This window comes from Sphingopyxis sp. (assembly GCF_016793825.1).
Classification (GTDB): Bacteria; Pseudomonadota; Alphaproteobacteria; order Sphingomonadales; family Sphingomonadaceae; genus Sphingopyxis.
This window is the reverse complement of record NZ_JAEULM010000052.1, coordinates 1-57,671: the sequence shown is the minus strand read 5'-3', so window position 1 is coordinate 57,671 and position 57,671 is coordinate 1. Positions and strand designations below refer to the sequence as shown.

General features: G+C 65.5%; 48 protein-coding genes (1 of these 48 running past the window's edge). 26 read left to right on the top strand and 22 right to left on the bottom strand.

Annotated elements, in window-relative coordinates:
* A protein-coding gene (locus JNM03_RS18360) for a citryl-CoA lyase (protein WP_294038893.1) crosses the window boundary here: on the top strand, positions 1–252 show its 3' portion. The gene continues 531 nt to the left of window position 1, outside the view; only the last 252 of its 783 coding nucleotides appear in the window; its start codon lies off the left edge, out of view; its stop codon occupies positions 250–252.
* Between the two features lie 54 nt (positions 253–306).
* On the opposite strand, the gene JNM03_RS18355 is transcribed toward JNM03_RS18360, so the two are convergent.
* From JNM03_RS18355 to JNM03_RS18340, 4 genes are all read right to left on the bottom strand, one after another.
* Positions 307–1,791, bottom strand: a complete 1,485-nt coding sequence (locus JNM03_RS18355; RefSeq protein ID WP_294038891.1) for a heme peroxidase family protein — start codon at positions 1,789–1,791, stop codon at positions 307–309.
* Positions 1,792–2,038: 247 nt separating this feature from the next.
* Complete coding sequence (locus JNM03_RS18350) at positions 2,039–3,439, bottom strand: efflux transporter outer membrane subunit (protein ID WP_294038889.1); 1,401 nt, start codon at positions 3,437–3,439, stop codon at positions 2,039–2,041.
* Complete coding sequence (locus tag JNM03_RS18345) at positions 3,432–6,599, bottom strand: efflux RND transporter permease subunit (RefSeq protein WP_294038887.1); 3,168 nt, start codon at positions 6,597–6,599, stop codon at positions 3,432–3,434. The genes JNM03_RS18350 and JNM03_RS18345 overlap by 8 nt, the downstream gene beginning before the upstream one ends.
* Positions 6,600–6,609: 10 nt before the next feature.
* Positions 6,610–7,767, bottom strand: coding sequence for an efflux RND transporter periplasmic adaptor subunit (locus JNM03_RS18340; RefSeq protein ID WP_294038885.1), 1,158 nt, complete (start codon positions 7,765–7,767; stop codon positions 6,610–6,612).
* A gap of 156 nt (positions 7,768–7,923) precedes the next feature.
* Between JNM03_RS18340 and JNM03_RS18335 the strand changes: the two genes are divergently transcribed.
* The 5 genes from JNM03_RS18335 (at position 7,924) to JNM03_RS18315 (ending at position 16,280) form a co-directional block, all read left to right on the top strand.
* Entirely contained in the window at positions 7,924–8,517 is a 594-nt protein-coding gene (locus tag JNM03_RS18335) for a TetR/AcrR family transcriptional regulator (RefSeq protein WP_294038884.1), read from the top strand.
* Between the two features lie 79 nt (positions 8,518–8,596).
* A complete protein-coding gene (locus tag JNM03_RS18330; RefSeq protein WP_294038883.1) occupies positions 8,597–8,977 on the top strand; it encodes an OsmC family protein in 381 nt (126 codons plus the stop codon).
* A gap of 188 nt (positions 8,978–9,165) precedes the next feature.
* Positions 9,166–10,515: a hypothetical protein gene (locus JNM03_RS18325; protein ID WP_294038881.1), complete on the top strand. Its 1,350-nt coding sequence runs from the start codon at positions 9,166–9,168 to the stop codon at positions 10,513–10,515.
* Between the two features lie 201 nt (positions 10,516–10,716).
* On the top strand, positions 10,717–15,423 hold the full coding sequence (locus JNM03_RS18320; protein ID WP_294038879.1) for an NAD-glutamate dehydrogenase domain-containing protein: 4,707 nt from the start codon (positions 10,717–10,719) through the stop codon (positions 15,421–15,423).
* Positions 15,423–16,280, top strand: a complete 858-nt coding sequence (locus JNM03_RS18315) for a hypothetical protein (RefSeq protein WP_294038877.1) — start codon at positions 15,423–15,425, stop codon at positions 16,278–16,280. The genes JNM03_RS18320 and JNM03_RS18315 overlap by 1 nt, the downstream gene beginning before the upstream one ends.
* Positions 16,281–16,289: 9 nt before the next feature.
* Here JNM03_RS18315 and JNM03_RS18310 read toward each other — a convergent pair whose 3' ends face one another.
* Positions 16,290–16,538: a ribbon-helix-helix domain-containing protein gene (locus tag JNM03_RS18310; protein WP_294038875.1), complete on the bottom strand. Its 249-nt coding sequence runs from the start codon at positions 16,536–16,538 to the stop codon at positions 16,290–16,292.
* A gap of 112 nt (positions 16,539–16,650) precedes the next feature.
* Between JNM03_RS18310 and JNM03_RS18305 the strand changes: the two genes are divergently transcribed.
* The gene (locus JNM03_RS18305; RefSeq protein WP_294038873.1) at positions 16,651–17,409 is read left to right on the top strand and encodes a DUF4019 domain-containing protein; all 759 of its coding nucleotides are present in this window, start codon (positions 16,651–16,653) and stop codon (positions 17,407–17,409) included.
* Positions 17,410–17,433: 24 nt separating this feature from the next.
* Here JNM03_RS18305 and phbB read toward each other — a convergent pair whose 3' ends face one another.
* The 6 genes from phbB to JNM03_RS18275 all read right to left on the bottom strand — a co-directional run bounded on the left by phbB (position 17,434) and on the right by JNM03_RS18275 (position 24,812).
* Positions 17,434–18,156, bottom strand: coding sequence for an acetoacetyl-CoA reductase (gene phbB, locus JNM03_RS18300; RefSeq protein WP_294038871.1), 723 nt, complete (start codon positions 18,154–18,156; stop codon positions 17,434–17,436).
* 108 nt (positions 18,157–18,264) lie between these two features.
* Complete coding sequence (locus JNM03_RS18295; protein ID WP_294038869.1) at positions 18,265–20,013, bottom strand: DUF1963 domain-containing protein; 1,749 nt, start codon at positions 20,011–20,013, stop codon at positions 18,265–18,267.
* A gap of 96 nt (positions 20,014–20,109) precedes the next feature.
* Positions 20,110–21,084: a ferrochelatase gene (gene hemH, locus JNM03_RS18290; protein WP_294038868.1), complete on the bottom strand. Its 975-nt coding sequence runs from the start codon at positions 21,082–21,084 to the stop codon at positions 20,110–20,112.
* Positions 21,081–23,369, bottom strand: a complete 2,289-nt coding sequence (locus JNM03_RS18285) for a molybdopterin cofactor-binding domain-containing protein (RefSeq protein WP_294038866.1) — start codon at positions 23,367–23,369, stop codon at positions 21,081–21,083. The genes hemH and JNM03_RS18285 overlap by 4 nt, the downstream gene beginning before the upstream one ends.
* A 43-nt stretch (positions 23,370–23,412) precedes the next feature.
* Positions 23,413–23,835: a CoA-binding protein gene (locus JNM03_RS18280; protein WP_294039073.1), complete on the bottom strand. Its 423-nt coding sequence runs from the start codon at positions 23,833–23,835 to the stop codon at positions 23,413–23,415.
* Entirely contained in the window at positions 23,835–24,812 is a 978-nt protein-coding gene (locus JNM03_RS18275) for an Mrp/NBP35 family ATP-binding protein (RefSeq protein ID WP_294038864.1), read from the bottom strand. The genes JNM03_RS18280 and JNM03_RS18275 overlap by 1 nt, the downstream gene beginning before the upstream one ends.
* Positions 24,813–24,903: 91 nt before the next feature.
* Between JNM03_RS18275 and hflK the strand changes: the two genes are divergently transcribed.
* The 6 genes from hflK to JNM03_RS18245 all read left to right on the top strand — a co-directional run bounded on the left by hflK (position 24,904) and on the right by JNM03_RS18245 (position 31,245).
* Positions 24,904–26,058: an FtsH protease activity modulator HflK gene (hflK, locus tag JNM03_RS18270; protein ID WP_294038862.1), complete on the top strand. Its 1,155-nt coding sequence runs from the start codon at positions 24,904–24,906 to the stop codon at positions 26,056–26,058.
* Complete coding sequence (gene hflC, locus JNM03_RS18265) at positions 26,055–26,915, top strand: protease modulator HflC (RefSeq protein ID WP_294038860.1); 861 nt, start codon at positions 26,055–26,057, stop codon at positions 26,913–26,915. Before hflK ends, hflC begins: the two co-directional genes overlap by 4 nt.
* A gap of 115 nt (positions 26,916–27,030) precedes the next feature.
* Complete coding sequence (locus JNM03_RS18260; protein WP_294038858.1) at positions 27,031–28,527, top strand: Do family serine endopeptidase; 1,497 nt, start codon at positions 27,031–27,033, stop codon at positions 28,525–28,527.
* A gap of 121 nt (positions 28,528–28,648) precedes the next feature.
* The gene (locus JNM03_RS18255; RefSeq protein WP_294038857.1) at positions 28,649–29,017 is read left to right on the top strand and encodes a VOC family protein; all 369 of its coding nucleotides are present in this window, start codon (positions 28,649–28,651) and stop codon (positions 29,015–29,017) included.
* A gap of 105 nt (positions 29,018–29,122) precedes the next feature.
* Positions 29,123–30,691, top strand: a complete 1,569-nt coding sequence (locus JNM03_RS18250) for a helicase HerA-like domain-containing protein (RefSeq protein WP_294039071.1) — start codon at positions 29,123–29,125, stop codon at positions 30,689–30,691.
* 110 nt (positions 30,692–30,801) lie between these two features.
* Positions 30,802–31,245, top strand: a complete 444-nt coding sequence (locus tag JNM03_RS18245) for a hypothetical protein (protein ID WP_294038856.1) — start codon at positions 30,802–30,804, stop codon at positions 31,243–31,245.
* A gap of 66 nt (positions 31,246–31,311) precedes the next feature.
* On the opposite strand, the gene JNM03_RS18240 is transcribed toward JNM03_RS18245, so the two are convergent.
* Positions 31,312–34,014: a M1 family metallopeptidase gene (locus JNM03_RS18240; RefSeq protein WP_294038855.1), complete on the bottom strand. Its 2,703-nt coding sequence runs from the start codon at positions 34,012–34,014 to the stop codon at positions 31,312–31,314.
* Positions 34,015–34,137: 123 nt separating this feature from the next.
* On the opposite strand from JNM03_RS18240, the gene JNM03_RS18235 reads away from it, so the two are divergent.
* Positions 34,138–35,424, top strand: coding sequence for a cytochrome P450 (locus tag JNM03_RS18235; protein WP_294038854.1), 1,287 nt, complete (start codon positions 34,138–34,140; stop codon positions 35,422–35,424).
* Between the two features lie 118 nt (positions 35,425–35,542).
* Positions 35,543–35,932, top strand: coding sequence for a hypothetical protein (locus JNM03_RS18230; protein ID WP_294038852.1), 390 nt, complete (start codon positions 35,543–35,545; stop codon positions 35,930–35,932).
* Here the strand turns inward: JNM03_RS18230 and JNM03_RS18225 are convergent.
* Positions 35,929–36,339 (bottom strand): thioesterase family protein, encoded by a 411-nt coding sequence (locus JNM03_RS18225; protein WP_294038850.1) that lies wholly within the window; start codon positions 36,337–36,339, stop codon positions 35,929–35,931. The genes JNM03_RS18230 and JNM03_RS18225 overlap by 4 nt on opposite strands.
* A 45-nt stretch (positions 36,340–36,384) precedes the next feature.
* On the bottom strand, positions 36,385–36,855 hold the full coding sequence (queF, locus tag JNM03_RS18220) for a preQ(1) synthase (RefSeq protein WP_294038849.1): 471 nt from the start codon (positions 36,853–36,855) through the stop codon (positions 36,385–36,387).
* A gap of 127 nt (positions 36,856–36,982) precedes the next feature.
* Between queF and JNM03_RS18215 the strand changes: the two genes are divergently transcribed.
* The 4 genes from JNM03_RS18215 to JNM03_RS18200 all read left to right on the top strand — a co-directional run bounded on the left by JNM03_RS18215 (position 36,983) and on the right by JNM03_RS18200 (position 41,675).
* A complete protein-coding gene (locus JNM03_RS18215; RefSeq protein WP_294038848.1) occupies positions 36,983–38,350 on the top strand; it encodes a hypothetical protein in 1,368 nt (455 codons plus the stop codon).
* 250 nt (positions 38,351–38,600) lie between these two features.
* Positions 38,601–39,443: a 3-mercaptopyruvate sulfurtransferase gene (sseA, locus tag JNM03_RS18210; RefSeq protein ID WP_294038846.1), complete on the top strand. Its 843-nt coding sequence runs from the start codon at positions 38,601–38,603 to the stop codon at positions 39,441–39,443.
* 115 nt (positions 39,444–39,558) lie between these two features.
* Positions 39,559–40,758 carry a cystathionine beta-lyase gene (metC, locus tag JNM03_RS18205; RefSeq protein WP_294038844.1) on the top strand — a complete coding sequence of 400 codons (1,200 nt, stop codon included), beginning with the start codon at positions 39,559–39,561 and terminating at the stop codon, positions 40,756–40,758.
* A complete protein-coding gene (locus tag JNM03_RS18200) occupies positions 40,755–41,675 on the top strand; it encodes a mechanosensitive ion channel domain-containing protein (protein WP_294038842.1) in 921 nt (306 codons plus the stop codon). The genes metC and JNM03_RS18200 overlap by 4 nt, the downstream gene beginning before the upstream one ends.
* Positions 41,676–41,684: 9 nt before the next feature.
* On the opposite strand, the gene ppa is transcribed toward JNM03_RS18200, so the two are convergent.
* From ppa to JNM03_RS18185, 3 genes are all read right to left on the bottom strand, one after another.
* Entirely contained in the window at positions 41,685–42,221 is a 537-nt protein-coding gene (gene ppa / locus JNM03_RS18195; RefSeq protein WP_294038840.1) for an inorganic diphosphatase, read from the bottom strand.
* Positions 42,222–42,322: 101 nt separating this feature from the next.
* Complete coding sequence (locus JNM03_RS18190) at positions 42,323–44,248, bottom strand: peptidase M61 (protein WP_294038838.1); 1,926 nt, start codon at positions 44,246–44,248, stop codon at positions 42,323–42,325.
* Positions 44,249–44,328: 80 nt separating this feature from the next.
* Positions 44,329–44,967, bottom strand: coding sequence for a DUF1345 domain-containing protein (locus JNM03_RS18185; RefSeq protein WP_294038837.1), 639 nt, complete (start codon positions 44,965–44,967; stop codon positions 44,329–44,331).
* A gap of 77 nt (positions 44,968–45,044) precedes the next feature.
* On the opposite strand from JNM03_RS18185, the gene hisS reads away from it, so the two are divergent.
* From hisS to JNM03_RS18155, 6 genes are all read left to right on the top strand, one after another.
* Positions 45,045–46,292, top strand: coding sequence for a histidine--tRNA ligase (gene hisS / locus JNM03_RS18180; protein ID WP_294038836.1), 1,248 nt, complete (start codon positions 45,045–45,047; stop codon positions 46,290–46,292).
* On the top strand, positions 46,292–47,359 hold the full coding sequence (gene prfA, locus JNM03_RS18175) for a peptide chain release factor 1 (RefSeq protein ID WP_294038834.1): 1,068 nt from the start codon (positions 46,292–46,294) through the stop codon (positions 47,357–47,359). The genes hisS and prfA overlap by 1 nt, the downstream gene beginning before the upstream one ends.
* Positions 47,352–48,176: a peptide chain release factor N(5)-glutamine methyltransferase gene (gene prmC, locus JNM03_RS18170; protein ID WP_294038832.1), complete on the top strand. Its 825-nt coding sequence runs from the start codon at positions 47,352–47,354 to the stop codon at positions 48,174–48,176. Before prfA ends, prmC begins: the two co-directional genes overlap by 8 nt.
* 258 nt (positions 48,177–48,434) lie before the next feature.
* Positions 48,435–49,274 (top strand): DUF4167 domain-containing protein, encoded by an 840-nt coding sequence (locus JNM03_RS18165; RefSeq protein ID WP_294039070.1) that lies wholly within the window; start codon positions 48,435–48,437, stop codon positions 49,272–49,274.
* A gap of 75 nt (positions 49,275–49,349) precedes the next feature.
* Positions 49,350–50,732 (top strand): DUF4139 domain-containing protein, encoded by a 1,383-nt coding sequence (locus tag JNM03_RS18160; protein ID WP_294038830.1) that lies wholly within the window; start codon positions 49,350–49,352, stop codon positions 50,730–50,732.
* A 10-nt stretch (positions 50,733–50,742) separates the two neighbouring features.
* On the top strand, positions 50,743–52,323 hold the full coding sequence (locus tag JNM03_RS18155; RefSeq protein WP_367236038.1) for a DUF4139 domain-containing protein: 1,581 nt from the start codon (positions 50,743–50,745) through the stop codon (positions 52,321–52,323).
* 6 nt (positions 52,324–52,329) lie between these two features.
* Here JNM03_RS18155 and JNM03_RS18150 read toward each other — a convergent pair whose 3' ends face one another.
* Both JNM03_RS18150 and JNM03_RS18145 read right to left on the bottom strand, forming a co-directional pair.
* A complete protein-coding gene (locus tag JNM03_RS18150) occupies positions 52,330–52,728 on the bottom strand; it encodes an acyl-CoA thioesterase (RefSeq protein ID WP_294038829.1) in 399 nt (132 codons plus the stop codon).
* Entirely contained in the window at positions 52,718–53,026 is a 309-nt protein-coding gene (locus tag JNM03_RS18145) for a hypothetical protein (protein ID WP_294038827.1), read from the bottom strand. Before JNM03_RS18145 ends, JNM03_RS18150 begins: the two co-directional genes overlap by 11 nt.
* A gap of 120 nt (positions 53,027–53,146) precedes the next feature.
* On the opposite strand from JNM03_RS18145, the gene JNM03_RS18140 reads away from it, so the two are divergent.
* Positions 53,147–53,572 (top strand): CBS domain-containing protein, encoded by a 426-nt coding sequence (locus JNM03_RS18140; RefSeq protein ID WP_294038825.1) that lies wholly within the window; start codon positions 53,147–53,149, stop codon positions 53,570–53,572.
* A gap of 4 nt (positions 53,573–53,576) precedes the next feature.
* Here JNM03_RS18140 and JNM03_RS18135 read toward each other — a convergent pair whose 3' ends face one another.
* Genes JNM03_RS18135 through JNM03_RS18125 form a run of 3 tightly spaced genes read right to left on the bottom strand, consistent with a single transcriptional unit; the run spans position 53,577 to position 57,054 of the window.
* Positions 53,577–54,575, bottom strand: coding sequence for a glycosyltransferase family A protein (locus JNM03_RS18135; RefSeq protein ID WP_294038824.1), 999 nt, complete (start codon positions 54,573–54,575; stop codon positions 53,577–53,579).
* Positions 54,572–56,050 (bottom strand): lipopolysaccharide biosynthesis protein, encoded by a 1,479-nt coding sequence (locus JNM03_RS18130; RefSeq protein ID WP_294038822.1) that lies wholly within the window; start codon positions 56,048–56,050, stop codon positions 54,572–54,574. Before JNM03_RS18130 ends, JNM03_RS18135 begins: the two co-directional genes overlap by 4 nt.
* Before the next feature lie 8 nt (positions 56,051–56,058).
* Positions 56,059–57,054 (bottom strand): glycosyltransferase family A protein, encoded by a 996-nt coding sequence (locus tag JNM03_RS18125; protein WP_294038820.1) that lies wholly within the window; start codon positions 57,052–57,054, stop codon positions 56,059–56,061.
* Positions 57,055–57,671 lie beyond the last annotated feature (617 nt).

Below are 57,671 nucleotides of genomic sequence, written 5' to 3'. Positions count from 1 at the left end.
CATGTCGCCATGCTCCATGCGGTACAGGATGCGCTGCCCGACACGATCGGCCGGACGCTGCCGATCAACGTCAACGGAGCGATTCCCGCGGTGATGCTGGATGTCGGCTATCCGCTCGAGGCGTTGAAAGGGATTTCGCTTCTTGCGCGCACCGCCAGCCTGATCGGGCACCTTCAGGAAGAGAGCGAGCGCCCCGTCGGCTTCATGATGGCGGGCGCGGCCGCCGACCGGATCGCATTCGCCGCCGACTGAGTGCGGCGCGCGGACTGACGGCACTGCGATGGTGCCGCCAGTCCGCGCGGACGATCAGGCGACCTGCGCGTATTTCAGGAGATCCACCATCTTGAAATCGTCGCCCTGTTTCGACGCATCGACCGTCGGCAGGAACGGCTGCCATTCGGGATCCTGCGCGAGATAGGATCCCTTGTCGCCCTGGAGAAGGCCAAGGAAGACCTCGGTCACGATCCGCGCCCCGACCGGCCCCAGCCGTTCGCCATTCTGCGTCACCTGCGCTTCGCGAAGGATATAGAACCACAGCGGGGTCCGGTCGTCGAAGCCGTGCGGCTTGAGGTCGGCGAGGTCGCCTTTCGACAGTTCGGGCAATTTCATCGCGCGCGCGACCCGTTGTCCCGACGGAAGCGAGAAGGTCAGGTGGCGCAGCAGGTTGCGCTGGGCCAGCGACGCGGGGTTCGTCTTGGGATCGGGATTCGGAACGACCGATCCGGGCAGGCGGAACAGCGCTGTCGACAGCGTCGTGTCGATCTTCTTGTTCGGCTTCACATTGCCGTCGCTGAAGTCGAAGAAGGTCGGCCAGTCCACGAACCGCCGCGGCGCGCGGCACCCGCCCGACAGGTCATCGGGGTCGTTCGGGTCCGATGGCGTCGGGGTGAAGATCATCGCGAAAAAGGGATTGCCGCCGTTTCCGGTGAAGTTGGCGCGATAGGACGGCCGGATCTGGCTGTGCCCGAACCGATACGCCGCGACCGAAAATTCGACCGGGATGTAGGGCTCGTTATGCCAGCTATAGAATTTGCGGCCGTTCTGGAGGACGTCGTCGACCACCGCGTCCCCGCACGTGCGGCGCAGGAATTCATGGACGATGATCCATTGATAGTGCCAGCGCACGATCCGTTGCGCTTCGGCGAAGATCTCGTCCGACCCCGTCAGCTTGATCTTGGTCTTCACATATTCGACGACCTCGTTGTGAAATTTGAGGAAGGCGACCTGCAACTGGCCGATGATCAGATTCTCGTCGTCGCGCGGATCGCCGATCAGCGCCACCTTCTGGCTGTTGCGCGGCAGGTCGAACTTGTTCGCGGTGCCTGTCGGTTCGAGCAGGAACTTGCCGCCCTTGCCGCCCTGCGTGTCATAGAGATGCGGACTGCCGCCGGGCCCGGCGCCGTAGACATTGTCGAGGCCGAGACTGGGGGTCCGGAAGTTGGCGATCTGTTCGGGATCGACCTGCCGTTCCAGGCTGGAGGTCGGATCGAAGGTCATGTCATGATCGAGGAACTGACCGAGAAAGGTGAAGCCGGCGGTCAGGTTCGGGTTATCGCTGTTCTTGGCCGACAGTGCGGGGTTGGTGATGAGTTCGGCGGGGGTCTTGGTCAGATTGTCCTTGGCATCCATGATGCCGCCGACCTTGCCGATCTCGATCAGGGCCGCGCGAACGTCGGGGGTGTCGGCCGCGAAGGGCGGCAGTTCGCCGAACATGCGGCCAAAACGGCCGGCGTCGGAATATTGGGAACGAGGCGGAACGATGTCGCGCGGATATACGCCGTGACGAGGCATGGCAGTCTCTCCTGTTGGTCTGACTATGTTTTTGGTTTTTCGGGAAGATCCGCCGCGTAAAGATGGCGGGCATCCGCTTTTTTAGGACGACACCTGTGCGCAGGCTGCGCTTCGTCGGCGATAGTTGGAAGGCGATAAGGGGGTTAAAGCGCCGTTCACTTGCCGGGCGGGTGGTTTGGCGGGGCGAAACGAAGCTTCGGGCGCCCCGCGAACCGCGACGCCCGTTACCGGAGCCGGTGCGGTCCGATCAGCGCCGTTCGACCAGCCCGCCGCCCAGGGCCACATAAAGCGTGACCAGATTGTCGACCTGCGCCCGGCGCAGTTCGATCAACGCCTGTTCGGCGGCAAAGAGGTTGCGTTCGGCATCGAGGACTTCGAGGTAGGTCGAGACGCCTTCGCGATAGCGTTTGCGCGCGAGGTCGGCGATGCGGCGCTGGGCGAGCGTGCCGCGTTCCTGCGCTTCGACCTGTTCGGCGAGGTAGCGCCGCCCCGCGAGCGCGTCGGCGACCTCGCGAAACGCCGTCTGGACCGTCTTTTCATAGGTTGCGACCGCGATATTTTCCCGCGCCTCGGCAACGGTCAGATTGCCCTTGTTGCGCCCGAAGTCGAAGATCGGCAGGCTGATCGACGGGCCGAAACTCCACGTCAGGCCGTTGTTGCCGAACAGGTTGTCGAGCGAACTCGACGCGAAGCCGACGGAGCCGGTCAAGGAGATCGACGGAAAGAATGCGGCGCGCGCGGCGCCGACATTGGCGCGCGCGGCGCGAAGCTGTTCCTCGGCGGACAGGATGTCGGGCCGCGCGACCAGCAGGTCGGAGGGCAGGCCGGCGGACAGTGCGGGCGGGCTCGACTGCGCGGCTAGCGGTAGCGGGGCCGGAAGGTCGGGCGGCAGCGGTCCGCCGACCAGCACGGCGAGGAAATTGTCGCTCTGCGCCTTCGCGAGCCTGAGGCTGGCGAGCTCGGTCTCGGCCTGGGTGAGCAGCGTTTCCGACTGGCGGTAGTCGAGCGCCGAGGTCACCCCCGCGTCGAGCCGCAGCCTTGCGATGCGCAGCCCTTCCTTGCGGCTCGTCACCGTCGCTTCGGCAAGCTTGATCTGCTCCTCGGCGCCGCGCGAGGCGAAATAGGCCGAGGCGACGTCGCGGACCAGCGTCAGGCGAAAGGCGCGTTCGGCCTGTCCGGTCGCAAGATACTGGCTGCGCGCGGCGTCCGAGAGATTTTTCACCCGCCCCCAGAAATCGAGCTCGAACGAGGTCACGCCGACCCCGACCGAATAGCGGTTCGTGGTGTCGGTTCCGACGCCTGTGAGCGAGGCGCCGCGGCTCCGCGTCGCCCCGGCGCTCGCGCCCACCGTCGGCAGGCGATCGGCGTCCTGGATGCGATACTGCCCCCGCGCCTCCTCGATCCGTGCGACGGCGATCGCGAGGTCGCGGTTGCGTTCAACCGCGCGGGCGATCAGCACCGCGAGCTGCGGATCGGCGAAGAAATCCTGCCAGCCGATTTCGGTCGCGCGCTGTCCCGGCGCGACGTCGTTCGCGAAACCGTCAGGATATTGCGTGTCGGTCGGCAGCGGCGGCCGAACATGCGGCGGCGCGAGATTGGCGCAGCCGGCGAGCGCTGTCGCGGCGATGAGGATGGCGAGATTACGCATGATCGGGCTCCGGGTCATGATGACCCTTTTCGGTGGGCGCTGGCGGACGCTTGCGGCTCAGCCATTTGCGCACCGAGAGGTAGAAAAGCGGGATGAAGAAGATGCCGAGCAACGTGGCCGCGATCATTCCGCCCATCACGCCCGATCCGACCGCGATACGGCTCGCCGCGCCCGCGCCGCTTGCGATCACCAGCGGCACCATGCCGAGGATGAAGGCGAGGCTGGTCATGATGATCGGACGCAGGCGCAGCTTCACCGCCTCCATCACCGCGTCGAGGGTCGACTTGCCTTCGGCCTCCTGCTCGATCGCGAATTCGACGATCAGGATCGCGTTCTTTGCGGACAGGCCGATGATCGTGATCAGCCCGACATTGAAATAGATGTCGGCCGAAAGCCCGCGAAGCATCGAAAAGAGGACAGCACCGAGCACGCCCAGCGGCACCACCAGAAGTACCGCGACGGGCACCGACCAACTTTCGTAAAGCGCCGCGAGCAGCAGGAAGACGACGACGAGCGACAGGCCGAGCAGCATCCCGATCTGGCCCGACGACTGCTTCTCCTCGTACGAGATGCCGGTCCATTCATAGGCGAAGCCCGAAGGCAGCGCAGAGGCGAGCCGCTCCATCTCCGCCATCGCTTCGCCGGTCGACTGTCCGGGTGCGGGCTCGCCCGAGATCGTCATCGCCGGATAGCCATTGTACCGCTGAAGCTGCGGCGCCTCGGCCGACCATGTGGCGGTGCTGAACGACCCGAAGGGCACCATCTGCCCGTCGGCGCTGCGGACCTTGAGATCGGTCACGTCCTGCGGCGTCATCCGGCTGGCCGCATCGGCCTGGATCAGGACGCGCAGCACGCGGCCCTCGCGCGTGAAGTCGTTGGCGTAGGCACTACCGAAGGCGATCGCGAGCGTGGCGTTGACGTCGCCGATCGACAGGCCGAGCGCGCGCGCCTTGATGCGGTCGATATCGACCTTCAGCACCGGCGCATCCTCCTGCCCCTCGGGCCGGACATTGGCGAGCAGCTTGCTCTGCATCGCGCCGCCGAGCATCTGGTTTCGCGCCTGCATCAGGGCCGCGCGGCCATTCCCGCCGCGATCCTGAAGCTTGAAGGTGAAACCGCTCGCGGTGCCGAGTTCGGGAATCGACGGCGGGCTGAGCGAGAAGACGAAGGCTTCCTTGATGCCCATGAAGGCGCCCATCGCCTTGCCTGCAATGGCATCGGCGCTGTTTTCGTGACCCTTGCGGTCCTCCCACGGCTTCAGCGGGGTGAACATGATCGCGTTCGCCTGACCCTGCCCGAAAAAGCTGAAGCCGTTGACCGACACGACGTTGGCGACCTGCGGCTGCTGGGCGAAAAAGGCCTTCACCTGCTTCGTTGCCTCGTTCGTGCGCTGTGTCGTGGCGCCGGGCGGCGCCTGCACGACGGTGATCAGATAGCCCTGGTCTTCCTGCGGCAGGAACGAGCCGGGCAGGCGCGTGAACAGCAGCGCCGTCACCGCGACCATTGCAAGGAAGATGCCCAGCCAGCGCAGCGGCGCCGACAAAATGCGACCGACACCGCCCTGATAGCGGTCGGTCGTGCGCCCGAACCAGCCGTTGAAGCCGGCGAAGAAGCGGTCGAGCCGCTCGCCGACCGGACCCTTGCGGACGCTATTGTCGTGCGGTTTCAGCAGCGTCGCGCAAAGCGCGGGCGTCAGCGTCAGCGCCAGCAACGCCGAGAAGGCGATCGAGATCGCGAGCGTCAGTGAGAACTGGCGGTAGATGCCCCCCGTCGATCCGGGGAAGAACGCCATCGGGATGAACACCGCGATCAGCACCAGCGTGATGCCGATGATCGCCGAGGTGATCTGGCCCATCGCCTTCACCGTCGCTTCATAGGGCGAGAGATGCTCCTCGCTCATGATGCGTTCGACATTTTCGATCACGACGATCGCATCGTCGACGAGGATGCCGATCGCCAGCACCATGCCGAACAGGGTCAGCACGTTGATCGAGAAGCCCGCCATCCAGAGGCCGAGGCAGGCGCCCGCCAGCGCGATCGGCACGACGACGGTCGGGATCACCGTCGCCCGCCAGTTCTGGAGGAACAGGAACATGACGAGGAAGACGAGCAGCATCGCTTCGCCCAGCGTCTTTACCACTTCCTCGATCGACAGGCTGATGAAGGGCGTCGTGTCATAGGGGATCGACCAGGTGATGTCGGGCGGGAAGCCCTTCGACAGTTCGTCCATCCGCGTGCGGATGCCCTCGGCGGTCGACAGTGCGTTCGCGCCGGGGGTGAGCTGGACGGCAAGCCCGGCCATCGGCTTGCCGTTGAGTTCGGACGAGAAGAGGTAGCTTGCGGCGCCCAGTTCGACGCGGCCGACGTCGCCCAGCGTGACCGCCGATCCGTCGGGGTTGGCGCGCAGGATGATGCTTTCGAACTGCTCGGGTTTGGTGAAGCGTCCCTGCGTCGTGATCACGGCGTTGAGCTGCGCGCCCTTGGCGAGCGGCTGGTCGCCAAGCTGACCGCCCGGCGTCTGGCTGTTCTGTTCCTGCACGGCGGCGAGCGCTTCGGCCGGCGACAGATTGTGCGAGGCAAGCTTTTGCGGATCGAGCCAGATCCGCATCGCATATTCGGGGGCGAACGCCTGGACATTGCCGACCCCGTTCACGCGGCGCAGCTCGTCGAGTACGCGCGTGTTGGCGAAATTATTGACCTCCATCGGGTCGGTGTTGCCGCTTTTCGAGGTGATCGCGACGATCAGCAGGAAACCGGAATTGGCTTCCGTGACCGAGATTCCCTGACGGCGGACATCCTCCGGCAGCCGCTGTTCGACGCGGCGCAGGCGATTTTGCACTTCCATCTGCGCGGTGTCGATGTCGGTTCCGGCCTCGAAGGTCAGCGTGATCGAGGCGGTGCCGTTCGATTCGCTGGTCGAGGCCATGTAGAGGAAGCCTTCGACGCCGTTCAGCTCCTGCTCGATCACCTGCGTGACATTCTGTTCGAGCGTGCCGGCGTCGGCGCCGGGGTAGGTGACGCTGATCGTCAGCGATGGCGGCGCGACCGACGGATATTGTTCCACGGGAAGCCCGCGCAGCGCGATGATCCCGGCGAGAAGGATGCCGATCGCGATGACCCATGAGAAAATGGGCCGGTCGATGAAAAAGCGGGGTGTCATGATCGGCTGCTCAGCGCTTGGTCGTCGGGGTTTTCGCGGGCTTGGGCCGCGTCGATGCGGTACCGGCGACCTTTGCCGGTTGCCCCGGCTGGACCTTTTGCAGGCCGTCGACGATCACGCGGTCGCCGGGGCGAAGCCCGTCGAGGATCGCCCACTGCCCCTGCTCCATCGTCCCCAGTTTGACCGGGCGGATCGTGACGACATTCTTGGAATCGAGGATCATCACCGTCGCCGCATCGGAAGACAGCTTCACCGCGCGCTGCGGGATCAGGATGCCGTTCGGTCGGATGCCGGCCTTGATGCGCGCGCGGACGAACTGGCCGGGGAGCAGCCCGTTGACCGGGTTCGGGAATTCGGCGCGCAGCGCGGCGGTGCCCGTCGCCTCGTCGATCGACAGGTCGAAGAAATCGAGATGCCCGACGACTGGATAGGGGGTGCCGTCCTCGAGGATCAGGTCGACCGCGACGCGCCCGACCGGCGGCACTTCCAGCTTGCCGCTTTCCATGTCGCGGCGGATCGCCATCAGGTCCGAACTCGACTGACCGAAATTGACATAGACGCGGTCGATTTGTTCGATCGTCGTCAGCAGCGTGCCCTGCCCGGCGCTCACCAGAGCGCCTTCGGTCACCTCGGCGCGGCGCGCGCGGCCGCTGATCGGCGCCGTGACGGTCGCATAGCCCAGGCTGAGCCGCGCCGAATCGAGATTGGCCTGCGCCGACTGGACGTCGGCTTCCGCCGTACGCTGGGCGGCGACCGCGGCGTCATATTCCTGTTTGCCGATCGCCTGCTCGGACAGCAGCGGTTGATAGCGGCTGACGACCTGACGGGCGTTGGCAGCGGTCGCCTGTGCGCGGGCAAGCTGCGCGCGCGCGGCATTGGCATTGGCGGTAAGCTGGCGCGGGTCGATGCGAAACAGCGCCTTGCCCGCCGCGACATAGCTGCCTTCTTCGAACAGGCGGCGTTCGACGATGCCGTCCACGCGCGCACGCACCTCGGCCGTGCGATAGGCCTGCACGCGGCCGGGCAATTCGATGACGTTCGGGATCGCCTGGGTGCCGACCGTCACGATATTGACCTCGGGCGGCGGCGGCGCGGGCGGCGCTTCCGACGAGCAGGCGGCGAGCAACAGCGCCAGCGCGGCGCTTGCAAAAGGAAGGACGCGACTCATAAGGACCCCTGGAGAATTCGCTGCTTGGTGAACGTCGAACGGGATGAAACCGTTGCGCTTCGGCGCCATGTAATTTAAATTACACCAAAGGGCAAGGGAGAGGAACTGCCGTTGGACATAAATGAATTGACGTCATGTCAAACAGATAGGTCGCGCGTGCGCGAGAGGAGGCATGAAGCGATCCTCGACGCGGCGGAGGCGCTGTTCATAGAACAGGGATATGACAGAACGGGTCTTGCCGACATCGTCCGGCGCTCGGGAGGGTCTCTCGCGACGCTTTACGACCTGTTCGGCAACAAGCAGGGCCTGCTCCATGCCATTGCGATCCGCTGGCGCGACGAGACGACCGAGGAACGGACGGGTTGCTGTGCCAGCGGCGCCAGCCATTCGAACGTCGATATGCTGATGGCCTATGTCCGCCGCGAATGCGATGTCTGGCAATCGCCCCGTTCGGTGGCGCTGATGCGGATGCTGGTGTCCGAATGCCTGCGCGATCGGGACTTTGCACTGCAGACATACCGCGATCTGCACCTTCCCTTCATTGCCGAACTGTCCGACCTGTTCGCGGCCTGGACCGCCGCCGGGGAGGCCGAGATCGACGATCCCGCCGCCGCAGCGCACCTGTTCCTGTCGATCGTCACGGGCGATTCGATGCTCAGCAGGCTTGCGGGTGTCGAGGACGGGATCCTCGACGAGGAACAGATCTGGTGGCGGCTGCGACCTTTTATCAGCCACTTCCGGATCGGGTAGCGCGGGGTACGGGCGCGGGCTGTAGATATGGTCGCGGCGCTCCGATATCGGGTGGATTTCATACAGCAGGAGATACGACATGGCTCACGGCACCGCCCATATCGGCAAGGACAGATATCGCACCGAGATCAGCGTCGGCGGCCGCGATCTTGTCGCCGACGAACCGGTCGCGCTGGGCGGTCAGGATGCGGGCTTTGCGCCCTATGATCTGCTGCTCGCCGGGCTTGGCGCCTGTACCGCGATCACGCTGCGCATGTATGCCGACCGCAAGGGCTGGCCGCTCGAATCGGTCGATGTGGCGCTGCGCCTGCATGGGTCGGAAGAGCGCCGCATCGAACGCACGCTGACGATTACGGGACTCGACGCGGACCAGAACGCCCGCATGGCCGATATCGCCGAACGCACGCCGGTGACGCTGACGCTGAAGGCCGGGTTGCCGATCGACACGCGGCTTGCGTGATGCCGGCTATCGGGGTCCCCGACCCTAAAGCCTCGGCCACACTGACCGTTACAAGGCGCGGCATCGCATAAACGCGGCCTGGCGCGGCAGGCAAACGGGGCGCAAAAGGTGTCGCCGCCGAGCATCGTTTACGCCGCCTTTACCAGTTCCGGTGCATGACATCCGTCGATGTTTGCGACTGGGGACATATGATGGACAGCTTGCGCGGGCTGCTTTCGGGCAGCCACGACCAGGACGATGGCGCAATCGACGCGCCCCCTTCGGTCGGCGTCGATGAACGCCGGATGCAGGTCCGGGCCTATAATTACTGGGCCTCGCTGCTTTCCGACCGGGCTTATCCTTCGGTCGAGGACCTCGATCTCGACGGCGCCGACTTCGGGCCGTATTCGGTGCTGCTCGATTTCACCGCTGGAATTGAGAATCCCGGCCTGTCCTTTGTCGGCGAAACGCTGCGCGAAGAATCGCAGATCGATGAGGATGTCCATTATATCAGCCAGATTCCTGGCCGTTCGCTGTTGTCGCGGCTGACCGACCATTATCTTCAGATCATTGCCAACCGCGCGCCGATCGGCTTCGAGGCGGAATTCGTCAACGATCGCGGCATCACGATCATGTACCGAGGCATCCTTCTCCCCTTTTCGTCTGACGACGACTCGATCGACTTCATCATGGGTGTGATCAACTGGAAAGAAGGCGTTCCCGCCGAGCAGGAAGAGGAACTGCAGCTTTCGGTCGAGCAGGCGCTGCGGAGCGCGGCGCCGCTGACCGCGCCCGTCCCTGTATGGGCCGACGGACCCGATTCGGAGCATATCGACCATGAAGTGACCGGCGTCGACGCGCTTCCGGGCTTCGCGGCGCTGAACGACAGCGTCGAAAACGAAAATGATCCGCTTGACGACGCTTTCGTCGAAGACGCCGCGAGCGCGGCCGATCCGGCAGGCGACGCCGAACTCGCCGACTGGTTAGCACTGGCGCGCGAAACGGCGGAACGCGCGATCGCGGCGGACAGTCGCAGCCGCTCCGCGCTGTATCAGGCGGTCGGCAAGGCATGGGATTTCGCCATCGCGGCCGACGCACAGCCCGAAGCCTTCGCCGAACTTCTCGCCGATGCCGGTTTGCAGGCGCAGGACCGCGCGCCGATGACGCCGGTGGTGAAGCTTGTCTTCGGCGCGACCTATGACAAGACGCGCCTTGCCGAATATGCCTGCGTACTGGGACACGCCAGGGAAGAAGGCGTCGGTCGCGGCGAACTTGCCAGCTATCTCGACCGCTATCCGGGGGGGCTCAAGGGTCTCGTCAAGAACGCGCGGGCCCGTCGCAAGCCCGAGAAAAGCGAAGAGCAGGGCGAGGGCGCCGTCGATGCCCTGCGCCGTGCGCATCCCGCCGTCATCCTCGAACATGATGCGGGCGACGCCGAATTCGTCGTCCTGATCGCGCGGACCATGCCGGGTGGCCATATCGGTATCGTGGCAAAGGCGGCCGAGGATTCCACGCTGATCGCGAGGCTTGCCAAGAAAGCGATTCCGATCGCTCCTTGAGATATGGCCGCGAGGGAATCGAGCTGACCCCGTCGCGTGTCGTTCGCGTAACAGACAACCCAAGAATTGAAATTATTTTGCGCGAAGCGACGCGGGGTGTTGAACCGCGCGCGCCAGAGGCGCATAGGGTGGGCTCGCGAACGGGCCGGCCGGTCCCCCCGGTAGAGGCCTGCCAACCTTGGTTCGGGATGTAAGACCCTTATGCCTTCTAATCAGACTGACTCGCCGGAAGCTGACGTTGCGTCGGCGCCGCAGGCTCCTGCCAAAATTTCCAAGGTCTATCAGGCCGCGTTGCAGAGCAGCGCGCTGCCCGGCGAGGGTGACGACCTCGATGCGAAGGCGCTCGCGGCTGCGGGCGAGTTCGCGGCGCGCGCGTCGCTCGAGCGTACGGCCGGCAAGCCGTCGCTGTTGCTGGAACCGGCGACGGTCGATGGCACCGACCGCCGGATGCGGCTGGTCGTGGTCAACGACGACATGCCGTTCCTCGTCGACTCGACATCGCAGATCGTCGGGGCTCAGGGGCTGGCGATCCACCGCATCCTGCATCCTGTCGTCTCGGTCGAACGCGACGCCAAAGGAAAGCTGACGAGTGCCGAGGCGGCGCGTACGGGCGGCGACCGTGAGTCGGTCATCTATATGGAGCTTGAGCGCGGCGACGCGCGGGCGCGCCGCCGCCTACTCGACGCGCTGGAGGCCGCGCTTTCCGATGTGCGGGCCGCGGTCATTGACTGGAAGGCCATGCGCGCGGCGATGCTTGCCGACGCTGCGATGCGCGCCGATGGTGAAGCCGCCGAGTTGTTGCGCTGGTTCGAGGGCGGCGCGATGACGCAGCTGGGGCACGAATGGCGTACGCGCGATGGCGCGGTTCACGACGCGCTCGGAATTTCGGCGACCGGCGCGAGCCAGCTTCTTTCGCCCAATGCGCTCGCCGCCGCTTTCGCCTGGTTTGATCAGGGCGGCTCGGGGCCGCTGCTGATCAAGTCGAACCGCCTGTCCGCGGTGCATCGCCGCGTATTGCTCGACCTCGTCGTCGTTCCCGAACTCAAGGGGAAGACGGTCGAGCGTCTGTCGATCCACGCCGGCCTGTGGACGAGCGCCGCGCTCTCCACGCCGCCTGCGAAGGTGCCGATGTTGCGCGCGCAGCTGGACGCCCTGATGGCGAAATTCGGCTTCGATCCGACGGGGCACGCGGGCAAGGCGCTCGCGCACGCGCTCACGGCGCTGCCGCATGATCTGCTCATCGCGTTCGATACGGCCTCGCTTGAGGAACTGGTACTGACTTCGATGTCGATCACCGACCGGCCGCGACCGAAGATCGTGATGGTGCGGAGCGCACTTGGCCGCCATCTCTTTGCCTTTGTGTGGCTGCCGCGCGACGAGGTTTCGACGGGGCGCCGCCTTGCGGTTGAATCGCTGCTCGTGCGGGAGGCAAAGGCGGCCGTGATCGGCTGGACGATGGTGCTTGAGGACGGCGGGGCGGCGTTGCTGCGCTATACGCTCGACCTGCGTAGCGGCGGCGTCGTTCCCGACGCGGAAACGCTGAACGCCCAGCTCGAACAGATGGTTCGCGGCTGGCAGCCCGAGGTCGAGGCGGCGCTCGCCAAGCGCGGCGACGCGGGCCGTGCTGCGGCGCTGGCGGCGCGCTTCGCACCGCTGTTCCCGGCGAATTATCGCAACCTCTATAATCCGGAAGAAGCGGCGCGCGACATCCTGCGCCTGCGCGATCTCGATACCGAAAGTCCGCGCAGTGTCCGGCTGGCGCGCAAGAGCCTCGACGGCGACGACCGGCTGCGGCTCAAGGTGTACAGCGCGGCAGGTCCGCTTGCGCTGTCCGATGTGGTACCCGCACTCGAACATTTCGGGTTCGAGGTGCTCGAGGAAATCCCGACCGAGCTTCATGTTCGTGCCGGATCCGACGATGACGGGGCCGATGCACCGACCTTCATTCACGATTTTTCGCTTCGTCTTCCCTCGTCGGTCGACGAGGCTGCGCTGCTTCCGCATGTCGAGGTGATCGAAGGCGCGATCGCCGCGGTCCTTGACGGCAAGGCCGAGAATGACGCCTTCAACGAACTGGTTCTGGTCACGCAGACCGATCCGAAGGCCATTGTGTGGCTGCGTGCCTGGTTCCGCTACATGCGCCAGGGCGGGTCGAGCTATGGCATGGACACGGTTGTCGCCGCGCTGCGCCACGCGCCGCAACTCACGGCGGCGCTCGTTGACCGGTTCCGCGCGCTGCACGATCCGAAGGCAGCCGATGTTGCGCGAGCCGAAGCGCTCAATGCCGAGATTCTCGCTGGCTTCGCCGCGATCAAGTCGATCGACGACGATCGCATCTTGCGTCTTTTCCACGCCGTGATCGGCGGGACGCTGCGCACCAACGCTTTTGCCCCCGCGGCGGCCGAGGCGTTGGCATTCAAGATCGATAGCGCACTCATCCCCGGACTGCCCAAGCCGCTGCCCTGGCGCGAGGTTTGGGTGTACAGCCCGCGGGTAGAGGGCATCCACCTGCGCTCCGGTCCGGTCGCGCGCGGCGGGCTTCGCTGGTCGGACCGCCGCGACGACTTCCGTACCGAGACGCTGGGGCTGATGAAGGCGCAGCGCGTGAAGAACGCCGTCATCGTGCCGACCGGTGCGAAAGGCGGCTTCTATCCCAAGGCGCTGCCGAGCCCGGCGGAGGATCGCGATGCCTGGTTCGCTGAAGGCACCGAATGCTATCGCATCTTCATCCGCTCGCTGCTTTCGGTCACCGATAATCTGGTCGGCGGCAAGGTCGTCCACCCGAAGGACGTCGTGATCCGCGACGGCGACGATCCCTATTTCGTCGTTGCTGCCGACAAGGGCACGGCGACCTTCTCCGACGTCGCCAACGCGCTGGCGATGGAACGCAATTTCTGGCTCGGCGATGCATTCGCGAGCGGCGGATCGAACGGCTATGATCATAAGGGCATGGCGATCACCGCGCGCGGGGCGTGGGTATCGGTGCAACGCCATTTTGCCGAAATGGGCATCGATGTGCAGACCGATCCCGTCCAGGTTGTCGGCTGCGGCGACATGTCGGGCGATGTCTTCGGCAACGGCATGCTGCTGTCGAAAGCGATCAAGCTGGTCGCGGCGTTCGATCATCGTCACATCTTCCTCGACCCCGATCCTGATCCGGCGAAAAGCTGGAAGGAGCGCGACCGGCTGTTCAAACTGCCGCGGTCGAGCTGGGATGATTATGACCGAAAGCTGATTTCGAAGGGCGGCGGGGTTTTCCCGCGCAGCCAGAAGAGCATTCCGCTGACCGCGGAAGTGCAGGCTGTTCTGGGGTTGTCGCAGGCGGACATCGAACCGATGGCGCTGATCTCCGCCATTCTCAAGGCGCCGGCCGATCTGCTCTGGTTTGGGGGCATCGGAACCTATGTGAAGGCCGCAAGCCAGAACAATGCCGAGGTCGGCGATCCCGCGAACGATGCGCTGCGTGTCGATGCCGAGGATCTGCGCGTCCGTGCGGTGGGCGAAGGGGCGAATCTGGGCGTCACGCAGGCGGCGCGCATTGCCTTTTCTGCCAAGGGCGGCCGCATCAACACCGACTTCATCGACAACAGCGCGGGCGTCGATTGTTCGGATAATGAGGTGAACATCAAGATCGCGCTGAACCGCGAGATGATCGAAGGGCGCCTGGCCAAGGACGATCGCGATGCGTTGCTCGTGCGCATGACCGACGATGTCGCGGACCTTGTGCTTGAAGACAATCGCCTTCAGGCACTGGCGTTGTCGATCGCCGAAAAGGGCGGCGCGGCAGCGGTGCCGTCGCTCGTGCGGATCATGGAAACTTTCGAGACCACCGGCCGGCTCGACCGCAAGGTCGAGGGGCTGGCGGCGAACGACGAATTGCTGCGCCGCGCGCAGGAAGGGCGAGGGCTCACCCGTCCCGAACTCGCGGTGCTGCTCTCGACCGCGAAGCTCGCGCTTCAGGACGCGATCGAGGACAGCGTGTTGCCGAACGATCCGGCGCTCGCGAGCGATCTTGCCGCAGCCTTTCCGTCGGAGATGCAGCGCGACTTTGCTACGGCGATTGCGGAACATCAGCTGCGCCGCGAAATCATCGCGACCAAGCTGGCGAATCGGATGATCAACCGCCTGGGCGTCGTCCATCCCTTCGAGCTTGTCGAAGAGGAAGGTTGTTCGCTAGGCGACGTCGCATCGGCATTCGTCGCGGTCGAACGGTTGCTGGACATGAAGGATATCTGGTCGGCGCTTGACACCGCAAAGATCGACGAAGGCATTCGCCTGTCGCTGTTCAGCCAGGCTGCCTCGGCCATGACATCGCAGATGGCAGACCTGTTGCGCGTCACCTCGACGCTTGCCCAGCCGGGGCCGGTGGTTGCCCGGCTGGAGCCGGGGGTCGATCGCCTGATGGCGCGCGTCGACGGGCTGCTTAGCGACTCGGTACGGCGCCAGTGGGACATGCTGGCGCAGCAGTTGCTCGACGCCGGCGCACCCGCAACGCTGACGTCGGCGGTCGTGGGTCTGTTCAAGACCGACGGCGCGATCGGCATCGTTGATCTGGCCGCGCGTCGCGGCGATGATGAGGTGGCGGTGACGCACGCCTTCACCCATCTGGGCGAAGCGCTGGGGCTCGACTGGGCACAAACGCTTGCGGCGCATATGAGCCCGGCGGACCCGTGGGAGCGCCTGCTGGTCAACAGCCTCGCGCGCGATTTCCAGCAGATGCGCCTCAGCTTCCTGGCGGGGCTGCCGAAGGGCGACCTCGACACAGCCGTGACGAAATGGCTGGCCGACAATGGCGCGCGGGTCGGACAGTTCCGGGCGACAGTCGATCGGGCGCGCACGATCCCGAATCCCAACGGCGCGATGCTGTCGCACATCGCGGGTCAGGCGCGCGGACTTCTGGGCCGGTAATGCCGTATCAGCCGCGCGTTGCGATCCTCGTTCCGGCGCCTGACTATTACGAGCTTTGGCAGCCCGCCTTTGCGCGCAAGGCGGCCGCTCTGACAGGGGCCGGGCTGGCCGTCGAACAGCGCGTGTGGAGCGATCCCGGCGACCTTGGCGGCTATGACCTGATCCTACCACTGTTCGCCTGGGGCTATCAGCGCGAGGTCGCGACCTGGTATGCGCTGCTCGACAGACTGGAGCGCGAAGCGCTGCCTGTCGTCAATCGGGTGCCGGTGCTGCGCTGGAACAGCGATAAGGCCTATCTTGCCGAACTTGCCGAGGCGGGCGTTCGTGTCGTGCCGACCGTCGAGGTCGCGTCGCTCGACCAGTCGAGCCTTACCGCCGCGCGGGCCGCGCTCGGTCACGGTGAGGTGGTGGTGAAGCCGGCGATTTCCGGCGGTGCGGACGGCACGCATCGCGTCGCCGCGGGGGCGCCGATTCCGGCGGATGCGATCGGCCAGCGCCGTCTCGTCCAGCCGTTGATGCCGGGAATCCTGACCGACGGCGAATTTTCGCTTTTCTTCTTTGACGGCAATTTCAGCCACGCGATCGTCAAGCGCCCCGCGTCGGGCGACTTTCGCGTGCAGGAACAGTTCGGTGGCCGTGAGGCCGATTGGGATGCAAGCGCCGAGGCGCGAAGCCTGGCGTTGGCGGCGCTCGCCGCGGCGCCTGCCGAGACGGTCTACGCACGGGTCGACATGGTTGGTGATGCCGCGGGCACGCTCCACATCATCGAACTCGAACTGATCGAACCTTCGCTGTTCCTCCACCACTCCCCCGACAAGGGGGCGGCGTTCGGCAGGGCCGTGTACGCGGCGATATAGAGTTCCGCTCTAGGGGCCTCCCTGGTCGGCAGCGCGGGCCCGCCATAGCCATTGCCGGATCGCCGACGTCAGGTTCGGCGGATCGTCGACTTCCATCCGCGCGACGTCGATCCGCGCGACCAGCGCGTTGACGGGCAGAGCCTGCCGTTCGGCCTCCGCCTCCAGAGCATCCCAGAACAGGGGTTCGAGGCTGATCGATGTCGGATGCCCGGCAATGGTCACCGATCGTTTGACGGGAGGATGATAGGGCGAGACCATGCCCCGCGTGTACAGCCTGCATGGACAATCGAGGTACGATTTATTTGGGGTGGATCGCCGGGGCCGTGCTTCATAAACCGCTCCTTCCGAACCGCGCGACCGCAGGCAAGCCATGACCCCAGGATTTCAGGCCCTCACCGAAAAGGAAAAGGAGACGCTTCGCCTGCTCGTCAGCGGTTATGACGCGAAATCGATGGCGCGCCACCTTGGCCTTTCGGTGCATACGATCAATGAGCGGCTTCGCGACGCGCGGCGCAAGATGGCGGTTTCGAGCAGCCGCGAGGCCGCACGTCAGCTCCGCGACATCGAACGCCGGACCCCCGAACCCGTCGGGTACGAATCTTTCGGGGATGCCGGGGCAGCCGCCGCAGTGACAGATGTTTCCTCACCAGCCCCGGCGCGCCGCATGGTGCGGCGCGCCGGCTGGGTCGTTGGAGGAATTCTCATGTCGATCAGTCTTGCCTTGTTTGCCGTTTCGTCCCTTTCGGGACCAGCGGTGACGCCCGCAATCTCGCTGTCCTCTGCTTCATCGGCGTCCGTGGCTGAAACCGCGCCCGTCCATGCGGCGCGGGAATGGCTCGCGCTTGTCGATGCGGGCGACTGGAACGCCAGCTGGAACGCCACGGGTCAGGCATTCAAGTCGTTGAACACCAGCGATCAGTGGGCAGCCGTTTCGCAATCGGTGCGTGCGCCGCTGGGTGCGGTCGTGTCGCGTAAACTGGTGCGAGAGGATCATGTGCCCGCGCCGCCTTACGGCTATCAGATCGTGACGTTCAAGACGAGCTACGCGAACAAGGCCGATGCCACCGAAACGCTCTCGCTCGCGCTGGAAGGCGATAGCTGGCGTGTGGTCGGCTGTACGATCGAATAGGGCGTTCGGAGCGGCGGGCAGCCCTCAATACATGTGTTGCCCGCCGTTGATGCTCATTGTCGATCCGGTCACGAACCCCGCATCTTCGCTGCACAGAAACGCCACGCCGCGCGCGATTTCCTCGGCTTGACCGAGGCGGCCGACCGGGATTTTGGCGACGATCTTTTCCAGCACCGGCGCGGGCACGGCGGCGACCATGTCGGTGTCGATATAGCCCGGCGCGATGGCGTTGACCGTCACGCCCTTCTTCGCGCCTTCCTGCGCCAGCGCCTTGGTGAAGCCATGGATGCCCGATTTGGCGGCGGCATAGTTGACCTGGCCGTATTGGCCGGCCTGACCGTTGATCGACCCGATGTTGACGATGCGGCCCCAGCCGCGTTCGACCATGCCGCCGAACGTCGCCTTGGCCATGTTGAAGCATCCGCCAAGGTTGACGCGCATCACATCATGCCAGTCGTCATAGCTCATGCGCGCGAGCGTTCCGTCGCGCGTGATTCCGGCGTTGTTAACGACGATGTCGATCGGCCCGACCTCGGCGGCAATCTGTGCGCAGCTATCGAGGCACGCCTGATGATCGCCGACATCCCATTTATAGGTCCTGATGCCCGTCCGCTCGCTGAATTCGCGGGCCCTTTCATCATTGCCGGCATAGTTGGCGATAACGGTCGCCCCTGCGTCTTTCAGCGCGAGGCTGATTGCCTCCCCGATGCCGCGGCTGCCACCCGTGACGATTGCGATACGTGCCATGTTGCCGATCTCCCAAAACGACGTTCTTGACCTTGCTTAGGACCCGTCTCGGCACCCCGCAAGTTGACCGGAACGTCAATCGCCGGGCAATTCGGGCGAGCGGTCCAATCAGTTACTGCGCAGGGCCCGCATCGCGGAAAAGTCGCCGGCCGCAAGATCTGCCTTGCGCATCGCGAGGACAAGGTTTCCGCCCTCGCGAACCCCGCGGCTCATCAGGCCCCCAGCCGGGAATTCCAGCATCACGACATCACGCTCGTCGTCAAAGCCGACTGCGTGCAGCGACGGGAAATTGCCCATCGACGGGATTTCGGAAATGGCCATCACTCCCCACAGCGGCTCGAAAAAGGCGCGTGCCGGAGCCGACAGGATTCCAGGGTTCCGGCACCAGGCGTGCTTCGCGTGATCGAACAGGACGGTGCGATAGGCGTCGACCCACAAATCCCCGTCGGGGCGGTGGCGGGTGAGCGGGAGAACCAAGGTTTCGACACGGTCCTCGCCCGATTCCTCGTCGGCAACGGCCCAGACGCGCGCCCAACGGATCGCGTGCAGTCCGGCCATCACAGCGGTCGCATCGGGCGGAGAGAATCCGGCACCCTGTTCGGAGCCCTCGCGGATGATAGTGATGATCTCCGCGGCGCGCTGGACGGCGTCACGGTTCGCGTCGTCGGCATCAACCATCGCCTGCGCCAGTTCATCGCTTGCATCGTCGGGCGCCGGCCCGCCCAGCGGTTGCTGCGCGAGGCGGCTTTCGAGGATGTCGGCGAGCGCGAGCATGCTCGCCCAGTCGAACGGATGGAAGGCGGGGTCGGCGATGTCATAATCCGCCGCAAGCTGAGCGGCGACATCGCTGGCTTCGGCTTGGCGCGGACCGGCGTCGCCCGGCTCCACGATCACGACATCGACTGGCCATTCGGGAAAGGCGCGGATTGTCAGCTGCATGAGGTCAGCCGAATCGATGCCATAGGGATGGAAATAGGCGCCGCCGACAGGGCGAGACGGCTCACGCGGCTCGCCTTCGTCGATGAGGTGGAGCGCGGCTACCGCGCCCGTGTCGGGATTGGCAAAGAAGGCCAGCGAGCCGGTGCGCGGACCCAGACCGTCCCACAAGGCGGAGGGCAAGTCGGTGCACGCGATCTGCGCCAGAAAATCGGCGTCGCTGCCGTCGACGCGCGGCCATGCGATATCCGCAGGCAGGTGAGGCCGACCGCCCAGCCAGCTCTTGCGGAAGATCGCGTCGCGAGGTGGGGTCTGGGGAACCAGATAAGCGACAACGCCGTTGACGGGCTTGTCGATCACCGCGCTGGCGGGCGGAGCCTCGGAAAATGGGGTATCGGCGAGCGGGACATCGGCGATCCGGGCCCGGCGCTCGACGTCGGCGGCAAGTGATTCGAGCAGCTCTTCGTCGAGCGCGGGCGCCGCGATTGCGGGCTCTGGCATCGTGACGACAGGCGGGTTTTCAGAAACCGGCGCAGTTTCATGCACAGCCTCGACAGGTGTCGAGTCCTGCGGCGCGGCGCTGTCGAGTTCGACCACGACCGGGGGTTCGTCTCTGATCGGCGGGAGAGCGGACGGGGCGTCGGTTTCGGATTCGTAGAACGATAAGGCGTCGTCGAACTTGTCCGGGGTCGTCTTACCGCTGATCCGCGCGAGGCGTGACGCGGAAATTTCGATCGGCGCGGCTTCGGGTTCGGCCTTGCGCGTGAGCTTCGGGATGCGGATCTCGCGCGGCGCCGCCGGCGCGGCATAGGCGGCCGGGTCAGGGCGTGGACGGCGCATCCACCAGAAGGCGAACATGCCGAGCGCCCACACGAGCATAAGGCCGCCGAGCATCAGCGCTGCGCCGTTGAGATCGCTCATCGCCCATCCTTCCATGGTGCGGTGGCCGGTCGGGTCCGGCGCCGCTTCGGACAGGCTTAGCCCAAGGACCTAAACAGGAAGTAAGCGCCTTCCATTTCAATGCCATCCGGCAAGTTCGCGCCGGACAAGGGCTTCGAGCATTGCCATTCCCGTTGTGTCGTCGTTGAGGCAGGGAAGATAGGCGAAAGCGGAGCCTCCGGCAGCGGTGAATTGTTCCTTCCCCCTGATCGCCAGCTCTTCCAGAGTTTCGAGGCAGTCGGCGGCAAAGCCGGGGGCAACGACCGCAACGCTTCTTCCTTCACTGCCAAGCCGTGCAAGCGTGGCGTCGGTTGCGGGTTCGAGCCATCTGGCGCGCCCGAAGCGCGATTGGAACGCCACCTCGATCGGGCGACCGAGTGCTTCGGCGAGGAGCCGTGCTGTCGTGCGGCATTGGTCGTGATAGGGGTCGCCGAGTGTACGGGTGCGTTCGGGCATGCCATGAAAGCTTGCGAGCAGAACGTCGGGCGCGAAATCGAGCGCGGCGAGACCCGTCTCGATCCGCGCCTTCAGCGCGCCGATATAGGCGGGGTCGGCGGGATAGGGCGGCAGGAAGCGCATCGTGGGCTGCCAGCGCAGTCCGGCAAGATGGGCGTTCACGGCATCGGTGACGGTTGCGGTCGTGGCGCCGCAATATTGCGGATAGAGCGGCGCGACGAGAAGGCGGCGGCAACCCGCCGCGAACAGCGCGTCGATTGCCGTGCCGATGGCCGGCTGTCCATAGCGCATGGCATAGGAAACCGCGACATCGGGGCCGAGCGCAGCCTGAAGCGCGGCCGTCTGTCGGCGGGTGATCGCGGCGAGTGGCGATCCTTCATCGGTCCAGACCTGCGCATAGGCTTCCGCCGATTTTCGGGGCCGAAACGGCAAAATGATGCCGCGAAGGATCGGTTGCCACAGCAAAGCTGGAATCTCGACGACGCGCCGGTCGCTCAGGAATTCGGCCAGATATTTCCGGACGGAAGCCGCCGTCGGCGCGTCGGGCGTGCCGAGATTGACCAGCAGGACGCCGACGCCCGGCGCGATACCGGTCATACCGGCTCGGCCGAAAGCGGCAGGCGGCGGATGCGGCGACCGGTGGCGGCGGCCATCGCGTTGGCGATGGCGGGTGCGACGACCGGAACCCCGATTTCGCCCAAGCCGCCGGGATCGCGGTCGCTTTCGATGAACTCGATCAGGATCTGAGGGCTTTGCGCCAGGCGCGGCAGGCCGAGCTGGCCAAGCTTGCGCGCGGTGGCGATGCCTCCCCTGTAATCGGCTGTCGCGCCGACAGCTGCGGCCAGGCCAAAAATCAGGCCACCCTCGATCTGTTGCCGCGCGATCGCGGGATTCACCAGACGGCCCGCATCGACGACCGCGACAAGCTGTTCGACCTGCAAACCATTTTCACCCGGCCGCGCGGTCGCCATCAGCGCGATGTGACTGCCGCGCATGCTGTGACAGGCGAGGCCCTGCGCAGTCCCCGATACGCCGCCCTCCCAGCCGCCGAGGCTGGTGACGGTAAGCAGGCAGCGCGCGAGCAACGGCGATTGCCCTAGCATCGACATGCGATAGGACAGGGCGTCCGATCCGGCGCGCGTCGCCAGTTCGTCGATGAAACATTCGGTGAAGAAGGCGGTGTAGCTGTCGGCGTTACCCCGCCAGCGCCCGGTCGGAAGGCCGATATCGCCCGGACAATGATCGACCGCGAGATGCGGGATCGAATAGGGGGCGGCAAGCCCCTCGACCGCGACTGCGTCGGGTGATCCAGCCGCTTCGCGCTGCGCGACGTCGGCTGGTGTGTTGTCGAAGAGGCGGCTGCGGACCTCGTGACTGGTCGGCGGCACCGCGATCCGCGCGACCAGGGCATCGATCCCGCCCGCCGCATTGAGCGTCGCGGTCATCTGCGCCCGTGCCGGAGCGCGCGGGATATCACGCATGATTTCCTCGGCACGCGACCATGCGAGCTGGACGGGGCGTTTCACCTGCAGCGCGATGATGGCCGCCTGCACCGCGACGCTATGGTCGAGACAGGCGTCGAACGAGCCACCCGCCATCATCGGAAACAGGGTCACGCCCGCCGCCGAAAGTCCTGTCGCGCGGGCGATCGCGTCGCGGCATTGCGCGGGAGCCTGCGTCGCGACCCAGATGCGCAGGCGGTTGCCGTCGGGGGCCGCGGTCGCCGTGCGCGTCTCGATCGGCGCATGGAGCGCCGGGGCGACGGCATAATGCGCCGAAATCCTCCGCCGTCCCTCCATCGCCGAGGCAACGTCGCCGTTCCGGCGCATGCGATAACCGTCCGCCTTCAGCGCGGCCTTCAGCGCCTTGTCGATGCCATCGGACGAGATCGGCGGCCCCGTAGTCTCGAACACCGGGGCGAACCGGTCGAGAGCCTCGTTCGCGGCCCACCAATTGCGCGCGACGGTGGCGAACCACCGGTCATGCTCGACGATGTGGAGCAGGCCGGGGGATTTCATCCCGGCCTTGCGGTCGATGCTTTTCAGCCGGGTCGCCCCGAGCGGCCCTTGCCGGATCGCCGCAAACACCATGTCGGGCAGGCGGATGTCGCCTGCGTAGTTGGCCGATCCGTCGATCTTTGCCGGCAGGTCGAGCCGCGTCAGTTCCTTGCCGTAGAGCGGGTCGCCGCTCGACGCGCGGTACACCGGCTCCGCCGGGGGGGCGAGCAGGGCCGCCGCCGCCGCCACGTCGCCGAAGCGGAGCTTTTTCCGACCGAGGATGACGAAGCCGTCCTGCGTGTCGCAGTCTTCCCAATTGGCGTCCCAGTGCCGCGCGGCCGCCATCATCAGCAGCGCGCGCACCTGCGCCGCGGCGGCGCGGCACGGGGCCTCGAACATCCGAACCGACGACGAATTGGCGGTCAGCATCACGGCATGCCGCACCGCCCATTCGCGCCGCGCCCAACTGCGCACGTCCGACACGAAATCGGGGACGAAGCTGCGCGGCATGAAGGTCGCGCTGTCCTCATCCACCAGCAGGGTATTGGTGTAGAGCGGATTGATCGGCGCGGTTTCCACGGCGATCGTGCGCCAGTCGGCGCCCAGTTCGTCGGCCATGATCTGCGGCAGCAGGGTGGTGACGCCCTGACCCATTTCGCACTGGGGGACGATCATCGCGATATGACCGTCGTCACCGATCTTCAGAAAGGCGTTGAAGACATGCTCGCCCTTCGCCGCGGCAAGGTTCGGCTGATAGTCGCGCGGCCACAGCGTCCAGGCGATTGCAAGCCCGCCCGCCGCGGTCGCACCGATCAGCATCGAACGGCGGCTGACGTGCGGCAGTCGCGACTGGCTTTTCCCCACTTTGTCCCTGATGCCGGTCATGCCCGCTGCTGATAGTCAGAGCGGTGAATCGGCGCAAAGAAATTCAGCGCAACAGGCCGAGGCGCGGAATCTCGATCTTGGGGCAGCGGTCCATGGCGACGACCAGTCCCGCCGACACGGCCCGCTTTGCCGCAGCCTCGTCGATGACGCCGATCTGCAGCCAGACGGCTTTCGCGCCGTGGACGATCGCTTCGTCGACCGCCGCACCGGCGTCGGCACTGTTCCGGAAGATATCGACGATCTCGGCTGGCGGTTCGACGTTGGCGAGGGTCGCGACGACCGGCGCGCCATGAATCGTGCTGCCGGCATGGCCGGGGTTCACAGCGATCACGTCATGACCCTGACGGATCAGGAAAGCGAGGACCTCGTTCGACGCGCGCGCGGGATTCGGCGAGGCGCCGACGACGGCAATGCGGCGCGGACTTGCCAGCAGCTCGCGGATTTCGGCGTCGTCGTTGATGGCCATCATTTACCCTTCCTTGCGTCGATCCAGGCGGCGACCTTTGCCGCTATGGCGTGGAACGATTCGCCCTGCGGGTCGGTTCCGGCCGCAGGCGGAACTCCGCCGTCACTCGCCAGACGGATTCCCATCGACAGCGGAATCCGGCCCAGGAAGTCGAGGCCCATCACGCCCGCCGCCGCTTCTGCGCCGCCGCTGCCGAAAGGATCGCTGACCTCTCCGCAGTGCGGGCAGGCATAGCCGGCCATATTCTCGACAAGCCCGATCATCGGCACGTCGGCCTGTTCGAAAAAGGCGATCGCGCGCGTTGCGTCCATCAGGGCGAGATCCTGCGGGGTCGATACGATCACCGCACCCGCCGGCTTGTGGCGCTGGATCATCGTCAACTGGACGTCGCCGGTCCCGGGAGGCAGGTCGACGATCAGGGTGTCGATATCGCCCCAGCTTGCATCGACAAGCTGTTCGAGCGCCTTGCCCGCCATCGGGCCGCGCCAGGCGATCGCCTGGCCCGGCGCCGCGATCTGCCCGGTCGACAGCATTGGCACGCCAAAAGCGTTGGGAACCGGGATCAGCTTGGATCCCCGCGCTTCGGGCTTGACGCCTTCGCTGTCCATCAGCCGTGGCTGCGACGGGCCATAGATGTCGGCATCGACCAGCCCAACCTTCACCCCGCGCCGTTGCAGCGCGACCGCCAGATTGGCGGCGAGCGTCGATTTGCCGACGCCGCCCTTGCCGCTGCCGACGGCGATGATCGTGAGGCCGCGTCGTTCGGCGGTCATCGCGACGCGCACCGACGTCACGCCCGGCCTCGCGAGCAGGCCGGCACGCAGCTTTTCCTCCAGCGGGGCGCGCTCCTCGGCCGCCAATCCCGTGACATCGAGGACGATCGCGAGTGTTCCGCCGTCATCGAGGAAACGAAGGCCGGAGGTGCGGCCGCCGCTAAGATCGGTAGCGATGCTGGCGAGCGGAGCAGTGTCTGTCATGTCCTGCGCAGATAGGGATGGCGCGGACGATTGCCAGCCATTTTCGCTAGCCCCCCTGTTAATCGCGCAGACCCTCCCTATAAAAGCAGGCATGATGAGCGAAAATGACGGCAACATGGAAGGCCGCGTCCCAGGGGGGCTGCGGCAATTTTTCCACCGGATCAGCCTGATGGCGAACAGTCCTTGGGGCCCGAAGGGCGGCAAGGGCGAAGGGGGCGATGGCAAGGACGAGGGGACCGAACGTCCTGGTCCGCGCAACCCGTGGGTGACGCCCGACCCCGCCGGTCCGGCTCGTCCGCGCAAGCCCCGTGGTCCGTCGGCGCTCGACGAACTGCTCCGCAAGGGACGCGGCGGTTTCGGCGGCGGCGGTTCGGGCGGCGGCAACAGCTTCAATTTCGGCGATTCGGCCAGGGTGTGGAAATGGGGCATCGGCTCGGTCGTCGTGCTGTGGCTCGTCTTTTCGTCGGTAAAGATCATCGGCGAAGGACAGGCCGGCGTCGTGACCACGCTTGGCAGCTATTCGCGGACGATGGGGCCGGGCATCAATTTCAAGCTTCCCGAGCCGTTCGAACGCGTGCAGATCGAGGATGTCCAGTCGATTCGCGAGTTGAAGATCGGCGCGACCAGCAATGATTCGCAGAATTTCGTGCTGACGCAGGACCAGAATATCATCAACCTGGGCTATGAAGTGCGCTGGCGGGTACGCGATCCGCACCAATATCTGTTCCAGATCGCGGATCAGGAAAATACGATCCGCGAGGTCGCCGAAAGCGCGATGCGCGCGACAGTCGCCAATTATACGCTGACCGACGCGATCGGTCCGCGCCGTGCCGGTATCGAAAGCGAAGTGCGTGCGCGCATGCAGCAGTTGCTGGACAAATATCGCGCAGGCGTGACGATCGAGGCGATCCAGTTGCAGCGGGCGGTGCAGCCCGAGCAGGTCACCGACGCCTTCAACAAGGTGACGGCGGCGCAGCAGGAACGCGAATCGAACATCAACGAGGCCGAGGCCTATGCCAGCGCGCAGCTCGAACGCGCGCGCGGTGCGGCGGCCGAGTTCGACAAGCTGTACGAACAGTACAAGCTGGCCCCCGAGGTGACCAAGCGACGCCTCTATTATGAAACGATGGAACAGGTGCTTGCCCCCGTGGACAAGGTGATCGTCGAATCGGGCGGAGTGACGCCCTATCTTCCGCTTCCCGAATTGCGGCGGCGGGCCGCGCCGGTCACGGAGGGTGGACAATGAGCTTTTTCGATACCGTCCTCTCCCGTCCTCTCCGGCTGATATTCGGCCTCGTCGTGCTCCTCGTGATCGCCAGCCTGACGCTGGTGATCGTCCCCGAGGACAAGCAGGCACTGATTATCCGTTACGGCCAGATCAACAGCGTCGTGAACCAGTACAAGCCCAACGAACGCTTCGGCAGTTCGGGCGCCGGACTGGTCGCGCGGATTCCCTTCTTCGATTCGGTCGTGTTTTTCGACAAGCGAATCCTTGGCGCCAACATGCAGAATGAGCGCGTGCTGACGACCGACCAATATCTGCTTGAGGTCGACGCTTTTGCGCGGTTCCGGATTACCAATCCGTCGCGCACCTACACGTCGATCCGCAGTGAGGAGAATCTGAAGGGCCAGCTGACCTCGATCCTCGGATCGTCGCTTCGCAACGAGCTTGGCAAACGCAGCTTTGCGTCGCTGCTTTCCGCCGAGCGCGGTAATGTGATGACCAATATCCAGAACGCTCTGAACCGCGAAGCGCGGCGATATGGCGCAGAAGTCATCGATGTGCGTATCAAGCGCGCCGACCTGCCCGCCGGCACGCCGCTGGACGCCGCGTTCAACCGGATGCGGTCGGCGCGTGAACAGGAAGCGGTCGCGATCCGCGCGCTTGGCCAGAAGGAAGCGCAGATCATTCGCGGCAACGCCGATGCCGAGGCGGCGCGCATCTATGCCGAAGCCTATGGCAAGGACGCGCAATTCTACGATTTCTACCGCGCGATGCAGAGCTATCGGCAGACCTTCCTCGGCGACACGGCGAAGAACGCCAACAATTCGATCATATTGTCGCCGAACAGCGAATATCTGCGCCAGTTCCGGGGAAATTGAACAATATGAACGGTGCGTGCAACCGCCGTTCATGTTCAAACGTCGTTCAGCCTGCGGTGAGCAGATAGCGGCCTGCCGGGGTCAGAGTTTTCGCAAGAGAAAAGGAATTGCGATCGTGCGTTATGTTTATGGCATCACTTCGGCCTTGCTGGTGGGTGGCACCGCGCTGGCGCTCGTCACCCAGTCGCCCGTCATCGCGCAGGTCGCGCAGAATGAAAGCAGCGAGATCGCGAAAGCCGTTCCGCGCGCCGGCGCGCCCGAGAGCTTCGCGGACCTCGTCGAGCAATTGCAGCCCGCGGTGGTCAATATTTCGACCAAGCAGGAAGTCACGCTGGGCGTTAGGCTCGATCCTTTTGCGGGAACGCGCGAACCCGTCACGCAGGAACAGCAGGGCGGCGGATCCGGCTTTCTGATCTCCGACGATGGCTATATCGTCACCAACAACCATGTCGTCACCGGCGGCCCGCGGGCCGAGGCGGTGAATCAGGTCACGGTCACCCTGACCAACGGCAAGGAATATAAGGCGCGGATCGTCGGTCGTGACGCCGCGTCCGACCTGGCGCTGCTCAAGATCGACGCGACGGGGCTGCCCTTTGTGAAGTTTGCCGACAGCAGCCGCGCGCGCGTTGGCGACTGGGTGGTCGCGATCGGCAATCCGCTGGGCCTTGGTTCGACGGTGACCGCGGGCATCATCTCGGCCGTGCAGCGCAACCTGGGCCAGGGCGGCGCCTATGACCGGTTTATCCAGACCGATACCGCGATCAACCGCGGCAATTCGGGCGGTCCGCTGTTCGACCTTCATGGCAATGTCGTCGGCATCAACAACATGCTGATCTCGCCGGTCGGCGCCAATATCGGCGTCAATTTCGCGATTCCCGCCGAAGCGGCGATCCCGGTGATCAATTCGCTGCGCGCCGGTCAGAAGATCGAGCGCGGCTATCTTGGCATCGGCATCGCGCCGGTCGACGAGGATCTGGCCGCGGCGCTGGGCCTGCCGAAGGATCGCGGCGAATTCGTCCAGCGCGTCGAGGATGACGGCCCGGCGGCGAAGGCCGGCCTGAAACGCGGCGACGTCGTGACCAAGGTCGATGGCAAGGACGTGACGCCGTCGCAGACGCTGTCGTACATCGTCGCCAATACCAAGCCCGGCGCGCGCATCCCGCTGGAGGTGATCCGTGATGGCAAGAGCACGACGATTTATGCCGTCGTCGGCACCCGCCCGCCCGAAGAGCAGCTTGCCGGTTCGAATTTCGATCCCGAGGACGAGCAGGCGACGCCCGACGATCCGAAGGGGGCCGCCGACACGACGATCCAGACCACACTTGGCCTGGCCGTGCAGACGCTGACCCCCGATATCGCGCGCGCGGTCGGGGTCGACGCCGGCACCAGGGGGCTCGTGATCGGCGCCGCTTCGGCGAACAGCGATGCCGGTCGCAAGGGGCTGCGTCGGGGCGACGTGATCGTCAGCGCCAACCGTACCCCGGTGACGTCGAGCGAAGCGCTTGCAAAGATCGTCAGCGATGCGAAGTCGGCGGGCCGCGAAGCAGTGCTGCTGGAAATCCTGCGGCGTGGTGGGCCCTCTGTCTTCTTCGCCATCCGCGTAAAGCCGTGAGCCTTTCGCGTCAGCGGTTCGAAAGGGCGCTGCGACCAACGGGTCCGGCGCCCTTTTTCTTTGCCCCCAAGGCAAAATGTTCCTATTATGTTCGACATCATTTCGAGTCGGGAGAAGAAGAATGATCGGGTATGTCACGCTGGGCACGAGCGACCTCGCCAGGGCGGCGGTCTTTTACGACGCGATCGCGGCCGAACTGGATACGCCGCGGATGATGGAGTTCGACGGCTTCATCGCTTGGGGCAAGCCGGGCGGTGGTGCGGGCATCGGCCTGACCAAGCCGTTCGACGGCAATCCCGCGAGCGTCGGCAACGGCGTGATGGTAGCGTTGGAGGCGAAGGACGAGGCGCAGGTCCAGCGGCTCTATGACATCGCACTGGCCAACGGCGGGACGAGCGAAGGGGAGCCGGGGCCGCGCGGCGAGGGATTCTACGCCGGCTATTTTCGCGACCCCGACGGTAACAAGCTCAATGCCTTTGTGATGGGGTGAGCCCCCGCGCTGTTCGCTTGATTTCCTGCCCCTCCGCTCTAGACCTTTGGACAGGTGCCTGAGTGGAGGAAAAGCGCAGTGAGCGATGGCGGCGAAGCGACCGAAATCTATATTGGCCTTGGCGGCGGTGGAGCGCCCGACGGACCGCGCCAGTCGCTGGTCCTGAAACGGGCGAACCGCCACGGGCTGATCGCCGGCGCAACCGGCACCGGCAAGACCGTGACCCTGCAGGGCCTGGCCGAGGGCTTTTCGGCGGTCGGCGTGCCGGTCTTCGTCGCGGACGTGAAGGGCGACCTGTCGGGCCTGGCGATGGCGGGAAGCCCGACGTCGAAAATGCACGAGATCTTTGCCAAGCGCGCGGCCGAGATCGGCGACACCGGTTGGGCTTATCGCGACAATCCGGTGATCTTCTGGGACCTGTTCGGCGAACAGGGGCATCCGATCCGCACTACCATTTCCGAAATGGGGCCGCTGCTGCTGGCGCGATTGATGGGGCTCAACGAAGTGCAGGAAGGGGTTCTCGCGATCGCCTTTCGTGTCGCCGACGAGCAGAATCTGTTGCTCCTCGACATGGGCGATCTGCAGGCGATGCTCGTTTGGTGCGCGGAGCATGCCGATGAGCTGACGACAAGATATGGCAATGTGTCGAAGGCGACGGTAGGCACGATCCAGCGCCAGCTTCTGACGCTGGAAACGCAGGGCGGCGATCATTTCTTTGGAGAGCCGGCGCTCGACATCCAGGACATGATCCGGCTTGACGAAAATGGCCGCGGCTATGTGAACATCCTCGCCGCCGACAAGCTGATGGCAAGCCCGAAGCTCTATGCGACCTTCCTGCTGTGGCTCTTGAGCGAAATGTTCGAGACGCTTCCCGAAGTCGGCGATCCCGACAAGCCGAAGCTCGTCTTCTTTTTCGACGAGGCGCACCTGCTGTTCGACGATGCGCCGCCGGCGCTGACCGAGAAGATCGAACAGGTTGTCCGCCTGATCCGGTCGAAGGGCGTCGGGGTCTATTTCGTCACGCAGAACCCGATCGACGTTCCCGAGACGATCGCCGGGCAGCTTGGCAATCGTGTCCAGCATGCACTGCGGGCCTTCACGCCGCGTGACCAGAAGGCGGTGAAGGCCGCCGCCGACACCTTCCGCCCCAACCCGAAAGTCGATGTCGAACGCGAGATCACCGAACTCAAGGTCGGCGAGGCGCTAGTCTCGCTGTTGATGGCCGATGGCGCGCCATCGCCGGTCGAACGGACGCTGATCAAGGCGCCCTGTTCGCGTGCGGGGCCGCTGGAGGCCAAGGAACGTGCGATCATTCAATCGATATCGCCGGTTGCGGGCAAGTACGACACCGTGGTCGATCGCGAGAGTGCCGAGGAGCTGCTCGCCGCCAAGGCCGAGCAGGCGCAGGCGGCGGCGATAGAAGCGAAGGCGCAGGTCGAGGCCGACAAGCAGGCCGCGATCGCCGCCAAGGAAGACGCGAAGCGCAAGGCGGCGGAAGAGCGCGTTCGCCTTCAGCAGGAAAAGGTCGCGGCACGCGAAGCCGCGAAGCCGAGCTTTACCGAAAAGATGGTGCAGTCGGCCGCGCGCTCCGCGGCGACGAGCATCGGGCGGCAGGTCGCGGGCAAGTTCGGCGGTCAATTGATGCGGGGCATTCTGGGCAGCCTGTTCAAGTGACTGTCGGTATCTTTCTTTCCATCACTCCGGCGAAGGCCGGGCTCTCAACGATGCAATGTGACGCACTGGCGAGATCCCGGCCTTCGCCGGGATGACCAGAGGAGGCTCTGATGGAACGGGATGTCCCGTCGATGGAGGCGAGCCTGGCCGCCTCTGCCGACGTGGACATGCGCCTGCCATTGTTCGAACGCTTCTTTGCTGCTTTCCCCGAACGGCGCGCGAGCTTCATTTCGGTCGATGCCGCCTCGCGGCGGATGACTGACGAGACGCTGGAGATGATGCTGGGCCTTGCAAAAGGCGAAGGTTGGGTGTGGCCTCTCGTTGCCGAACTGGTCTTCACCCACCGCAGCTATGGTGCGCTGCCGATCGCCGAATATGACGCCTTCATCGACATGACGGTCGCGCAACTGGGGGATGCCGCCGGCGATGCCTGGACGGCGGAAGCGGCATCGGCGTGGCAGCGCAACGCCGACGCGCTCAAAGCCATGATCCGCAAGGCGCGCGCCCAATGGAAGGCGGCGATGCCGGCGGGCGCGCCGCAACTCGCGGACTAGGGTCAGGCCCCTAAGCTTGGCCGCCACCCCCGCTCTGGCAGGGGTGACGGCCCAAGGATGGCGTGGTTACTTCGCCTTCAGCCAAGCGGCGATTTCGCCCTTGATGCGCGGACGGCTGACGCTGCGTTCCTTCAGGGTCGCGATCGTTTTGTCATAGGGCTTGCGGGCGTCGGCCGGCAGCGGCGCCGCGATGCCTTCGAGCTTCGCGATCATCGCCGGATCGTTCGACGAGGCCGCGAGTCCAGCAAGGAAGCGAGCGCGAGCGGAGGCGTCGATCAGCCGGTCGACCGCGACTTGGTTCTTCTGCGCGAAATCGACCGCCAGTTCGGCGTGATTGCGCGCGGCCGCGCCGATGATCGCGGCGCTGACGGTCTTGCCCGGCTCGTCGGTGAGCGCGAGGTCGAGCGCGCGTTGCGCGAGTTTGGGATCCTTTGCATTGCCGAGCAGCGTGTAGAAGGCGCTGCGTTCGACCGCCGACTTCGATCCCTTCGCCATCGCGCGCAGCTTGTCCCATTCGGCGGCGCTCGTATTCGAGGCGACGATACCGAGCCAGCGGGATTTCAGCGGTCCGTCGAGCGCGGCGGGATCGGTGTCGAGCAGCGCGAAGCGGCGGCGCGCTTCTGCCAGCACCTTCGCATCGCCCATCGTGCCTAGTGCGCCGAGCAGTTCGGACCGCAGGATGCTGTCGAGCGCCGGTTCGCCCGGCCGCGCGTCGAAACCAAGCCGCCGCATAGCCGGCGCCAGAGCGGCGCTGGCGCGTGCGGCGATCTGTTTCTGCACGGCGGGCTGGTCGTCGAAATAGCCATAGAGGATTTCATAGCGTCCGGCCGCATCGCCAAGAACCTTCTGGTTTGCGCCTGGCGGCGTGACGGCCAGCAGGTCGAGCGCGGCGCCCATCGGCTGATAGCCTGCATTGGCGAGCGCGAAATTGTCGCCGAGCAGCCCGAGCTGGTCGATCGGCGCGAGCGACGTGAAACTCCCCTTCAGCGCGCCGAGCGCCGCGGGCGAATAGAGCGTGCGATAATAGCCCGCCTGCCCCGCGTTGATCAGCACCGGGCCGCATCCGGGCAGCGTTAGCGTGGTCGCACCGCCCGTAACGACCTGCCGCGCCACCGCGCCATTTCCGGCGCGTGCCAGCACCGGAACCCGCCAGCGTCGCCCGTCGGCATCCACGCGATCCTTGCGGTCGCGCGAAAATTCGCTCTGGACAAGCTGGACCGTCGTTTGGCCGCTTGCGCAGGTGATGCCGCCGACGCGGAGCAGCGGAATGCCGGGCTGGTTGGTGAAATCATGCGCGATCGCGGTCAGCCCTTTTGCCCCCGCCGCTTCGACCGCGTTCCAGAGATCGTCGGTGCGCGTGTTTGCATATTTGTGCTTCGCCATATAGGCGCGCAGACCGTCGCGCCACACATCCTCGCCCGCGTAGGATTCGAGCATGGTGATGACGGCCTCGCCCTTCTGATAGGTGATCGCGTCGAACGCCTGGTTCGTGTCCTCGACGGTGCGGATCGTCTGGACGATCGGGTGCGTCGTCGCGAAAGCGTCGAGCGTCATCGCGCGTTCGCGCCCGTCGACGCGGTCGAGCAGCGGTTGCCAGTCGGGGTGGAAGTGATCGCTCGCCTTGGTCTCCATCCAGCTTGCGAAGCCTTCGTTGAGCCACAGGTCGTCCCACCATGCCATGGTGACGAGGTCGCCGAACCATTGGTGCGCCACTTCGTGGGCCTGCGTGGTGTAAATCTGCTGTCGGGTCGCTTCACTGGTGATCCTGGGATCGTCGAGCAGGATGCGTTCAAAGGTGAAGATCGCGCCCCAATTTTCCATCGCGCCGAAGAACTGCGACTGGCCGGGCCCCGCCACATTGTCGAGCTTCGGCAGCGGATAGGGTTGGCCGAAATAGTCGCGGTAGTAAGTGAGAAGCGGACCGAGGCTGTCGAGCGCAAAGCGCGCCTGTTCGCCCGAGCCCTTGGGCGAGACGATGCCGACCTCGGCGCCGCTTTCGCTCTTTTCGGCGAGTCGCTCGAAACGGCCGGTCGCGAAGAAGAGCAGGTAGGACGACATCTTCGGCGACGTCTGGAAGACGACGGTCTTCTTGCCGCCGACGGCCGGGGTTTCGCTCGCTACCGGCATATTGCTGACCGCGAGGTCATCGGCGGGCACCGTTGCGGAAAGGCTGAAGGTCGCCTTGTAACTCGGCTCGTCGAAGCTGGGCAGAAAACGGCGCGCATCGGGCGCCTCGAACTGGGTGAACAGCCCGCGCACGTCGCCGCCACCCGTCTTGTCGGGATAATCGAGCGCGAAAAGGCCGTTCGCCTGCGTGTTGATCACGCCGGTGTAGGCGGTTGTCAGGCGATATTTTCCGGGCGCGAGCGGCGTAGGGGCGGTAAAGGTCGCGGTCTGTGCGGTCCCATCGGTGGCCACGGTCAGCGCTATCGGCCGGCCGTCGACGCCGGTCAGGCTGGCGCTGGTAAAGCTCAGGTCGAGCGCGTTCAGGGTCAAAGTCGCGGAAGGTTCGTACAGCTCAAAGTCGATCCCGGCTTCTCCGGTGAAGGTCAGCGCCCCGGCGTCGGGCGTCACGCTGACGTCATAGTGCAGCGGCGCGGCAATGCGCGGCAACTGGCTGGGCACGCTCGCATCGAGCGGAGCGCCGGTGAACACCGGCTCGGCGGCTACGGGCGCGGCAACGGGTTCGATCCCCGGCTGCGCGGCGCAGGCGGCAAGGCCGAGCGACGAGACGGCGGTAATAAGCAGATGACGAGTTGAATATTTCATGGTTGCGATCCCCGGTATAATTTGGGCGCTGCGCTACGCCCCTGTGACATGGAGCCGCGCGTTCTTTCGGCAGGCGGCCGATGGCTCTCGACAGATGACACGCGATCAGGCAGTTTTGGTTTCATGACAAAACCTATATTGCCTGGAGAGGTAGCCGCCGCCGTCGTCAATCCGGTCGCCTATGGCGAGTGGGACGGGCTTCACCGACACCTTGCGTGGGCCCGCGCCAACGCGCCGCTCGCTGTTGCGGAGAACGACGACCACGACCCTTTCTGGCTCGTCACGCGGCATGCCGACATCATGGCGATCGGCCGCGATCCGCAGCGCTTTGCAAGCGGCATCCGTCCGACCGTGCTGACCAATCGCGACGGCGAGGCGCTCGCACGGGCGGCGACACCGAACAACGACGGTCATCTGATCCGCTCGCTGGTGCAGATGGACGCGCCCGACCACATGAAATACCGGCTGCTGACGCAAAGCTGGTTCATGCCGAAGAATCTGAAGATCGTCGAAGACCGCGTTCGCCAGATCGCGCGCGAAACGGTCGAACGGATGCTGGCGGCGGGCGAGACCTGCGATTTCGCGCGCGACGTCGCGGCGCATTATCCGCTGCGCGTGATCATGGACATATTGGGGGTCCCGGCCGAGGACGAGCCGCGCATGCTGATGTTGACGCAGCAGCTTTTCGGTCCGACCGATCCCGAACTCAACCGCAGCCGCGAAGCGATCACGAGCGCCGAACAGGCGATCGCGATGCTCCATTATGTCATCGCCGATTTCGAACAATATTTCGGCGCGCTGACCGCCGACCGCCGCGCGAACCCGCGCGAAGACATCGCGACGGTGATTGCCAACGCGATGGTCGGCGGCGAGCAGATCCCCGATCGCGAACTCGCCGGCTATTACATGATCATCGCGACCGCCGGGCACGACACGACGAGCGCATCGACGGCGGGTGCCATGATGGAACTGGCGAAGAACCCGGCGCTGTTCGAACGCTTTCGCGGTTCGGACAGCGAGAAGGCGGGGCTGATCGAGGAAGCGATCCGCTGGACCACGCCGGTGCAGCATTTCATGCGCAGCGCGAGGGAGGATGTCGACATCGGCGGCCAGACGATCCGCGAGGGCGACTGGCTGATGTTGAACTATGTCTCGGCCAACCGCGACGAGACCATTTTTGCCGACCCGTTCGTTTTCGATCCCGACCGCGAGAAGAACCAGCAGATCGCGTTCGGCTTTGGCGCCCACGTCTGCCTTGGTCAGCATCTGGCGCGGATGGAGATGCGGATCCTGATGGAGGAGTTGTTGCCGCGGTTGCAGCGCCTCGAACTTGCTGGCGAGCCCGCGCGGGTCGAATCGGCGTTTGTCGGCGGACTGAAACGCCTGCCGCTGCGTTTCGAGGCGGTGTAGGATCCTTTAGCCCTGCGCGTGTCCACGAATTGCGACGCACGCCCGGGCATTTAGCGCTTTGTGATCGCAGGATGCCATGCCAAGGCAAGGCGTGGGTCGATTTCTTGTGAGGGAATCGATGAAATATACGATATTGGCTGCGGCGCTTTTGCTCGGTGCCGCCGCGCCGGCGGCCGCGATGACCATCGACGCGGACGAACGCGAGCTTTACGACGACAGCGTCCAGTGCATGGCCTTTTACGGTATCATGGCGGGCCTTGGCGGCGACAAGGATCCCGAAGACCCCAAGGCTGCCGCGTCGGGCACCAAGTTCCTGGCGGTCGCGACCGTCCTTGCGGATGAGGACAAGGACCAGATCCAGGCAGACCTCAACAAGCAGATCGCGATGTTCGGCAAACTTGCCGAGCAGCCGGACAATCCCGCGAACCTTGAGAGGTTACGCGAAATCAAGGACAGCTGCGAATTCATGGAAACGCTCGTCGATGCGATGATCGCGGGGTCGAGTTAGGGTTTTTCGGCCGGAAAGAAGCGCGCGATCACGTCGCTCGCGAGGCGGGCGGGGCGTAGCGTTTCGGCGTCGATGCAGCACCAGCTCGATTTGACTTCGGCCAGCACTTCCTCGCCGCGCTTGATGATCGTTTCATAGAAAGCGCGCGCGCCCTGGACTTTCTCGAGGATCACGGTTGCGATCACCTGATCGTCGAGGAAGGCGGGGCGGCGATACGTGATCTCGTGCTTCAGCGCGACCCACAGATGCGCCGCAACTGCATCGGGCGGCGCGATGTGACGCCAGTGCGACAGGACCGCTTCCTGTACCCAACTTAGATAATGGGCGTTGTTTACATGCCCCATGAAATCGATCTGGTCGGCGCCGACCTTGATGTCGTGGTCATGCGGGAGCGAAGCGGCGGTCATAGCGCTGACATTAGTGTCAACAATTTGTGACGGAAAGATGAATCTTCAACCGCGTCCACGGTAGGGCGCGACGCCCTGGTCGGGAAGCCACAAGCCCTCCGGCGGCGGGCCCGATTGCCAGAAGACGTCGATGGGAATCCCGCCGCGCGGATACCAGTAACCGCCGATGCGAAGCCAGCGCGGCCGCATTTCGTCGAACAGGCGGCGCCCGATGCCGACGGTGCAATCTTCGTGGAAGCCGGCATGGTTGCGAAAGGCGCCGAGAAAGAGCTTGAGGCTTTTCGATTCGACGATCGTTTCCCCCGGCGCATAGTCGATCACGAGGTGCGCGAAATCGGGCTGGCCGGTGACCGGGCAGAGCGAGGTAAACTCGGGCGCGGCGAACCGGACGAGATACAGATCGCCCGTCCGCGGGTTCGGGACATAGTCGAGGATCGCGGCGCCGGGTGAGGCAGGCAGTTCGCTGGACTGGCCAAGATGTTTGGGTGCGAGCGGCGCGGGGGTAGAATCGGACATGGAAACCCTCTAGGGACGCGCGCGGCCGATGTCATCCGGTGGATACGCAGCATCGGCGCGAAATCGGGGTTCAGCGCCAATTCAGTGGTGCTGCCGAATGAGTGGTCTCGGGATTGCGGGTATCAGAATGACGGTGCGGACGATCGGACAGAGGGACAAGGCGGCGCGGTTGTCGCTGGGCGCGTTGGCGGCATCGCTTGCGCTGATCACGCCCGCCACGGCGCAGCAAGCCGATACGCCCGCCCCAACGCCGACTCCCTCCTCGACCTTCCGGCTGCCGCCCGCGAACGATGGCCGCACGCCGGGGGTGCAGGGGCCGACCGACAATAATATTCCGCCGCTGGGGCCGCGCGATCGCGCCACGCCGACGCCGACGCCAGCCCCCGCGCCGACCCCGGCGCCGACGCCAGCGCCGCCGGTCGTTGCGACGCAGCCCGCGCGGCCTGTTTCGACCCCGTCTGCCGCGGCCGCGCCCGCTCGCCGCGATGCGTCCGCCACCACGCCGCCACGCCAACCGCAACCCGCATCGCGCCCGATCGATTCGGCGCCGGTCTCCCCGGCATCGGCGAACCCGGCGGACACGCCACAGCCTGCCGACGATGCGTCCGCGACGGCTGCGCCGGGATTTTCGAACGATCCGACCGCGCCGGTCGCCGTTGCGCCGCCGTCCGACAGCGGCGCCGCCGCATCGCCATCCGGCGGTGCAGGCGGTGCGCCGATCTGGGCGTGGCTGCTCGCAGGGCTTGCCGCGGTGGGTGCCGGCGTCTGGTACTGGCGCCGTCGTCCGGCGATAGCGGCCGATGCCGCGGCGGATTTTGACGATCCGGCGGCTGCCCCCAACCCGTTGCCGCGCCCCGCCACGCCTGCTCCGGCGGCACCCCGTGCCGCTTCGACCCCGCCCCCGCCAGCCCCGCCGTCCGTACCAGCCCGCACGGCGCCGCCGGCCGCCTCGCCGCTCGTCACCCGGCCGGCGGACGAGCAGCGGGCTTCCGTGTCGATGGCGCTGGATATCCGGGGAATCCGGATGACGAGCGACCAACTGATCGTCGCTTTCGCGCTCAATCTTGCCAATCAGGGGCCCGTCGCCGCGACCGGGCTTATGGTGCGGATCGCGCTGAATCAGGGCTCCGCGATGACCGAGCCAGTCCTCGCGCGCTTCTTCGACGGTGCGGGCGGCAGCGTTCTTCGCGACGACATGACCCTCGCGCCCGGCGCGGGCGAGCAGCTCAGTACCGAAGTGATGCTGCCCCGCCTGGCGGTCGAACCGTTGATGGTCGGGGGGAAGCCTGTGCTTGTGCCGGTCATGGCCTTCGACGTGACCTATCATTGGGATGGTGAGGGGGAGGCGTTCGGGCAGAATGCCGGCACCTTCGTCCTCGGCCGCGAGCAGGGTGCGAGCGGGAGCGAGAAGCTTGCGCCGCTGCCCCTTGATCATCCGAACTTCGTCGTGAACCGTCCGGCGGCACGGACGACCGCGATCCGGCGGGTGCTATAACCCGATCGCCAGCCTCCGATCGCTCGGGATGGCCGCTTTTTTGTTGCGGCGCAGCATCGACTGGGGCAGACCGCGACCGCGCTTGAAAAAGGGTACGTCGGGGCATAGGCTTCGCTTCCTCAGGAAAGCAGGGGTCGGGTCGCTTCAGGCCTGTTCGAGGTGTGAAGCGGTCCTGATCCCGGACCACAGCAGGATTGGCCGGCGCAGGGACAGCAAACGAGCCCTCGCCCGGTCGCAACAGGAGCATGACATGGACGCCTTGGTCACTACCGACTGGCTGGAACGCGAACTGGGGGCATCGGACCTGAGAGTCGTCGACGCGACGAAATTCGCTGCAGACGCGGGACGCGATGCGCGGGCCGAATATGAAGCGGGCCACATTCCGGGCGCGGTGTTCATGGACCTGACCGAATTGGCCGATGCGAACAACGCTGTCGACAACATGGCGCCGCCCGCGGAAAAATTCGCCAGCCGCATGCAATCGCTTGGCCTGGGCGACGGCAGCCGCATCGTGATCTATGACGACAGTCCGCTGAAGAGCGCGGCGCGCGCCTGGTGGCTGCTGAAGCTGTTCGGCGCGCACGATGTCGCGCTGCTCGACGGCGGGCTCGCCAAGTGGAAGGCAGAAGGCCGACCGCTCGAAATGGGCAAGCAGACGCTGCGCCACCGTCATTTCACCGTGTGGCGCGATGCGAAGGCGGTGCGCACCAAGGACCAGATCCTCGCGAATATCGACAGCGGCGCCGAACAGCTCGTCGATGCGCGCGACGCCAAGCGTTTCACGGGCGAAGAGCGTGACGCGCGGCCGGGCCTTGCGCCGGGCCATATCCCGGGCTCGCGCAACCTGCCGTTTGGCGGCCTGTTCAACGCCGACGGCACCTGGAAGCGCGGCGACGAGCTCAAGGCCGCGTTCGACGCGGCGGGCGTCGATTTCGACAAGCCGCTGGTTACCACCTGCGGTAGCGGCATGACCGCGACGGTCGTCGCCTTTGGCGCCCACCTGCTCGGCAAGGAAGATGTCGCGGTGTACGACGGAAGCTGGCTTGAATGGGGTTCGGACACGGCAACTCCCAAGGCGACCGGCGCGGCCTGATTCGGGGCGAAGGCCGCGCTGCTGGTTTTCGATCGGCGCGCGGCGCTATTTTGCCTCACGCGATGGCGAGGGCTGGCTACTGGATTTTACGTCGCGCTCCGCTAACAAGGCGGGCATGAGCAAAAGTGACGATGACAGCCTGCGCCCCGCAACGAAGCTTGTTCAGGGCGGGCGGCGGCCCGAATGGACCGGCGACCCCCGGCTTGGTGGCGGGGTGGTCAATCCGCCGGTGTGGCGCGCCTCGACGATCCTTTACGACTCGATCGCCGACCTGAAGGCGCGGGGCCATGCGACGCACGACAAACTCTATTACGGCCGGCGCGGGACGCCGACGGTTTGGGCGCTGGCCGATGCGCTGACCGATCTGGAGCCGGGGGGCGAGGGAACCTTGCTCTATCCTTCCGGCGTCGCGGCCAATTCGGCGGGGCTGCTCGCGCTGCTGTCGCCCGGCAATCACCTGTTGATGGTGGACAGCGCCTATGAACCGACGCGCGCCTTTTGCAACGGCATGCTCGCGCGGATGGGGGTGCGGACGACCTATTATGATCCGCTGATCGGTACCGGTATCGCCGACCTGATCACCCCCGAAACGAAACTGATCTTCCTCGAATCGCCGGGTAGCCTGACCTTCGAGGTGCAAGATGTTCCGGCGATCACCGCGATCGCGCGCACGCGCGGCGTGCTGACGATGCTCGACAACACCTGGGCGACGCCGTTGCTGTTCCCCGCGCTCGCGCATGGCGTCGATGTGACGATGATGAGCCTGACCAAATATGCCGGCGGGCATAGTGACGTGATGATGGGTTCGCTCACCTCGACGCGCGCGGTGTGGCCGAAGCTGCGCAGCGCGACGTACCAACTCGGCCATGCGGTTTCGCCGGACGATTGCGCGATGGTGCTGCGCGGGCTTCGCACGCTTGACGTGCGCATGGCCCGCCATGGCGCCAACGGCCTCGCGGTCGCGAACTGGCTGGCCGGACGGCCCGAAGTGGGGCGGGTGCTGCATCCGGCCCGGCCCGATGATCCCGGCCATGCCATCTGGACGCGCGACTTTCGGGGGACGAGCGGGCTCTTCGGTTTCACGTTGAAGGGCGTTGACGAGGCGGCCCGCACCCGCTTCGTCGATGCGCTTGCGCATTTCGGCATCGGGTTCAGCTGGGGCGGTTATGAAAGCCTGGTCGTGCCGAGCGATCCGGCGGCGATCCGCACGGCGGTCGCATGGACCGACCCCGACCCGCTGGTCCGCCTGTCGATCGGGCTGGAAGACCCGGCCGACCTGATCGCCGACCTCGAACGGGGACTCGCGGCGCTGTGAGCGCGGAAGCCGGCTTTCGCGAAGGCGCGGGGCGCACCCTTGCGGTGATGAAGGACATCGGGCTCGACGTCGGGTCGTACCGGCTGTCGCTCTATGGCGTCTTTGCGGCGATCGTCGTCGCGATCCTGCTGTGGGTCACGGTCAAGCTGGCGATGCGCGCGATCAAATGGCTGTTACGCCGTAACCCCCGGATCGACGAGGCGCAGCGGCTGCTCACCGAAAAGCTGATCGCGATCGCGCTGTTCTCGCTCGCGCTGCTGCTCGGCATCGACCTGCTCGGCATCGACCTCACCGCGCTGGCTGTCTTTTCGGGCGCGGCCGGTCTCGCGATCGGTTTCGGTCTCCAGAAGACGGTGGGCAACCTGATCGCGGGGATCATCCTGCTCATGGACCGGTCGATCAAGCCGGGCGACGTGATCGTCGTCGGCGACGGCAGCAGCATGGGCGGGACGAACGGACCGGGAAGTGTTCCCAACGTCGGTCGCGTCGCCAAGATCGGTGTGCGCGCGGTCAATGTCGTGACGCGCGATGGCAAGAAGCACCTGATCCCGAACGAACTGTTGATGACCCAGCCGGTCGAGAACTGGAGCTATTCCAGCCGCGACGTGCGCGTGCGGATGCGCGTGCCGGTCGCTTATGATTGCGACCTTCGCGAAGCGCAGCGGCTGATGGTCGAAGTCGCGAAGGCGAATCCGCGCATCCTGAGCGACCCCGAACCGGTCGTCTGGATCACCGCCTTTGGCGAGCGCGCGGTCGAACACGAGCTGCGCTATTGGATTTCGGACCCCGAGGCCGGACTCGGCAATATCCAGGGCGACGTGTTCCTGGGTATCTGGGATCGGTTCGGCGAAGCAGGAATCCGCATCCCCTATCCGCGGCAGGATGTGCGGATCGTCGAAACGCCGGAGCGCCAATAGCAGGCGGACCTAAAGGCCGGCCTGCTTCGCGCGCTCGATCCCTTCGATGATGATGCGCTTTGCGTCATCGACATCGCCCCAGCCGTTGAGCTTGGCCCATTTGCCGGGTTCGAGATCCTTGTAGTGGGTGAAGAAATGCTCGATCTGCTGCAGCACGATTTCGGGCATGTCGCGATAGGTCGTGACCTTGTCGTAATAAGGAAAGGTCTTGTTGACCGGTACGCACAGCAGCTTTTCATCGCCGCCGGCGTCGTCTTCCATCAGCAGCACGCCGATCGGCCGGCATTTCACCACCGCGCCGGCGATCACCGAGGTTCGCGCGACGACCAGCGCGTCGAGCGGGTCGCCGTCCTCGCCCAGCGTGTGCGGCACGAAACCGTAATTGGCGGGATAGCGCATCGGCGTGTGGAGGAAACGATCGACAAACAGCGCGCCCGACGCCTTGTCGAACTCATATTTCACCGGCTCGCCGCCGATCGGCACTTCGATCAGCACGTTGAGGCTGTCAGGCGGATTGTCGCCGGCCGGGATCAGGTCGATGCGCATGGGAGATGTCCTTAGTTATTTTGGATTGCGCGCGCCTTTAGCGCCGGAAGCGCTGCAAAGTCGAGGGGCGAGATACTTCCCGCCGGTTCGCGCAAGAGACCCTAAAGGGCCCGCTTCGCGGCAAGTAGCCGGTCGAACCCGTCGGGGCCGGTCCCGACCTTTTCGAGATGCGGCCAGCGCAGCCCGCCGTGATAATCGATATCGACGTTGCGATAGCGCCCGCCGCGTTCGACCAGCAGCCGGACCGGCGTCTTGCCGTCGGTCGCCGTCCTGATCGCGGCTTCCAGCCGGTCCTTGCTATAACTTACGCCATCGACCGCCACGATCTTTGTGCCGTTCACGATATCCGCCCGGAAAGCCGGGCCGTCCCACAGGATGCTGCCCGCGACGCCATCCTTGTCGATCACCAGTCCTAGCGAATGGACAAGGTCATAATTTTTGGCGCTGCGCATGCGGTCGCGGTCATAGACGTTGGGTGTATCGCGCCAGACGAGGCGGTAACCCGCCTTTTCGATCCCCGCCGTCGGGGCCGGCTGGCCGGGAAGCTGCATCCGCTCGTGCAGGAATTTCGCCCAGTCATAAGGGTGGACGGCGTTCAGCGCCGCGACGACATCGTCGAAATCATAGGTCGCCTCGCCCCAGTCGCCGCCCTTGCCGCCGAAAAAGATCCTTGCGAAATCGTCGAGGCTCTTCGCATTGTTCGTCGCGGTGCGGATGATCATGTCGGCGTCGAGCCACATCAACGATCCCTCGTTGTAATAATCCTCGGTGCGCGTCGCGGTGGGGAAGGGGCGGGGTTTGCGCGCCGCCATCACCGGGTCGAGGGTCGTGTCCTCGACCGACCGCCATTCGCGGCCCGCCTGCACGCTGTAGAGCCCCGCGAGGCTGGCCCATTCGCCCAGGATCGTTTCCTTCGACTGCATTCCCGAACGCCCCGCGAGGACGAGGTCCCAGAAACTGGTCTGCCCTTCATAGACCCACAACAGATTGCCTTGCATCGGGGTGCGGAAATCGGGGGTCCACAGCTTGTCGGGCCTGCGATACTTGCCGTTCCAGCTATGGGTGAATTCGTGCGGGAGCAGGCCGCGTTCCGAGTCATTGTCGTCCCACGCGGTGAAATAATCGGGGTTGCGGCTGTTTTCGCTCGACCGGTGATGTTCCAGACCGATGCCGCCCAATTCGTCGCTGAGCGCGAGAAGAAATTCATAGCGGTCGAAATGCTTCGTCCCGAACAGGGCCAGCGTCTCGGCCACCATCGCTGCGTGGCGGGCGATATGATCGGGCTTCGCCGCCAGATATTTCGCTTCGTCGGCGACGACGTTCAGCGTGACATCCTGGCCAAGGTCCCATTTGCGGAAATATTTTCCGGCGAACATCGGGCTGTCGACCAGCGTTTCATAACTGGTCGGCGCATAGCTGTAGCGGTTGCCCGAAATTTTCAGGCCGTCGAGCGCCGCGGCCCCGGTCCAGCCATCGGGCAGCGTCACGTCGAGCTGTACCGGGATACCGCGCGTGAAATAGCCGGCGGGATAAAGGCTGACCTGTTCCCACTGCAGATTCATCATCGCCGGGGTCGCGACGATGCGGCCCTCGGTCGTGCGCGTCGGCGACAGGAAATCGAACGCGACGTCGATGCTTTTCGTGCCCGCCGGCACGTCGATGTCGAACGCATAGACGTCGGTCGGCTGGCGCGTCCACGTCAGCGGCTTGCCACCCGCACTGGGCCGGAAACCCGCCATTTCGGCGATGGCGCCGCGCGGCGCATGTTTGCCGGGTAGCCATTGCGGATAGAGGAGCGTGAGCTTGCCCGCCTTCGCGACCGGGATCGTCTGGCGGACGCGGAAGATACCGCGGGCATAGTCGGTCGCATCGACCTTCAGCAGCATCGTGCCCGGATAGGGCTTGTCGGCGGGCAGCGGGATGCTGTGCGCCTGGATCACCGGTTGCGGGCGGCTGTTCCCCTCCTGCGCATGGAGCGGGGTGACGATGGCGGTCAGGGCGGTTGCGACGAACAGGGTATTTTTCATGATGTTTCTCTGCCGCCAAACCGGCGCGAGGTCCAGAGAAGGGTCTGCCAGCGGGCATCGCGGTTCGACAAAGCGCGGCGTCAGGGCCCCGCCATCATGTTGATCGAGAAGGCCAGGATGCCGATGTTGAAAATGAAGGCTTCCAGGCAATGCCAGGTCGATGCGCGCCGGATGGCCCGGCCGGTGATGTCGATGTCCGCGGTCTGGAACGTCATGCCGAGAATCAGCGCGAAATGAAGAAAGTCGAAATAATCCGGGGCTTTGGTGCTGGGGATCGACAACCCGCCGGCATGGCCGCCCTCGGCCGCGTCGGGGCGGTAATAGAGATGCGCATAATGGATCGCGTAGACGAGATTGGCGAACAGCCAGGCCAGCGCGAGCGTGACGATGACCAGCGGCTTCGAATAGGAACCGGCGCCCGTGACGAGCAGCGTCAGCGCGCCAAGGACCACCGCACTGATCGCGAAGGACAGGACGAGCAGCGCGACGCGATTGGCGTCATTGTCGGCCGCATGCCGCGCGATGATGCGGGGGTCGTGAATGCGGAACAGCGGAATTGTCGACAGCAGGAACAGCGCCGTCACGATGTCGAAACCGATCAGGAAATCGGGAAGCGCCGCGCCGTCGCGGCTGGCGGCGTACAGGGCGACGACCCCCAGCCCCACCGTATAGGCGATAAAGCGCGGCGGCGCGATCCGGTTGCCGAGCGTGCGGGCCATGCCTCGACCCTAGACGAGGCGAAGGCCGGCGCAAGCCCGCTTTGCCTTTCGGCGAAAAAGCATTAGACGCCGCCGCCATGAGCAAGGACAAATCCGCCAGAATAGCGACGCCGCAGGCCGTGCGCGGCACCCAGGACATGCTGGGCGATTTCGCCGACCGTTTCGCGCATGTCGTCGACACGTTCGAACGGGTGCGCCGTCTTTACGGGTTCAAGCGCGTCGAGGTGCCGGTGATCGAACCGACTGCGGTGTTCGCTCGGTCGCTGGGCGAAACGACCGACGTCGTCGCGAAGGAAATGTACTCGTTCGACGATCGCGGCGGCGAATCGATCACGTTGCGCCCTGAATTCACCGCCGGAATCGCGCGAGCCTATATCACCAACGGATGGCAGCAGTTCGCGCCGCTGAAGGTCGCGACGCACGGGCCGTTGTTTCGCTATGAGCGCCCGCAGAAGGGGCGCTATCGCCAGTTCCACCAGCTCGATGCCGAGGTTCTGGGCAGCGACAGTCCGCTCGCCGATGCCGAACTGCTCGTCTTCGCCGACCAGCTTTTGAAGGAACTGGGGATCGCGGAGGGCGTGACGCTGACGCTCAACACGCTTGGCGATGCCGAAAGCCGCGATGCATGGCGCGCCGCGCTCGTCGAGCATTTCGAAGCGCATCGCGGTAATCTTAGCGAAGACAGTCTCGCGCGGCTCGACAAGAACCCGCTGCGCATCCTCGACAGCAAGGATCCGCGCGATCGACCGATCGCCGACAGCGCGCCCGACATCGACGCCTTTCTGACCGGCGAAGCGCAGGATTTCTTTGGCGCGGTGACTGCCGGGCTCGATGCGGCCGGGGTCGCGTGGGAGCGCAATGCGCGGCTGGTGCGCGGGCTCGACTATTATCGCCACACCGCGTTCGAATTCGTCACCGACCGGCTGGGTGCACAGGGCACGGTGCTGGGCGGCGGGCGCTATGACGGGCTGATCGAAGCGCTGGGTGGACCGCCGACTGCGGCGGTCGGCTGGGCGGCGGGGATCGAGCGGCTGGCAATGCTGCTGGCCGACGATGTCATCGACAACCGGCTCGATGCGGTGATCGCGGTTGAGGACGACAGCCAGCTGGCCCTCGCGACAAGGGCGCTCGCCGCGCTTCGCAACGGCGGCTTCGCAACCGAAATCGTCGCGAGCGGATCGCCGCGCAAACGCTTTGACAAGGCAGCGAAGATTCCCGCACATGCGCTGATCTCCGTCGGCATCCGCGACGGGGAACCGCACATCAATGTTCGTGGCGAAGGCGACCGTTCGAAGGCGGCCGAGGCAGTCGTCCGCGCGCTCTGATGACCAGCGTTTCCGAAAAGCAGATCGACGCGATCATCGAACGCCATGCCGCGTTGCAGGCGCGCATGGCGACGGGCGATATGGCGCCTGCCGACTTTGTTGCGGCGTCGAAGGAGTTTGCCGAGCTGGAACCTGTCGCCGCGGCGGCGCGCGAGGTCGTGCGGCTGCGCGGGGAGGTCGCCTCGTTGACCGAGATGCTGGCCGATCCGGAGATGAAGGCGATGGCGGCCGAGGAAATCGTCGCGGTCGAGGCGGCGCTGCCCGACGCCGAGCACGACCTTGCGATCAAGCTGCTGCCCAAGGACGTCGCTGACGCGCGCGCGGCAATGCTCGAAATCCGCGCCGGGACGGGCGGCGACGAGGCGGCGCTGTTCGCGGGCGACCTGCTGCGTATGTACAGCCGCTATGCCGACGGCCAGGGCTGGAAGGTCGAGGTCATCTCCGCCAATGAGGCCGAGGTTGGCGGTTACAAGGAAGTCGTCGCGTCGGTCAGCGGGCAGGGGGTGTTCGCCAAGCTGAAGTTCGAAAGCGGCGTTCACCGCGTGCAGCGCGTCCCCGCCACCGAAAGCCAGGGCCGCATCCACACCAGCGCCGCGACCGTCGCGGTGCTGCCCGAGGCCGAAGAGGTCGATGTCGCGATCAACGACAATGACCTCAAGATCGACATCTATCGCGCGTCGGGCGCGGGCGGCCAGCATGTCAACACGACCGACAGCGCGATCCGCATCACGCATATCCCGACCGGCCTCGTCGTGATCCAGCAGGACCAGCGCAGCCAGCACAAGAACCGCGCCAAGGCGATGCAGGTCCTGCGCGCGCGGCTGTATGATCTGGAGCGCGAGAAGATTCACAGCGCCGAGGCGTCGGCGCGCAAATCGATGGTGGGTTCGGGCGATCGTTCCGAACGCATCCGCACCTATAATTTTCCGCAAGGGCGGGTGACCGATCACCGGATCAACCTGACCCTGCACCGCCTGCCCGAGATATTGGAAGGGCAGATGGACGAACTGATCGATGCGCTGATCGCCGAGGATCAGGCGCAGCGGCTGGCGGGGCTGGGTGACTGAGGTCCGTACCGCGCTGCGCGAGGCGGCGGCGCGGCTGGAGGGCGTGTCCGACACGCCGCGGCTCGATGCCGAACTGCTGATGGCGCATGCGCTGGGAGTCGAACGACAGGTGTTGCTGCTCGACCCGTCGCGGTTTGCGGTGCCGACCGGTTTTGCCGCGCTGATCGAGCGGCGCATGGCACATGAACCGGTTGCCTATATCGTCGGCTACCGCGATTTCTGGACGATCCGGCTGGCGGTCGGCTCCGGTATGCTGATCCCTCGTCCCGACAGCGAGACGCTGATCGAGGCGGCGGTCGATCATTTTCGCGATAGTGGACCCGAGCGCGTGCTCGACCTCGGGGTCGGTCCCGGAACCCTGTTGCTCGCGGTGCTGGCTGAATGGCCTGAAGCCCATGGCCTTGGTATCGACGAATCCGAAAAGGCCGTCGGCTGGGCCGAAATGAACGCCAGCGATCTTGGTATGGAAGAGCGCGCGCGCTTTCGGGTCGGCGACTGGGCTGCGGGGCTCGACGGCCAGTTCGACCTCATCCTCTGCAACCCGCCTTATATCGCTGACAGCGAGGAACTCATGCCCGATGTCGCCCGGCACGAGCCGGCGGGGGCGTTGTTTGCCGGCGCGGACGGGCTCGACGATTATCGCCGGATCCTGCCCGATTTGCCCCGGCTGCTGGCGCCGGGCGGCATAGCTATTCTTGAAATTGGCCATACCCAGCATGAACCTGTGCGCACGCTGGCCGAAGCGGCCGGGTTTTCGGTCGTTTGCCGCCGGGATCTGGGCGGGCGCGACAGGGCGCTTTTGCTGACCCGCGCCTGATCGGCGCCTGCAAGAAATTGCTTGGTTTCCGCCGCAAAGCGCTGTAGGGGCGGCTCACAGGCCCGATCGGGACACCTTTAGAGGGTTCGGCCGGCCTGCTTCCCAATTACGATGCTGGTGCGGGGCCGAGGGGTCCGGCGCAAGCGGTAAAGGGCAACAACCGCGCAAAGGGCGCGGGCGCGACGCGCGGAATCGCGCGATCGGCCAAAAGGGGTTGGCGTAGCTTATTAGCTTTTCGACAGGATGTCTCAGTTGAACATGAACAACCGGCAGAGCGGTCGCCGTCGCGGCCGCAACAATAACAGCAACAACAATAATAACCGCTCGCAGTCCGGCGGACGCGGCGGTGTCGATCAGGCCAATCGCATCGACAGCCGCGCGCGCGGCAATGCGGCCCAGATGATCGAGAAATATCGCAACCTCGCACGCGATGCGCAGCTTGCGGGCGATCGGGTCCAGACCGAATATTATCTCCAGTTCGCCGACCATTATTTCCGCGTCGTGAGCGATTTTCGCATCCGTCAGGAAGAAAAGGCCGCCGCGAACGGACAGGAACGCAGCCACGACCGCAGCCGCGAAATCCGCGGCGTCGAGGATTTCGACGGCCATGACGACAGTGGCTTCGAAAACGAACTCGAAGCCGAACGCAACGACGATCGGGACGGCAACCGCGACAACGGCGGCCGTGAGAGCAACCGCGAAGGCAATCGCGAAAATCGCGAGCGTGGCGAGCGTAGCGGTCGCGACCGCGACGAGGATCGCGGCAATCGTCCGCAGCAGGGCCGCGGAAATCGCCAGGATCGTGGATCCGTGGCCGAACCCGTCGCCGACGAAGGCGACGAACAGGCGGTGGTCGCCGAAGAGGCCGCGCCCGCACCGCGTACCAGTCGCCGTGGTCCGCGCCGCGCCGCGCGTCCGGTCGAAGCCGACGACAATGGCGACGCCGGAATCGACAGCGCCGTGTTGCCGCCCGCGATCGGCCGGCCCGAACGGGTCGAGGACGCCGAAAGCGACGCCGAAGAGGCCCCCGCTCCCAAGGCTCGCCGTACGCGCCGCACGCTCGCGCCACGTGGTAGCGGTGTCGAAGCTGCGGAATAAGCAGCCGATTTTCGGCTAGCCTTTGGAATCGACATAACCTAGCCTCCCTGCCGGACGTCTGCGGGGAGGATGGGTATGCGCGCTTTGGTCATGATGGCCGTGCTGGCCGGGAGTGCGACCATCGCACCCGTGCAGGCGCAGGACGCGGTTCTGGGCAATGCGCAGGGCGACGTTGCCGTCACCATCTATAACAACGGCCAGTCGCTGGTTCAGGACGACCGCCAGCTTGCCGTCACGCGCGGCCGCAACCGCATCGAATTCCCCGACGTGTCGGCGCGCATCCGGCCCGAGACGGTGACGCTGTCGGGGCCCGGCATCGGTATCGTCGAGCAGAATTTCGATTTCGACCTGCTGACTCCCGACAAGTTGATGGACAAGGCGGTCGGACAGCAGATCACGCTGATCCGTACCAATCCGGCGACCGGCGCCGAACGCAGCGAGCGCGCCAAGGTGCTCGCGGCGAACGGCGGTATCGTGCTGCAGGTCGGCGAGCGGATCGAGGTGCTGCGTGACGACGGCCTGCCGGTGCGCGCGGTATTCGACCGGCTGCCCCCCAATCTGCGCGCGCGGCCGACCTTGTCGGTGACGGTCGATGCGGCCGACGCGGGAACCATTCCGGCCCGCCTGTCCTATCTGACACCCAATCTGGGGTGGACGGCCGATTATGTCGCGCTGTTCGACGCCGCGAAGGGCGCGATGGACATTCAGGGCTGGGTGACGCTCACCAACAGCACGGGCACGACCTTCACCAATGCGCGCACGCTGCTGGTCGCGGGCAATCCGGGCGGCGGCGGCGGGTTTCGCCAGCTCGCCGGGACGATGGATTCGGCGGGGACCGAGAGCAACGATCGCGAACGGTTGGGCGACTATTATCTCTATCCGCTGGCGGAACGCACGACGATCGCCAACGCGCAGCAAAAGCAGGTCAGCTTTCTCGATGTGAAGGGCGCCCCCGCGCGTTCGACCTATGAATTCGTCAACCGCTGGCTGGGCAGCAGCACCGATCCGGTCAGCACGGCGAGCGTGCTGCGATTCTCGACCTCGCGGCAGGGCGGGCTGGGCGATCAACTCCCCGCCGGTACGATCCGCGTTTATATGCGTGATGCGCGCGGCGATCCGCAGTTCATCGGCGAAAACCGGATCGATCATACGCCGATGGGTTCGAACATGTCGCTGCGGACCGGCGATGCCTTCGACGTCAAGGTCCAGACCACCGTCGTCTCGCGCACGCGCAAGAGCGACTCGCGCTGGGTGACGAAGATGAAATATGTCGTCACCAACGCGCGGCCGCAGGCGGCGACGGTGCTGGTCGCGCAGGACGGCCTGTATGGCGACGTGCGGATTTCGGACGAAAGCCTGAAGAGCGAGCGGGTGTCCGCCGACCGCGTCGAATGGCAGGTGCCGGTTCCCGCCAACGGCAAGGTCGAACTGACCGCAACATTCGACACCCGATACTGAGGTAGAGGGCGTGGCGTGGGCCCGGCTCCTGCTGATGTGGGTGGCGGCGTTGCTGACGCCGGCGATCGCCCATGCGCAAGCCGAGCCGCCGGTCACGGTGTCGTCGCAGATTGCCGACGTCGCGGTCACCGTCTACCGCGCCCCGAATCGCGGCGGCGGGGGCATCGACCCGAACTGGCCGCAGGGGTTCGCCTTCATCACCGAGACGCGCAAGGTGACGCTGCCGGCCGGCGTGTCGGTGCTGCGCTTTGAGGGGGTGGCGGAGGGCCTGTTGCCCGAGACCGCGGTGGTGAGCGGGCTTCCCGACGGGGTGATCGAAAAGAATCGCGACGCCCGACTGCTTTCACCCGCCGGGCTTGTCGACGCCTATCTGAAACGCAGCGTGACGCTGCGTCGGACGGATCGCGCGACCGGCAAGGTCGTCGAACAGGATGCGTTGATCCAGGCCGGTCCTGGTGGCGGTGTCATCCTCCAGACCGCGAACGGATATGAAGCGCTCGGTTGCGCAGGGCTGCCCGAACGGATGCTCTATGCCCGCGTGCCGAAGGATCTGTCGGCGAAGCCGACGCTGTCGGTGCTCGTCGAAAGCAGGACCGCGCGCACCGTCACTGTCCAGCTACTCTATCTGGCCGAGGGATTCGACTGGGCTGCGAACTATGTCGCGGATCGCGCAGCCGATGGAAAGTCGCTGGGGCTGACCGGCTGGATCACCGTCGCCAACGGCGGGGTGACGAGTTTCCCGAACGCGCAGATGAACGTGATCGCCGGCCGGCTGAACAAGATGTACAGCCCCCCGTTGCCGCGCAGCACGCCGGGGCCGCTGATCCTGAAGTGCTGGCCGATGGACATCACCAGCACGCATCCATTGTGGAGCCTGCCGCCGATCATCGAGGTCGAGCAGGCGTATAACGAGTCCGACGCCATGGAGGTGGTCGTAACCGCGAATCGGAGGGGCCGGGGCGCGCCGCCGCCCGCGATGGCGATGGCGCCGCCTCCGCCGCCCGCTCCGCCGCCCCCGCCGCCGCCCGAGGATCTCGGCGACCTCAAATTCTATCGAGTGCCGTTCCGCGTCGATGTGTCGGCCAAGGGGCAGAAACAGGTCGCGCTGCTGGCGAGCGACAAGGTGGCGGTCGAACAGCTTTACGCCGGGACGGTCTATCAGAATTATAGTGATAGTCCGGTGCCGCTGGTGACGCGGCTGCGCGTGCAGAATCGCGAATCGGACGGGCTCGGCTTCGCGCTTCCGGCTGGCATGGCGACGGTGTTCGAGACGGTCGGCGGTCGCCGCCTGCTCGTCGGTGAAGCGAAAATCGGGGACAAGGCGAAGGACGAGCGGGTCGATTACGATATCGGTGCCAGTCCGGCGGTGCAGGCGCAGACCGTCGTCCAGATCGATCCGGAGAATAAGGACAAGCGCCTGTGGCAGGTCACGCTGACCAACGCGCGGCCGTTTGATGCGGAGGTCGAGATGCTGGTGCCGCTGCGGCTCGATCCCGAGCCCGAGGGGTGGGAGCGGCGCGGCAATGCGTGGGTCTGGCGCGTCCGCATTCCTGCGAACGACCGGATCGTCCAGGTCTTTCGCGTCAAATAGCGCCGGTCAGATGGTCGGAAGCGCGCGCGGGCGGTGATTCTCGTCGAGCGCGACGAAGGTGAACACGCCTTCGGTCACCCGCTCTTCGGTTCGGCCGCCGTCGCGCGTCGCTATGACCTCGATCCGGATCGCCAGCGACGTACGTCCACGCCGCTCGACATGCGCATAGAGGGAGATGATGTCGCGCAGCAGGATCGGCGCGATGAATTCCATCGTCTCGATCGCGACGGTCGCGACCGCGCCCTGGGCAACGCGCCCGGCGACGATGCCGCCCGCGATGTCCATCTGGCTCAGCACCCAGCCGCCGAAGATATGGCCGTTGGCGTTGATGTCGGCGGGGCGGGGGACGACGCGCAGGATGGGATCGCGCGGACAGTCCGAATCGGCGGCGGTCTTATCGGTCATGGTTCATGTCCGGGTCGTTTTCGAACGGGTCCTCGACCGCTTCGTCGTGGCCGCTGCCGCTCGACAGGAAGACCAGACCCATCAGCGCGGCGCCCAGCATCACCGACAGGCCGACTCCTGCGGTGGTGGCGATGACCATGTGGATGCTGAACTGGTCGCCCAGCGTATAGCGCAGCCAGCCAAGCGCCAGCAGGACGGCCGCGAACGAGACGAAGGTCATGCCCTTCATCAGTCGGCGGTAGCGCGTCCAGGCGATGTTCGAGGTGTCGCGATTGTCGAGGGGCGAGGGTTTGACCATGCGCGCCTCCATGAACCAAGACGGCCGGCAGGCCAAGCCGCAAAGGCGCCGCTTTGGGCTTGGCCGCGAATCATGATAGGCTTTGCCCGCAACGGACATAGAGATGGGAGCGGCACGACTATGACGATCGGAGCGATTCTTCACGGGCGCACGGGCGCGGTGATTTCGGCGCGGCCCGGCGACACGGTCCGCGCGGTGATCGACCTGCTCGCGCAGCACCGCATCGGCGCGGTTCCGGTGGTCGAGGGTGACGCCATCGTCGGCATTTTTTCCGAACGCGATCTGGTGCGACTGATGTCGTCCTATGGCCCGGAGGCGCTCGACCGCGCCCTTGGCGATGTGATGACCAAGTCGCCGGTGACGTGCGATCCGCACATGGCGGTGATCGCGGCACTATCGCAGATGACGCAGAAGCGTATCCGCCACCTGCCGGTCGTCGATGACGGGCGGCTGGTCGGTTTCGTTTCGATCGGCGACCTCGTCAAACATCGCATCGACAATATCGAGGCCGAAGCCGCGGCGATGCGCGACTATATCGCGTCCTGACCGTTCAGGACCGGATACTGGAATAGAGCGCGCGGGCAGCGCTTTTGGGGTCGCGCAGCAGATGCGTCAGCCGGTTGCCGGTTGCGCGCGCCTCCGCTTCGCCCAGCGCCCGCCAGTAGGCGGGCCACCCCTTGCGCGAATACCAATAGCGATAGTGACCTGTCTTCTCGACGATCGCGGTCTCGAGCCGCGCCCGGTTCGCGCTCGTCAGGTCGAGCGGGATCGAACCGTCCCGGAGGCCGAGGTAGACGTGCAGCATCTGCTGCGCCCACAGCGCATCGGTTCCCGCGCTCGTCAGATTGTCGCCCTGGCGATAGACGTTGGCGGCATCGAAGAACTGGCAGGCAAACCCGCCCTGGCCGGTCAGCTTGAGCCAGAAGAGCCAGTCGCCCGCGCGGCGATATTCGGGGAACCAGCCGGCCGCCTCGGCCGCATCGCGGCGGAACATCGCCGAACAGGTCGGGATCATGCTGATCAGCAGCAGCGTCGATTGCGGATCGTCGAGCCGGCGCCAGCCCGACCCAGCGGGCGCGTCTGGCATCGGGCTGGTCTCGTCGGCGGCAAGGCGGCTTTCGACAAGACGGGGCGGCAAGCCCGGACCCGGTTCGGGCAGCACGAAGGCGTCGCCGAAGCTGACGGCAAGGGACGAATAGGCGAGGAGTGGTGCGATCAGCCGTTCCATTGCGTCGGGGCGGAATTCGTCATCCGAATCGAGGAAGGCGATCAGCGGCGTCTTTGCCGCCTTCATCCCGATGTTGCGGACGACGCCTTCGCCGCCATTCCGTTCGGCCACGATATAGTTGACCGGGATCGCATTTCGCCCGGCCCAGCGGGCCACGACTTCGGCGGTGTTGTCGGTCGAGGCGTCGTCGACGACGATGATCTCGGCGGGCGGCAGCGTCTGCCGCGCGATGCTGTCGAGCGACCGTTCGATCAGGTCGGCGCGATTATAGGTCACGATAAGGACGGTGAAACGCATGGCGGGCGATGGCTCCGTGGTCATGGCAGGGGTTGCTTCGAGGCGGGCCGGCGCAGGCCGATCCGGTCGAGGGTGGTGACGACGAGCCGGCGTATGTCGTCCGTGAGGTGGTTGCTGGTAGCGAACAGGGCGGCGAGCCAGAGGAGGACGCCGGCCGACACCGGCACCAGCAATTCGGCGAAGCCCATCGCCGTCGGCGGCGTGATCCAGCGATACCAGGCGAGTAGCGGCGCGACCGCCGCCGCGGCGCCGATCAGGCTGCGACCATAGTCGGCCAGAAGCCCGCGCCAGGCGAAGCCGGTCAGGCTCCGCAGGAAGACGGCATAGAGGCAGAACCAGAAAGCGGCGTAAACGACATAGGCGGCCGCGGCCGCCTGCCCCCCATGTCGGGCGCCGACCAGCAGCAGGACGACCGCGACGGCGGTAGCGGTGCCGGTGCGTTTCAGCACGCCGTCGAGTCGGCCGAGCAGGATCGGGACCTGCACGCTCATCGGCAGCGCGACGAAGATCATCTCGGCGATCGCGAGCAGGCTGAGGATCGGCGCGACGTCGGTCCAGCGCGGACCATATAATGCATGAACCAGCGGATAGGACGCCGCCGCGAGGCCGGCGAGCGCCGGCCAGACGATTCCTGTGTAGCCGCCGACGAGTCGCAGATAGGGTTCGCCAAGCGATTTGCCTTCGTTGCGCATCTGCGCGAGGGCGGGGTAGAAGACGCTGTTCACCGCGCCGGTCATCAGGTTGACGAGCTGTACGGCGAGCCCGCTTGCCCGCGAATAGAGGCCGACGGCCGTGTTGCCGGCGATCCCGCCGACGATCAGATCGGGCGAGCGCGTACCCACCGAATCGAAAATCTGGAGCAGTGTGGAGCCGCCGCCGAAACGCAGGACATGCGACGCGCCGGTGAATCGCAGCGGCCAGGGAAAGATCCACCCGTTCCGCCACTGGCTGACAAGGGCGCGCGCGATCTGCTGCGCCAGGGCGCCCCAAGCGAGCGCCATGGGACCCTGACCCGCCGCCGCTAAGCTGATCGTCACCACCGCATTGGTGACCGATGCGGCGACCTCGATCATGAAGTCCGAGCGGAAATCCATCGCGCGCTGGCGAAGCGCGGTCGGCACGATCGCCAGTGGGACGAACAGATAGGATGAACCGATGACCAGCATCAGCGGAAAGAGCTTTGGGTCGCCATAGAGCCACGACAGTGGCTTTGCGGCGGCAAGGATCACGAGCGCGACGCCCCAGGCGACCGCGAGCGATACCGAAAAGGCAGTGTGGAGCTTCTCCTTCCCCAACTCGGCCTCGCCGACGATATAGCGGTTGAGGCCGAACTCCTGAAGTACCGCGATCAGCGCGGTCGCGGCAAAGGCGATCGAGAACAGGCCGACTTCGGCCGGCGTCAGGAAATAGCGCGCGACGATGATGCTGCCGGCGAAGGCGATGCTGAAGCTCAGCAGCTTGCTGGCGCTCGCCCACGCTATGGCTTTGCGGACCGACATGTCTGCGTTCAACCGGCGCGGAATTCGGGCGAAGGCGCCACCGTCGTCGCGTGGCGGCTCTGGCGCCAGGCGAGCATCGGTGGCGCGAGTCGCGGAAAGATCTGCCACAGCGCGAAGGCGAGCGACCAGCCCGGGTTGCGCATCTGGCGGCGATGGGTTCGCAGCGCCCTGAGGGCCACATCGGTGTCCCCGGCGATGACCGCCGCGACGGCTTCCTCGACCGCGACGCGATCTTCCTCGCGCGTGCGGAGCGTCAGGGCGAGTTCGGCTTCGCGGCTTCCCGGTCGCGCTGCGATGATCTTGTCGTAAACGCACATATTGCCGCGAATCATCTTGAGCAGATGGCGCGATGCCGACACGCCGCGTACTCGATAGTCGCCAAGAACCGCATCGACATACCGCACATGTCCGCCGTGCAGGAACAGCCGGACCCACAGGTCGAGGTCCTCGGCATGGGTCATTGCAGGATCGAACCCGCCGATCGCTTCGAAGTCGGCGCGGCGGAAGGTCGAACCGATATAGATGTTGAGGCGCCCACAGAGCAGGTCGGCCAGTGTTCCCGTCGCGGTGCGATTCTGCCCGGCCTGCACGACCTCGCTTTCGATGGCGACCGCGCCGAAGACACGGGCGTTGCACGTCGCGATGCAGGCGTAGGGATCGGCGTCCATCGCGGCGACCATTGCCGCTAGATAGTCGGGGCGGAACAGGTCGTCGCCGTCGAGCAGTGCGATCAGCGGCGCGCGGGCCTCCGCGATCGCGCGATTGCGCGCGGACGAAACGCCGCCGTTCGACGTTTGCAGGAACCGGATTCGCGGATCGGCCAGATACGGCTGCACCGCGCCGGCGACGTCGTCGGGCGCGCCGTCGTCGATGACGATCGCTTCCCAGTCGCCAAGGCTTTGCGCCTGAAGCGAATCGAGCGCCGCGGGCAGGAACTGCGCGACGCCGTAAGCGGGAACGATCACCGCGATCCGCGGGGCAGGCTGGGCGGGAGAACTATTCATCGCCGGTTCCCTAGCATGGATCCGCTAAGCAATGATTGAAGGGAATCGCGGGCGAACGCGGATTCGCGGCGCATTTCGGTGCGTTTCGAATCCCGTCGGCGCGATTCTCGTGCCGGCGCGGCGTGCGGGCGCGTGGGCCAGACCCGAGAAGAAGGAAGGAAGATCCACGGATTTTTGCGGGTTTCGCGAAAAGTTGAAACAAAATTGCAAAAAGCTGTTGACCCGACTCAGGCAGGGGCCTAGAGGCCTGTTCACCGGACGGGGCGCGGCGCCAGACGCCACGAACCACCCGGTCGCCAACAGATACGGACAGATGTCCCCCGATAGAAATAGCGGGGAACGACAACTGTCCGCCATTTCTTGTCGGTGAGCTCTTTGACATTGTGATTGTCGATGAAGGGACATGTGGGCGGCGGCCCTGGGTCTTGCAGCTTTAGGGTGCAAGCAACTCAGGATAAAAAGCCAAGCCTGACCTGCATGTCTTACACGTTTCCATAACGTGGAAGCAGCCTTTTCGAAGGTTGCTTCTTGTGTAGGCCAGGCTCCTTAAAATGAGCGGGTTTGCGAGGGATATTCCACCTTTGCAGATTCGAACATCAAACTTGAGAGTTTGATCC

Excerpts from the sequence above, each read along its gene's own strand:
- JNM03_RS18355 (WP_294038891.1), bottom strand. The coding sequence starts at position 1,791 with ATGCCTCGTCACGGCGTATATCCGCGCGACATCGTTCCGCCTCGTTCC.
- JNM03_RS18280 (WP_294039073.1), bottom strand. The coding sequence starts at position 23,835 with ATGGCCATCAACGACGACGCCGAAATCCGCGAGCTGCTGGCAAGTCCG.
- queF (WP_294038849.1), bottom strand. The coding sequence starts at position 36,855 with ATGTCCGATTCTACCCCCGCGCCGCTCGCACCCAAACATCTTGGCCAG.
- JNM03_RS18160 (WP_294038830.1), top strand. The coding sequence starts at position 49,350 with ATGCGCGCTTTGGTCATGATGGCCGTGCTGGCCGGGAGTGCGACCATC.
- JNM03_RS18185 (WP_294038837.1), bottom strand. The coding sequence starts at position 44,967 with ATGGCCCGCACGCTCGGCAACCGGATCGCGCCGCCGCGCTTTATCGCC.
- JNM03_RS18295 (WP_294038869.1), bottom strand. The coding sequence starts at position 20,013 with ATGAGCGATCTCAACGGCGCAGCGCTGATGCTCGGCGGCCTTATGCTC.
- JNM03_RS18245 (WP_294038856.1), top strand. The coding sequence starts at position 30,802 with ATGGAACGGGATGTCCCGTCGATGGAGGCGAGCCTGGCCGCCTCTGCC.
- JNM03_RS18130 (WP_294038822.1), bottom strand. The coding sequence starts at position 56,050 with ATGTCGGTCCGCAAAGCCATAGCGTGGGCGAGCGCCAGCAAGCTGCTG.
- JNM03_RS18125 (WP_294038820.1), bottom strand. The coding sequence starts at position 57,054 with ATGAATAGTTCTCCCGCCCAGCCTGCCCCGCGGATCGCGGTGATCGTT.
- JNM03_RS18350 (WP_294038889.1), bottom strand. The coding sequence starts at position 3,439 with ATGCGTAATCTCGCCATCCTCATCGCCGCGACAGCGCTCGCCGGCTGC.
- prfA (WP_294038834.1), top strand. The coding sequence starts at position 46,292 with ATGACCAGCGTTTCCGAAAAGCAGATCGACGCGATCATCGAACGCCAT.
- JNM03_RS18275 (WP_294038864.1), bottom strand. The coding sequence starts at position 24,812 with ATGACAGACACTGCTCCGCTCGCCAGCATCGCTACCGATCTTAGCGGC.
- JNM03_RS18190 (WP_294038838.1), bottom strand. The coding sequence starts at position 44,248 with ATGAAAAATACCCTGTTCGTCGCAACCGCCCTGACCGCCATCGTCACC.
- ppa (WP_294038840.1), bottom strand. The coding sequence starts at position 42,221 with ATGCGCATCGACCTGATCCCGGCCGGCGACAATCCGCCTGACAGCCTC.
- JNM03_RS18145 (WP_294038827.1), bottom strand. The coding sequence starts at position 53,026 with ATGGTCAAACCCTCGCCCCTCGACAATCGCGACACCTCGAACATCGCC.
- JNM03_RS18315 (WP_294038877.1), top strand. The coding sequence starts at position 15,423 with ATGCCGTATCAGCCGCGCGTTGCGATCCTCGTTCCGGCGCCTGACTAT.
- JNM03_RS18330 (WP_294038883.1), top strand. The coding sequence starts at position 8,597 with ATGGCTCACGGCACCGCCCATATCGGCAAGGACAGATATCGCACCGAG.
- JNM03_RS18140 (WP_294038825.1), top strand. The coding sequence starts at position 53,147 with ATGACGATCGGAGCGATTCTTCACGGGCGCACGGGCGCGGTGATTTCG.
- JNM03_RS18150 (WP_294038829.1), bottom strand. The coding sequence starts at position 52,728 with ATGACCGATAAGACCGCCGCCGATTCGGACTGTCCGCGCGATCCCATC.
- JNM03_RS18235 (WP_294038854.1), top strand. The coding sequence starts at position 34,138 with ATGACAAAACCTATATTGCCTGGAGAGGTAGCCGCCGCCGTCGTCAAT.
- JNM03_RS18225 (WP_294038850.1), bottom strand. The coding sequence starts at position 36,339 with ATGACCGCCGCTTCGCTCCCGCATGACCACGACATCAAGGTCGGCGCC.
- phbB (WP_294038871.1), bottom strand. The coding sequence starts at position 18,156 with ATGGCACGTATCGCAATCGTCACGGGTGGCAGCCGCGGCATCGGGGAG.
- JNM03_RS18135 (WP_294038824.1), bottom strand. The coding sequence starts at position 54,575 with ATGACCACGGAGCCATCGCCCGCCATGCGTTTCACCGTCCTTATCGTG.
- JNM03_RS18285 (WP_294038866.1), bottom strand. The coding sequence starts at position 23,369 with ATGACCGGCATCAGGGACAAAGTGGGGAAAAGCCAGTCGCGACTGCCG.
- JNM03_RS18255 (WP_294038857.1), top strand. The coding sequence starts at position 28,649 with ATGATCGGGTATGTCACGCTGGGCACGAGCGACCTCGCCAGGGCGGCG.
- JNM03_RS18340 (WP_294038885.1), bottom strand. The coding sequence starts at position 7,767 with ATGAGTCGCGTCCTTCCTTTTGCAAGCGCCGCGCTGGCGCTGTTGCTC.
- JNM03_RS18345 (WP_294038887.1), bottom strand. The coding sequence starts at position 6,599 with ATGACACCCCGCTTTTTCATCGACCGGCCCATTTTCTCATGGGTCATC.
- hisS (WP_294038836.1), top strand. The coding sequence starts at position 45,045 with ATGAGCAAGGACAAATCCGCCAGAATAGCGACGCCGCAGGCCGTGCGC.
- sseA (WP_294038846.1), top strand. The coding sequence starts at position 38,601 with ATGGACGCCTTGGTCACTACCGACTGGCTGGAACGCGAACTGGGGGCA.
- JNM03_RS18305 (WP_294038873.1), top strand. The coding sequence starts at position 16,651 with ATGACCCCAGGATTTCAGGCCCTCACCGAAAAGGAAAAGGAGACGCTT.
- JNM03_RS18320 (WP_294038879.1), top strand. The coding sequence starts at position 10,717 with ATGCCTTCTAATCAGACTGACTCGCCGGAAGCTGACGTTGCGTCGGCG.
- JNM03_RS18165 (WP_294039070.1), top strand. The coding sequence starts at position 48,435 with ATGAACAACCGGCAGAGCGGTCGCCGTCGCGGCCGCAACAATAACAGC.
- JNM03_RS18230 (WP_294038852.1), top strand. The coding sequence starts at position 35,543 with ATGAAATATACGATATTGGCTGCGGCGCTTTTGCTCGGTGCCGCCGCG.
- metC (WP_294038844.1), top strand. The coding sequence starts at position 39,559 with ATGAGCAAAAGTGACGATGACAGCCTGCGCCCCGCAACGAAGCTTGTT.
- JNM03_RS18215 (WP_294038848.1), top strand. The coding sequence starts at position 36,983 with ATGACGGTGCGGACGATCGGACAGAGGGACAAGGCGGCGCGGTTGTCG.
- hflC (WP_294038860.1), top strand. The coding sequence starts at position 26,055 with ATGAGCTTTTTCGATACCGTCCTCTCCCGTCCTCTCCGGCTGATATTC.
- JNM03_RS18240 (WP_294038855.1), bottom strand. The coding sequence starts at position 34,014 with ATGAAATATTCAACTCGTCATCTGCTTATTACCGCCGTCTCGTCGCTC.
- JNM03_RS18325 (WP_294038881.1), top strand. The coding sequence starts at position 9,166 with ATGATGGACAGCTTGCGCGGGCTGCTTTCGGGCAGCCACGACCAGGAC.
- hflK (WP_294038862.1), top strand. The coding sequence starts at position 24,904 with ATGATGAGCGAAAATGACGGCAACATGGAAGGCCGCGTCCCAGGGGGG.
- JNM03_RS18310 (WP_294038875.1), bottom strand. The coding sequence starts at position 16,538 with ATGGTCTCGCCCTATCATCCTCCCGTCAAACGATCGGTGACCATTGCC.
- hemH (WP_294038868.1), bottom strand. The coding sequence starts at position 21,084 with ATGACCGGTATCGCGCCGGGCGTCGGCGTCCTGCTGGTCAATCTCGGC.